Source organism: Variovorax sp. 20P10.2.4 (assembly GCF_058244205.1).
This window is the reverse complement of sequence record NZ_JBZAYE010000006.1, coordinates 1-44,351: the sequence shown is the minus strand read 5'-3', so window position 1 is coordinate 44,351 and position 44,351 is coordinate 1. Positions and strand designations below refer to the sequence as shown.

At 68.9% G+C, this 44,351-nt stretch carries 34 protein-coding genes; 24 read left to right on the top strand and 10 right to left on the bottom strand.

Annotated features, from left to right (window positions below; genetic code table 11):
• Positions 1 to 112: 112 nt before the first annotated feature.
• On the bottom strand, positions 113 to 661 hold the full coding sequence (locus AC27VN_RS01495) for an RNA polymerase sigma factor (protein WP_093352433.1): 549 nt from the start codon (positions 659 to 661) through the stop codon (positions 113 to 115).
• Positions 662 to 669: 8 nt separating this feature from the next.
• The gene (locus AC27VN_RS01490) at positions 670 to 1,419 is read right to left on the bottom strand and encodes an STN domain-containing protein (protein WP_490875356.1); all 750 of its coding nucleotides are present in this window, start codon (positions 1,417 to 1,419) and stop codon (positions 670 to 672) included.
• A gap of 161 nt (positions 1,420 to 1,580) precedes the next feature.
• Here AC27VN_RS01490 and AC27VN_RS01485 point away from each other — a divergent pair, with 161 nt between their 5' ends.
• The 5 genes from AC27VN_RS01485 (at position 1,581) to AC27VN_RS01465 (ending at position 17,723) form a co-directional block, all read left to right on the top strand.
• Entirely contained in the window at positions 1,581 to 2,552 is a 972-nt protein-coding gene (locus AC27VN_RS01485) for a TonB C-terminal domain-containing protein (protein WP_490875355.1), read from the top strand.
• Complete coding sequence (locus tag AC27VN_RS01480; protein WP_296784918.1) at positions 2,549 to 3,055, top strand: RNA polymerase sigma factor; 507 nt, start codon at positions 2,549 to 2,551, stop codon at positions 3,053 to 3,055. The genes AC27VN_RS01485 and AC27VN_RS01480 overlap by 4 nt, the downstream gene beginning before the upstream one ends.
• A 79-nt stretch (positions 3,056 to 3,134) precedes the next feature.
• The gene (locus AC27VN_RS01475; RefSeq protein ID WP_490875354.1) at positions 3,135 to 4,151 is read left to right on the top strand and encodes a FecR family protein; all 1,017 of its coding nucleotides are present in this window, start codon (positions 3,135 to 3,137) and stop codon (positions 4,149 to 4,151) included.
• Between the two features lie 339 nt (positions 4,152 to 4,490).
• Complete coding sequence (locus tag AC27VN_RS01470; RefSeq protein ID WP_490875357.1) at positions 4,491 to 16,937, top strand: filamentous hemagglutinin family protein; 12,447 nt, start codon at positions 4,491 to 4,493, stop codon at positions 16,935 to 16,937.
• Positions 16,938 to 17,027: 90 nt separating this feature from the next.
• Positions 17,028 to 17,723 (top strand): RNA polymerase sigma factor, encoded by a 696-nt coding sequence (locus tag AC27VN_RS01465; protein ID WP_490875353.1) that lies wholly within the window; start codon positions 17,028 to 17,030, stop codon positions 17,721 to 17,723.
• Here AC27VN_RS01465 and AC27VN_RS01460 read toward each other — a convergent pair.
• Complete coding sequence (locus tag AC27VN_RS01460) at positions 17,629 to 18,510, bottom strand: LysR family transcriptional regulator (RefSeq protein WP_490875352.1); 882 nt, start codon at positions 18,508 to 18,510, stop codon at positions 17,629 to 17,631. The genes AC27VN_RS01465 and AC27VN_RS01460 overlap by 95 nt on opposite strands.
• A gap of 152 nt (positions 18,511 to 18,662) precedes the next feature.
• On the opposite strand from AC27VN_RS01460, the gene AC27VN_RS01455 reads away from it, so the two are divergent.
• From AC27VN_RS01455 to AC27VN_RS01435, 5 genes are all read left to right on the top strand, one after another.
• A complete protein-coding gene (locus AC27VN_RS01455) occupies positions 18,663 to 19,316 on the top strand; it encodes a hydrolase (protein WP_208508035.1) in 654 nt (217 codons plus the stop codon).
• 242 nt (positions 19,317 to 19,558) lie between these two features.
• Positions 19,559 to 19,915 (top strand): hypothetical protein, encoded by a 357-nt coding sequence (locus tag AC27VN_RS01450; RefSeq protein ID WP_490875351.1) that lies wholly within the window; start codon positions 19,559 to 19,561, stop codon positions 19,913 to 19,915.
• Positions 19,916 to 19,991: 76 nt separating this feature from the next.
• On the top strand, positions 19,992 to 20,390 hold the full coding sequence (locus AC27VN_RS01445) for a hypothetical protein (RefSeq protein WP_490875350.1): 399 nt from the start codon (positions 19,992 to 19,994) through the stop codon (positions 20,388 to 20,390).
• Positions 20,391 to 20,459: 69 nt separating this feature from the next.
• Entirely contained in the window at positions 20,460 to 20,840 is a 381-nt protein-coding gene (locus AC27VN_RS01440; RefSeq protein ID WP_490875349.1) for a hypothetical protein, read from the top strand.
• An 83-nt stretch (positions 20,841 to 20,923) separates the two neighbouring features.
• On the top strand, positions 20,924 to 21,208 hold the full coding sequence (locus tag AC27VN_RS01435) for a hypothetical protein (protein ID WP_490875348.1): 285 nt from the start codon (positions 20,924 to 20,926) through the stop codon (positions 21,206 to 21,208).
• Positions 21,209 to 21,492: 284 nt separating this feature from the next.
• Here AC27VN_RS01435 and AC27VN_RS01430 read toward each other — a convergent pair whose 3' ends face one another.
• Positions 21,493 to 22,284 (bottom strand): SDR family NAD(P)-dependent oxidoreductase, encoded by a 792-nt coding sequence (locus tag AC27VN_RS01430; RefSeq protein ID WP_093352452.1) that lies wholly within the window; start codon positions 22,282 to 22,284, stop codon positions 21,493 to 21,495.
• A gap of 39 nt (positions 22,285 to 22,323) precedes the next feature.
• Positions 22,324 to 23,271: an alpha/beta fold hydrolase gene (locus AC27VN_RS01425; RefSeq protein WP_490875347.1), complete on the bottom strand. Its 948-nt coding sequence runs from the start codon at positions 23,269 to 23,271 to the stop codon at positions 22,324 to 22,326.
• 119 nt (positions 23,272 to 23,390) lie between these two features.
• Between AC27VN_RS01425 and AC27VN_RS01420 the strand changes: the two genes are divergently transcribed.
• Positions 23,391 to 24,317 carry a LysR family transcriptional regulator gene (locus tag AC27VN_RS01420; protein ID WP_490875346.1) on the top strand — a complete coding sequence of 309 codons (927 nt, stop codon included), beginning with the start codon at positions 23,391 to 23,393 and terminating at the stop codon, positions 24,315 to 24,317.
• 640 nt (positions 24,318 to 24,957) lie between these two features.
• Positions 24,958 to 25,563, top strand: coding sequence for a patatin-like phospholipase domain-containing protein (locus tag AC27VN_RS01415; RefSeq protein ID WP_490875345.1), 606 nt, complete (start codon positions 24,958 to 24,960; stop codon positions 25,561 to 25,563).
• 27 nt (positions 25,564 to 25,590) lie between these two features.
• Here AC27VN_RS01415 and AC27VN_RS01410 read toward each other — a convergent pair whose 3' ends face one another.
• Together AC27VN_RS01410 and AC27VN_RS01405 are read right to left on the bottom strand one after the other, a co-directional pair.
• Positions 25,591 to 26,082 carry a GNAT family N-acetyltransferase gene (locus tag AC27VN_RS01410; RefSeq protein ID WP_490875344.1) on the bottom strand — a complete coding sequence of 164 codons (492 nt, stop codon included), beginning with the start codon at positions 26,080 to 26,082 and terminating at the stop codon, positions 25,591 to 25,593.
• A gap of 31 nt (positions 26,083 to 26,113) precedes the next feature.
• Positions 26,114 to 27,064: an AraC family transcriptional regulator gene (locus tag AC27VN_RS01405; protein WP_490875343.1), complete on the bottom strand. Its 951-nt coding sequence runs from the start codon at positions 27,062 to 27,064 to the stop codon at positions 26,114 to 26,116.
• Positions 27,065 to 27,332: 268 nt separating this feature from the next.
• Here AC27VN_RS01405 and AC27VN_RS01400 point away from each other — a divergent pair, with 268 nt between their 5' ends.
• From AC27VN_RS01400 to AC27VN_RS01390, 3 genes are read left to right on the top strand one after another with little or no spacing between them, the layout of a single operon-like run.
• Entirely contained in the window at positions 27,333 to 28,820 is a 1,488-nt protein-coding gene (locus AC27VN_RS01400) for an aldehyde dehydrogenase family protein (RefSeq protein WP_490875342.1), read from the top strand.
• A gap of 59 nt (positions 28,821 to 28,879) precedes the next feature.
• Entirely contained in the window at positions 28,880 to 29,983 is a 1,104-nt protein-coding gene (locus tag AC27VN_RS01395) for an NAD(P)-dependent alcohol dehydrogenase (protein WP_490875341.1), read from the top strand.
• Positions 29,984 to 30,015: 32 nt separating this feature from the next.
• Positions 30,016 to 31,506, top strand: coding sequence for a DUF1254 domain-containing protein (locus AC27VN_RS01390; protein WP_490875340.1), 1,491 nt, complete (start codon positions 30,016 to 30,018; stop codon positions 31,504 to 31,506).
• Between the two features lie 9 nt (positions 31,507 to 31,515).
• On the opposite strand, the gene AC27VN_RS01385 is transcribed toward AC27VN_RS01390, so the two are convergent.
• The 3 genes from AC27VN_RS01385 to AC27VN_RS01375 form a co-directional block, all read right to left on the bottom strand.
• Entirely contained in the window at positions 31,516 to 31,902 is a 387-nt protein-coding gene (locus AC27VN_RS01385; protein ID WP_093352478.1) for a response regulator, read from the bottom strand.
• Between the two features lie 31 nt (positions 31,903 to 31,933).
• The gene (locus AC27VN_RS01380) at positions 31,934 to 32,956 is read right to left on the bottom strand and encodes an alpha/beta hydrolase (protein WP_490875339.1); all 1,023 of its coding nucleotides are present in this window, start codon (positions 32,954 to 32,956) and stop codon (positions 31,934 to 31,936) included.
• A 144-nt stretch (positions 32,957 to 33,100) separates the two neighbouring features.
• Positions 33,101 to 34,642 (bottom strand): alpha/beta hydrolase fold domain-containing protein, encoded by a 1,542-nt coding sequence (locus AC27VN_RS01375; RefSeq protein ID WP_490875338.1) that lies wholly within the window; start codon positions 34,640 to 34,642, stop codon positions 33,101 to 33,103.
• 179 nt (positions 34,643 to 34,821) lie between these two features.
• On the opposite strand from AC27VN_RS01375, the gene AC27VN_RS01370 reads away from it, so the two are divergent.
• From AC27VN_RS01370 to AC27VN_RS01330, 9 genes are all read left to right on the top strand, one after another.
• The gene (locus AC27VN_RS01370) at positions 34,822 to 35,697 is read left to right on the top strand and encodes a fumarylacetoacetate hydrolase family protein (RefSeq protein WP_490875337.1); all 876 of its coding nucleotides are present in this window, start codon (positions 34,822 to 34,824) and stop codon (positions 35,695 to 35,697) included.
• Complete coding sequence (locus AC27VN_RS01365; protein ID WP_490875336.1) at positions 35,694 to 36,491, top strand: alpha/beta fold hydrolase; 798 nt, start codon at positions 35,694 to 35,696, stop codon at positions 36,489 to 36,491. The genes AC27VN_RS01370 and AC27VN_RS01365 overlap by 4 nt, the downstream gene beginning before the upstream one ends.
• Positions 36,492 to 36,493: 2 nt before the next feature.
• The gene (locus tag AC27VN_RS01360) at positions 36,494 to 37,801 is read left to right on the top strand and encodes a metal-dependent hydrolase family protein (RefSeq protein WP_296785571.1); all 1,308 of its coding nucleotides are present in this window, start codon (positions 36,494 to 36,496) and stop codon (positions 37,799 to 37,801) included.
• A 28-nt stretch (positions 37,802 to 37,829) separates the two neighbouring features.
• A complete protein-coding gene (locus AC27VN_RS01355; protein WP_296785574.1) occupies positions 37,830 to 39,125 on the top strand; it encodes a metal-dependent hydrolase family protein in 1,296 nt (431 codons plus the stop codon).
• Positions 39,122 to 40,072, top strand: a complete 951-nt coding sequence (locus AC27VN_RS01350) for a branched-chain amino acid ABC transporter permease (RefSeq protein WP_490875335.1) — start codon at positions 39,122 to 39,124, stop codon at positions 40,070 to 40,072. The genes AC27VN_RS01355 and AC27VN_RS01350 overlap by 4 nt, the downstream gene beginning before the upstream one ends.
• Before the next feature lie 106 nt (positions 40,073 to 40,178).
• Entirely contained in the window at positions 40,179 to 41,291 is a 1,113-nt protein-coding gene (locus AC27VN_RS01345) for a branched-chain amino acid ABC transporter permease (protein WP_490875334.1), read from the top strand.
• Positions 41,292 to 41,304: 13 nt separating this feature from the next.
• Positions 41,305 to 42,567 carry an ABC transporter substrate-binding protein gene (locus AC27VN_RS01340; protein WP_208512422.1) on the top strand — a complete coding sequence of 421 codons (1,263 nt, stop codon included), beginning with the start codon at positions 41,305 to 41,307 and terminating at the stop codon, positions 42,565 to 42,567.
• Between the two features lie 71 nt (positions 42,568 to 42,638).
• Positions 42,639 to 43,460 (top strand): ABC transporter ATP-binding protein, encoded by an 822-nt coding sequence (locus AC27VN_RS01335; RefSeq protein WP_490875333.1) that lies wholly within the window; start codon positions 42,639 to 42,641, stop codon positions 43,458 to 43,460.
• A partial coding sequence (locus tag AC27VN_RS01330) for an ABC transporter ATP-binding protein (RefSeq protein ID WP_490875332.1) occupies positions 43,460 to 44,351 on the top strand: 892 nt, incomplete at its 3' end. The genes AC27VN_RS01335 and AC27VN_RS01330, both read left to right, overlap by 1 nt.

Here is a 44,351-nt window from a genome sequence, read left to right as displayed (position 1 = left end):
CGCAGCGCTTCGGCATCGGCGCGCGTGGCCCGGCCCGAGCGCAGCCGCGCCCACCAGGCATCGGCCTGTTCGCGGATCGAGGCGTTGGCGTTGCGGTCGGCGCTCATGAACATCAGTATCTCCGACGGCCCGCGACGTTCGAACGCTCGACCGCATCGGACTGCGCCATGCGCTCGCGGCAATGGCGCATGGCGTGGCGCAGCTCCTTTTCCACCGAGCTCTCGGAAATCCCGAAGCGCTCGGCGATCTCCGTGTTGAGCAGCCCGTCCATGCGCGCCGCGATCAGGATCGCGCGGCGCCGCGGCGGCATCTCCGCCAGCACTTCATCGAGCGTGGCGAGCTCGCTGCGCGCCGCGACGGTGCGCAGCGGATCGCCCACCTCGTCGGCGATGTTCATCAGCGCCTCCACGTCGCCATCGGTCAGCAGCACGTTGTTGTGGCGGTGCGTGTCGATCGCGATGTTGGCGGCCATGCGCAGCAGGTAGGCATCGGCATTGCGCACCGAGCCCGCCGTGGCCGTCGCCTCGAGCCGCACCCAGGTTTCCTGCAGCGCATCGGCGGCGTCGTCGCGCGAGCCCACGATGCGCTCCAGGCTGCGGCGCAGCTCCGCATAGCGCGCGGTCAGGCGCAGGCGCAGCGTGGAACGAAGCGAGTCCGGCATGGCGTGCCTCAGGGCCCGACGATCCGGAACGCGTCCGGCGTGCGCGCGGCGGTCAGGGCCGCGCCCTCCCCTTCGCCCTCGATGACGGACGGGCACTGAGGGCGCGCCGAGGGCCCTTCGGGCAGCAACAGGATCGAAACCGGCTGCGCCATCGCGGCGGGCGGCGGCGCACCCACGGCCATGCGCCGCAGCACCCGGGCGATCGCCGCGTCGCGTGTTGCCTGCCCCGTCGTGTCGAGCAGCCGGAAGCGCTCGACCATGCCGCGCGCATCGAGGCGAAGCTGCAACGCGAGCCGGTACGGGCCGGGCCGGGTCTGCGGCGACGCGCACAGCGCATCGCGCAGGCTCTGCTGCACCCGCGCGATGTAAGCCATGAAGTCGGGGTTCTTGCCGGTGACGCCCGGGATGTCGGGGCCTCCCGTCGTCGCAACCGGCGGCACCGCGGTGGCCGGCACCGGATCGTCCGTTGGAGAGATCACGACGGACTGCGCATCGGCATGGCGCGCGCGCAGCCCCGTTCCCGCCAGCAGTTGCCGCAGAGCCTCGTCCGCGCCGAAGATGCCCTGCACAGTGCCGGACTGGCGCTTCGCGTCGGTGCTGTCGATCATCACGGCGAGGCCGGTCAGGCGGCTGTAGGCGTTGAGCGCGCTGCCCAGGTCCTGGGCGGCAATGTCGAAAGGGATGGGATTCACGGCTACGCCATCGGCTGCCGCCGGCACCTGCGCCCGGGCCTCCGAAGCCACCAGCAGCGTGCCCATGAACGCGAGGCAGCCCCACAGCAGGCACCCTGTCAGTGCCAGCACACTGACCGATGCCGGGTTAGCTGTCATCTGCTATCGCACACGTCCGGAAGTTGAAATGAAGTGCCCGAGGCAGACCGCTCAGCAAGTTGTCGAGGAGGCTAGTTCGATTTGTTTACATGTACGTGACAGAACGGCGACAACGACGCCGGCTCTTCCGGTCGTTCGGCCCCTGTCCGTGCAAGCCGATGCAGCACGCGTTGCAACAGCCCTGTCACGCAGTCGTCGCACCATGCCGGGTTCCCCCACGGCGTCTGCATCGTGTCGAATCGGTCTCGAGCCTTCCCATCGCAACTGCGGCGAACACGGTACTGCTGCTGCGGAAAGCCGACGCGCGGCCGATCCAGATTCGCTGGCTGAGCCGCATGTTCCTGCGCGCGGCCGGCTCGACCGGCGTTCGTACGATGCAGGCGGCGCTGCTCGCCCTGGTCATGCAGTCGGCATGGCCGGCCGACATGCGCGCCGTGCAACTCGCCGCGGCCGACCCCGAGCTTGCCGCGGAGCGCTTCGACTTCGATCTTTCCGCCCAGCCGCTCGCCGATGCACTGCGCCTCTATGCGTCGCTGACGCGGCAACCCACGCTCTTTCGCAGCGACCTGGTCGACGGCCGTTCGGCAGCCGCCGTGCAGGGCCGCTACTCGGCGGCGACCGCCCTGTTTCTGCTGCTCGAGGGCACCGGCCTCACGGCCGAGAGGGCGGACGCCGGTCCGCGTGCCGGCTTCGTGCTGATGGCGCTCGATCCGTCGTCCGTCGCCCCGCGCGCCCGCCTGAACGACCTGTCCGGCTATCCGGGCGAGATCCAGGCCCGCGTGCTCGAGGCCCTGTGTGCCGACGCCCGGACCCGGCCAGGCAGCTATCGCTCGCTGATGCGCTTTCGCTTGGATGCCGCCGGGCAGATCCGGCAACCGCGCCTGCTGAGCTCCACCGGCGACGCACCGCGGGACGCCGCGGTGCTGACGGTTCTGCAGGGGGTGCGCGTGGGCGGTCCTCCGCCGTCCGGGCTGCCACAGCCGGTGACCCTGCTGATCGCGCCACCCGACGAGGGCCATGCCGATGAAGCGCCGTGCGCTGCCGGAACGATCCGTCCATGAGCGAAGAAGCCCGCCTGCTCCTGATCGGTTACCTCACCAAGCACTACGGCACGCTCAAGCAGCGCATTGCCCGGCTGGTCGGCAACAACGACCTGGCCAGCGATGCACTGCACGATGCCTGGCTGCGCCTGAAGACCCACGAGGTGGAGGGATCGATCCAGAGTCCGGGCAGCTATCTGGTGCGCATGGCCATCAACCTGGCGGTGAACGTCCAGCGGCGGCAGAGCCGCTCGGTGTCGATCGAGGAGATCGACGCGCTCGCGGACCTGTCCGATCCAGCGCCCGGTCCGGCGCAGACCGCCGAATCCCGCGAAGAGATGGAGATCCTGATCCAGTGGGTGGAGCGCATGCCCGCGCGCCGCCGGGACATCTTCATCCTGGTGCACTGGGAAGGCGTGACCCAGGAGGAGGCGGCCCAGCGCATGGGATGTTCCAAGCGCACGGTCGAATATGAACTGAAGCACGCGCACGACCAATTGACGGCCCGGATGTCACGCCGATGAAAAAAAGTTTGCGGACCGATGCCGCGCCATTTGTCTTGATGAATGCAGCCCCGGGCGTGCGAGCCCCTGAGGTAGCGCCATGAAGATCCGTGCCGACCATCGAGCGAATCCCTCCGACGAGCCCTTCCAGCAGGCTTGGGTGTGGCTGCGCCTGCTCACGTCCGGCGATGCCAAGGCCTGGGATGTCGAAGGCTTCGAACGCTGGTTGCACGCGAGCCCGGCGCACGAGAGCGCCTTTCGGGCCGCCAAGCAGCAGTGGGCGACGCTCAAGCCCGTGGCCGGCGCCGCGCTGCGCCGCATGCCCGATGCCGCTGCCGCGCGTGAGCGAGGCAAGCAAGAACGCGCGCGCAATCTGCGAAACCGCCGCGCCTTCCTGGCCGCGGCGAGCGGCGCGGCAGCGGTGGCGGGCGTTGCCCTGGTGTATCCACCGGCCGGCCTCTGGCCGGCCGCCGGCGAATGGGGGGCGGACTACCGTACCGAGACCGGCGAGCAGCAGGCGCTCGAGTTGGCCCCTCGGGTCAAGGTGACGTTGAACACGCAGACCCGCATCCGCCGTCAGGGCGCGAGCGGCGAGACCACGGGGATCGAGCTGTTGAGCGGAGAGGCCGCCGTCGACGTCGACAGGCCCGCGAGGGCCTCCGGCAGTCGCGCTTTCGCGGTCGTGGCCGGGACCGGCCGCAGCCTCGCCGAGGACGGACGCTTCGAGGTGCGAAACCTGGAAGGGAAGATCTGCGTGACCTGCATCGAGGGCTCGGCCCGCGTGGAGCATCCACTCGGGGAACGCCGCCTGGCCGCCCATCAACAGCTGATCTATGACGGCGGCACGCTGGGCCTCGCGCGCACCGTCGATCCCGCGCAGGCATCGGCTTGGCGAAAAGGGGAACTGGTGTTCAACAACACCCGGCTGGCGGAAGTGATCGCCGAGATCAACCGCTACCGCCCTGGCCGCGTGCTGCTGATGAATGCATCGGTGCGCGACATGCCCGTGAGCGGCAGTTTCTACATTGCCTCCTTGAGCGAGGCCCTGTCGCTGCTGCAGCGCACCTATGACTTGAAGGCCCGCTCCCTGCCGGGTGGCCTGTACATTCTGAGCTGACGCAGGACGTCTCATTGCCGCCGATGGATGACACCTCCTCGCGTCATCCGCGATGGGGATCGCCTGTTCGATGCGCGCTGGAGGCGGCGCATCGCTTCAAAAAGAAAACAAAAAAAAGTTTGCGGACTCGTTGGCTGCCATTTGTCTTAGTCCCACAGAAGATTTGCGCACTGCTCGCGACCCGTCGCAGTACCGCGTGAATGGACATGGACTTGGCTGGCCGGCAGGAGTCGGACGGCCGCTTGATATCGACACAACCTATCAGCGGGCATTTCAATGAGCACACGGCAGCGCGGCGCGAAGGACCACAGGGCGGGCGGGGAGGTTTCGGTATTCAGGATGGCACCGGTGGCGCGGGTCATCACGCTGATGCTGGCTGCGATCGGTGCGGCAGGCGCGGCGCATGCGCAGCAGCGTGCGTTCAGTGCGGCGTGGATGGCGCAGAAGAACATCGCGCAGGGGCAGGCTATTGCGACAGGGCGTCTGCCCAATGGCCTGCCGGTGTCCTCGCTCAACACGCCGAGCGCGCAACAGCAGCAGGCGCGCGAGCAGTTGCAGCGTTCGCTGGGCAATCTGAACCTGGCCGCGCAGAGCATCGCGGCGCAGCAGGCTGCACAGGCTGCCGCACGGCAAGCGGCGCTGGATGATCCTTCTTCCGTGCCTGATGGTCTGGCCGATGGCGGGTTGCGCGTCGACACCAATTCGCTGACCGCTGGTTGGCTCAATGCCCAGGCCCCTGTGCAATCGCAAGGCACCGATGGCCGTACCACGGTCACCATTCAACAGAACGGCGATCGCGCGATCCTCAACTGGGAAACCTTCAACGTCGGCAAGCGCACCACGGTCGATTTCAGGCAGCAGGCCGACTGGGCCGTGCTCAACCGCGTCAACGATCCGCAGGCGCGGCCTTCACAGATCCAGGGCCAGATCAAGGCCGATGGCACGGTGCTGATCGCAAACCGCAACGGCATCGTGTTCAGCGGATCGAGCCAGACCGATACACGCAACCTCGTGGCGGCTGCCGCCAGGATCGGCGATGACCAGTTCAAGGCGCGCGGCATCTACAGCGCGCAGGAAAGCGGGGCCTACACGCCGAGCTTCACCGATGCCAACGGCAAGGTCGAGGTGCAGGCCGGTGCGCGCATCAACACCGCGGTGCCGACGACCGTCACGCAAGGCGGCGGCTATGCGCTGCTGCTCGGCAAGGAGGTCAGCAACGCGGGTGCCATCACCACGCCACGCGGCCAGGTGCAGATGGCAGCCGGCGACTTCTTCATCGTGCGGCCCGGCCAGAGCACCACGGGCAACCAGTACGCGACCACGCGCGGCAACGAGGTCGCGCCGCAGTTCAATGCCGACAGCACGGCGGGCGCGGTCACCAACACCGGCCTGCTGCAGGCGCCCGAAGGCGACATCACGCTCGCGGGGCGCAAGGTGGTGCAGGACGGCGTGGCGATCGCCACGACGACGGTGGACACGCGCGGCACCATCCATCTACTGAACTCGGCCAGCGACAAGCTCGGCAGCGTCACGGTGACCGCGCGTGGCCTCAATGCCATCCTGCTCGACGACCAGAACGGCCGCACCGCACTGGACAGCCAGCGCGATGCATTGATCGCCGATTCGGCCGTGCAGGACCTGGCGCGCCGCACCGCGGCCTCGGGTGGCTTCGACAACCTCGCGCGCCTCGACGACCGCCGCGACCAGTCGCGCATCGAGATCGTCTCGGGCGGCGATGTGGTGTTCGAAGGCGGATCGACCACGCTGGCCACTGGCGGCCAGATCGCGGTGGCCGCGAGCAATGGCCGCAGCACGGTGGCCAATGGCGCGCGCCTCGATGTCTCGGGCGCCGTGGGCGTCCAGGTCGCGATGTCCTCGAACAACGTCGAGATCAACATCCAGGGCAACGAACAGCGCGATGCGCCGCTGAACCGCGACACCACGCTGCTCAACAACAGCAACGTGTGGATCGACCGGCGCAAGCTGTTGCGCGTGGCGGCCGGCGTGGGCGGCTACGACAAGGAGCGCTGGTACACGCCGGGCGGCCTGCTCGAGGTCGGCGGCTACCTGGGCCTGCAGGGCCACACCGTGGGCGAGTGGGGCGCGCAGGGCGGCAGCGTGGTGTTCGCGGGCAACGAGCTGGTCGCGCAGGCGGGCTCGAACATCAACCTCTCGGGCGGCACGCTGGACGTGCAGACCGGGATGATCAAGCAAAGCTGGCTCAAAGGGGCCGACGGCCGGCTCTACGAAGTCTCGAGCGCACCCGCCGATGTGCAGTACACGGGCCTCTACAAGGGCTACGAGGACGCGCACAAGCGCTGGGGCGACAAGACCACGGGCTTCTTCTACAACCCGCTGATCGGACCGCAGCAGCGGCTCGAGAACGGCTATACGGTGGGCCGCGATGCGGGGCAGTTGATCGTCTCGACCGGCGCGGCCGTGCTCGAGGGCGACATCACGTCGAACGTGTACCAGGGCCCGCGGCAAACGATCAAGCGCGATGACGGGATGGATGGGTACGGCCAATCGCACGACGCGGCGGCGCTCGCCGCGCAACTGATCCTCGGCAGCTACACCAGCGCCTTCAACACCGATGCGAAGAACGGTCCGACCGGCGTGTTCCACAACCTCGCACCGACCATGAACGAGATCGTGTTCGGCACGGATGGCAAGCAGGTGACGGACACGCTGCAGGACGGCAACGCGAGCGCGCCGCTGCCGGAGGAACTGCAGGGCAAGGCGCGCGTCGACAGCTCGCTGCTGGATGGTTTCGGGCTGGGCGCCATGCTGGCCGCCGCGAAGCAGAGCCTGACGGTCGATGGTGCATTGACGGTGACGCCGGGCGGCACGATCGCGCTGTACGCACCGCAGGTCCGCGTCAACGCCGACCTGACCGCGCGCAGCGGCCACATCGCCCTGGGCAATGTGCAGACCTCGATCACCGCCTCGGGCAAGACGCTCGACGTGGCGCTGCCCACGCCGTCCGGGCAGGATGCACCGCAAGTCACGGTGGCCCGCGGCGTGACGCTCGATGCGAGCGGCCTCTGGAGCAACCTGCAAGGCGACCCCGACGATGCCACCGGGCTGCCCCATGTGGACGGTGGCAGCGTATCGATCCGCGACACCGGCGCCGTCACGCTGTCGCAAGGCAGCGCGATCGACGTGTCCTCGGGCGCGGCGCTGCTGTCCACCGGCGCGCTGCGCGGCGGAACCGGCGGGGACATCACGCTGGCGGCGGCGTACGTGACCGACCTCGGTGCGACGCCGGGAGCGGCGTTGCTGACGCTGGAGGGAGCGCTGCGAGGCTATGGCGTCGACGGCGGCGGCACGCTCCACGTGCAGTCGGGCGCGGCCGTCGGCATCGGCGGCGCCTTGCTCGACACGCCTGGACTGCTGCAGGCCGGCCAGGCCGCGCCGGCCAACCTGAGACTGCTGCAGGACTACCAGCTTGCCGCTGGCGAGCGCGTGCCGATGGACGTGGTCGTCACCATCTCCAAGCGACCCGCCGGCTACACGGTGACGGACGCTCCCGTGCTGTCGTACCTGCAGAACGGCGCGGCCGTGGTGACGCAGGCCGAATGGGTGGTGCCACCGGGGTCGATCGTTACCGATGCGCGCGCCGCCTATCTGGAAGGCACGCGCATCCCCGCGGGAACCGCGCTGCTGAGCCTGAAGCTGGGCGTTGGCAGCACCATCCCGCCGGACGTGTTTCCGGACGGCGTGCCGATCTATCCGACGCCGCAGTACCTGCAGGCGGGCACGGTACTGGGCGCGGCGCTCACGCTGCCTGCCGGATCGGTGCTGTCGGCCGGCGCCGTGCTGCCGCGGACTGCCGGGGTTGGCGCCACGGCGCAGTTGTCATCGTCGTTGTTCCAGAGCGGCTTTGCCCACTACCTCGTGTCCGCCAACGACGGCATCACGGTGCTGCCGGGCACGCAGGTCGATGTGAAGATGCCCGTGCTGTGGCCCGATCTGGATGCCATGCGCGCACTGCCCACCGGTGCCAGGCTGAGCGACCGCCTTGCGACCTGGACGCCGCCGCTCTATCTCGAGGATGCGGTGCATGCGACGCTGACGCAGCGTGGCGGTGCCGGCATCGCGCTGGACGCCGGGTCCCGGGTGGCGAGCGCCGGCACGAACGCATCGTTGATCGTCGGCACCGGCGCGCGGATCGGCGTCGATCCCGGCCAGGACATCGCGCTGTGGAGCAATGGCGGACAGGTGACGGTCGATGGCCGCCTCGACGCCTGGGGCGGAAGCATCTCGATCGCCTCGCTGCCGGGGCCGCTGGCCTATCAGGCATCGCCGTCGCGTTCGATCTGGATCGGCGAGCACGCCGTGCTGGATGCGGCCGCGCGCCCCCATGTGGCGCACGACATCGAGGGGCGCGCCTACGGTATCGCGCCCGACGGCGGCACGATCGACATCGGGCTGTCGGACGCGTTCGTGGTGATTCGTCCGGGCGCGGTGCTGGACGCATCGGGTGCGTTCGCCGAAGTCGATGGCGCGGCCGGCGGGTCGGCCCGTCAGGCTTCGCAACCGCTGGCCCTGGCCGGCAACGGCGGCAGCATCGGCCTGCATTCCTATATGGGCATGGCGATCGACGGCAGCCTGTCGGCGCGGTCGGGCGGTGTCGGCGCGGCCGGCGGCTCGCTCACGCTGGAGATGGCCAATCGGAACTACTCCGCGAACAGCGAAGCCATCTCGATGGATTTCCAGACGATGCACAACATCACGCTGGTGCAGCAGCGTCCCGGCAGCGATCTGCCGGCCGGGCTGCGCCCCGGCGTGAGCGATCCCACGCTGAAGGTCGGCACGGCGGTGCTCGGCGTGGACCAGGTGCAGGCGGGCGGCTTCGATGCGCTGACGCTGTCGGCCCGCGATCTGTTCGTCTTCGACGGCGACATCGACCTGTCGCTGGGCCGCAGCCTGAATCTGCGCAACGGCTTTCTGACCGTGGCCGCGCAGACTCCGGATGCGCAGGTGCGGCTGGCCGCGCCGACCATCCGGCTCGATGGTGGCAACTGGACCGGGACACCGAACTACTACACCCCGGGCATCGCGACGGCCCGACCCGCGGAAAAGCCCGCTGGCGCCAGCGCGCTGACGCTCACGGCGGACCTGATCGATATCTTCGGCACGGTGCAGAGCGGGGTTTCCGGCACCCATGGCGACGGCACGACGATCGCGGCGCCGCCGAACCCCAACAACCCCAGTTCCACCGTGGCCTTCACGGCGGACGGCTTCGCCAACGTGACGCTGCGAAGCGATGGCGACATCCGCTTCAACAGGGAAGCGGCCTTCGTGGTGCCGCTCGATCTATCGATCGAGGCGGCCCAGCTCTATCCCGTCAGCAACCAGCGCGGCATGCTGCTGGCCGGCTTCTATTCGGACAACACGGGCCGGACCGCATGGAATCCCGACGCCAGCCTGGTGATTCGTTCCAATGGCCACGCCGCGCCCATGCCCGATTCGGTCTTCGGCCGGCTGGTGATGATCGCGCCGACCCTGGACCAGGGCGGCATCGTCCGTGCGCCGCTGGGCTCGATCGCATTGAACGACAGCGGGGGCAGTGGTTTTCTCAACTGGATCACCACGGCCACCTTGCGCACGGACATCACCGCGGACATGCGCCTGATCCTGCGCAACGGCAGCGTGACCTCGGTCAGCGCGGCTGGGCTGAGCATGCCCTATGGCGGGACCTCCGATGGCGTGAGCTACCGCGGCGCCGATGGCACGCTCTACCAGTTGGGGGTGAATGCGGTCGACTATCTCGTCCATGACGGTGGCGCGGTGCGCGGCGAAAGCTTCTCGCTGCCGCAAGGCATCGCACTGGGGGGCGGCTCGGTGCTGGCCGAGGCGGGCGCGGTGCTCGACCTGTCCGGCGGTGGCGAGTTGCGCGGCGCGGGCTTCGTCAGCGGACGCGGCGGTTCGGTGGATGTGCTGACCACGCCGCTGGCCAATGCCAATCCGCGCAGCCATGGGCAGAGCCAGGCGGGCAACGCGGTCTATGCGATCGTTCCAGGCTACGCGTCCAGCTATGCGCCGACGATCGACGACAAGGGTGCCGGCGATCCGGCGCTGGGGCGGCAGATCACGATCGGCGCGGGTGTGCCGGGCCTGCCGGCCGGCACCTACACGCTGCTGCCGGCGAGCTTCGCACTGATGCCGAACGCATGGCGCATCGAAGTCGGACCGCCACTGAGCGCGCGGGCCGGTACCGGGCCGGTCCCCGGCGCGCTGGCGACGGCGGGAACATGGGCCACGTCGGGCACGCTGTCCACGGCCAACACCGGCATCCGCGACAGCCTGCCGAGCCAGGTGCTGCTCACCAGCGCGGACACGGTGCGGCACCTGTCGCAGTACAACGAGACCGGCTACGCGGACTTCGCGGCGGCGCAGGCCGCGCAGTTCGGCAATGTGCGGCCGATGCTGCCGGCCGACGGCAAGATACTGCGCTTCAGGCTCGTGCAGAACGACGAGGTGGTGCCGCTGCAGTTCGACGGCACGGCACGCCTGGAGGCGGCCGCCGGCGGCACGCGCGGCCAGGTCTCGGTGCTGGGCGACAAGCCGATCGAGATCGTCGGCGGTGCCGCGCAGCCGACGGCGGGCGCCATCTCCATTTCTGCCGACACCCTCAGCGCGTTGAATGCCGGCACCTTGTCGATCGGTGGGGTCGTCGTGTTCAACAACGGCGCATCCACCGGCGACGCCGGTGCACGCGTTTCCTTCTCCGCCTACGGAACGGGCGGCGTGGTGCGGGTTCACGACGGCGCCAGCCTGCGCGCCGGCCAGATCTTCCTGCTGGGCCAGCAGGTCGACGTCGATGGTGGCGCGGTCCTGGACACCCGGGGCATGGGGCAGCCGAGCATCGATTCCAGCCTGGGCTTTCTGTATGCCAATGACGGCCCGGCGGTGCTCGCGCTGAGCAATGGCTGGCTGGATTTCCTGCCCGCGACGGGCACCGGCAAGATGGTCGTCAGCGACGGCGCCTCGTTGCTCAGCGAAGGCACGATCGCCTTCGCCGCGCCGGGCGGACTGGCATTGGGCGACGTGAACCTGGGCGCGCGCTATCTCACGGTGGCGCAGGACCAGATCAACATCGGCACGGCCGCCAGCCTGGCCGCGGCGCAGACGGCCGGCAGCCTGCAGCCTGGCTGGCAACTGACGCAGGACACGCTGAATCGCCTGCTGCGCCCGTCGTCGTCCGCCGGGGTGCCGGCACTCGAGCGCCTGAGCCTGACGGCCGGCGGCGCCTTCAACTTCTATGGCTCGCTGACGCTGGACACCGGCGACTCGTCGGCGCAGATGGTCTTCAACACCCCGGCCTTCTATGGCCTGGGCGCGGAGGACGACACGGTGCGCATCGCCACCCGCAATTTCGTCTGGAATGGTCTCGCGACCGGCAATGGACGCACCACCAGCCCGTATGCCAATGTGCCGCCGGTGGCGGTGCAGCCCGGCGGGCCCGGTACCGGACGGGGCTCGCTGGTCATCGATGCGCAGACCGTGCAGTTCGGCTACGACGCGATGAGCCAGCCGCAACGGCAGGTGGAGCTCGACCGGCTGGCGCTGGGCTTCGGCGCGGTGGCGATCCATGCCTCCGGACGCGTGACGGCGAACAACAAGGGCGCGCTGTCGGTGGGGCAGTCGCGGGATGCCGATGGCACGCTGCATGGCGGCGCATTGACGATCGCCACGCCGCTGCTGACCGGTGAGGCCGGCGCGGCGATGCGCTATGTGGCGGGCGGCGCGATCGACGTGTCGACGCTGCCGGGAACCAGCGCGGCCGACACGGCTTCCATTGCCGACCTGGGCGCATCGCTGACGCTGGAGGGCCGCAGCATCACCTTGAACACGGCGGTCGCATTGCCCAGCGGCGTGCTCACGCTGAGGGCCGACGGCGATGTGCGCCTGGGCGACGATGCGCGAATCGATCTGTCGGGCCGTGCCGTCACGTTCTACGACATCACCAAATACAGCTGGGGCGGGGACGTGACGATGACCAGCGCCGGGGGCAGCATCGCGCAGTCGGCCGGCTCGCGCATCGATGTCTCGGCCGCGCACAACGATGCGGGATCGCTCACCGTCGGCGCGGCGGCGGGCAGCGCGACGCTGGCGGGCACGCTCGCGGCCACCGGCGGCGGCGCGGGATTCTCGGACGGGCGCTTCGGTCTGACCGTGCAGCGTCTCGCCGACACGGACTTCGCCGCGCTGAACCGGCAGCTCAACGATGCGGGCTTCTTCGGTGCGCGCCGCTTTGTCGTGAAGCAGGGCGACCTGACGGTGGGCACGGGTGTGCGCGCGCGCCAGGTCAGCATCAGCACCGATGGAGGCAGCCTGACGGTGGACGGGACCATCGACGCTTCGAGCGAAGGGCCCGGGCAGATCGACCTGGCCGCGAGCAACGACCTGAGGCTGACCGGCCGCGCCGTGCTCGACGCGCACGCCAGCAGGCTGGTCACCGACAGCCACGGTGCGCCGATCGATGCCGCCAACCGGGCCAAGGTGTCGCTGCGTGCAGTCAACGGAACGGTGAGCCTCGACACGGGCGCGACGATCGACCTGAGCTCGCCCGACGGTATGGCGCGCGGCCGCCTCGAGATCGATGCGCCGCGCGTGGGCAGCACCGGTCCCAGCGCCACCGGCCCCGACGCGCCCGCCAATGCCACCGGCGGAGACATCGCCATCTCGGCGGCCGGGCCGCTGAACATCCGCGGCGCGCAGAGCATCGCGCTCAACGGCGTGGCGCGCTACACCAATGCACCGGCCGACCCGAACGATGCCGACGGCCAGATCGTCGACCAGGCCTACCTCGACCTCATCGACAGCGACAGCCGGGCCTTCGACAACGCCGCACGCGGCAATGCGGGCCTGCAGGCGCGCATCGCCGGACTCGCGGCTTACGCAGCGGCCTTCCACCTGCGCCCCGGCGTCGAGATCGACAGCCGCACGCCGGACGGCAATCTCACGGTCCAGGGCGACCTCGATCTCTCGGGTTACCGCTACGGCCCCGATGCCGATCGCAACCCCGCGTCGGCCCGCTACGGCGCCGGCGAACCGATGTCGCTGGCATTGCGCGCGGGGGGCGACCTCAACATCCACGGCAGCATCAACGATGGCTTCGCGCCGCCGCCCGCGACGCCCGACGATGGCGGCTGGCAGATCCGGCAGCAGGTGCTGCTGACGGGGCAGGCGACGACGCGGGACGTCACGTTCGACGCGCCCTTCAATCCGGACTGGGGCGATGCCTACTACCTGTTCCCCAGCGTCATGACCGGCATCGGCTATCCCGTCGTCGTCTCGGGCTCCGTCTCGGACGGCACCGGCGCCGTCTACCTGCCGGGCGACAGCATTCCGGGCTTCCTGTACGGCACCATCACGGTCGCCGCGGGCACCGTGCTCGTCTCGGATGTCCCCGGCGGCGCGGATATCGTGCTCTCCGGTTCGCGGCCGGAGCCGGGCCGGATGTGGGCCATTGCGCCGATGCTGGCCGCGGGCAGCATGTCGGCGTCCATCCGCCTCGTGAGCGGCGCGGACCTGGCTGCCGCCGATACGCGCTCGTTGCAGACCGGCACGCAGCTTTCGGGGCGCGGCAACATGGTGCTCGACGATCTCCATCTGGCCGCGACACAGGCCGCGCCCGGCAGCCAGGGTCCTGTGCAGCCGTCGGAAGCGCTCAGCGTGATTCGCACCGGCACCGGCGATCTGGATCTGTACGTCGGCGGCGACTACAAACAGAACTCGCTGTTCGGCGTCTACACCGCCGGGACCTCGGTGGCCGGCACCGGCGCCGAATCCGGCTGGAACGCGGCGCGCGCCACCGTGCCCGACGCGACCGATCCGCGCGGCCGCAGCGTCTTGGGTGCCGGCAATTCGGCTTACGAGAACACGCTCGGTGCGCAACGCCTGTGGTTCACGGAAAACGGCGGCGACTTCACGCTGTCGGCGCAAGGCAACGTCAGCGGTTACCTGACGCCCAACGCCATGTCGGTTGGCGACTGGCTGTGGCGCCAGGGCGGCGCCGAACTGGGCCAACGCACCGCCTGGGGACTGAGTTTCGGCAGCTACGTGCTCGACGGCGGCATCTCGCTCGCGACGCTGGGCCTGGCCGGCTACGCCGGGGTCGGCGCACTGGGCGGCGGCAATGCGGTGATCCGCGTCGGCGGCAACATCGGCGTGGCCGGCGACGAGACCAAGGGCCTGCTGGCGTCGGTCGGCGGCAGCGGCCGGATGACGGACGCGGGAACCCTGTTGCAGACCGGCGGCGGCACGCTGGATGTGAAGGCCGGCGGTCTCATCAGCGGCGGCCTGTACGTCAACCTGCGTGGCGACACCCAATTGGCGGCAAGGGACGTCGGCGGTCTGCTGCTGAGCGGCTTTGCCACGGCGAACAACCAGGACCCGCGCGCAGCCGACCCCTACATCGCCCACAGTTCGGTGCGCAGCAGCGCCGTGAACTTCGCGCCGGGCGACGGCACCTTGCGCGTCGATACGCTGGGCGACCTGGTGCTGGGCTCGGTGATCGATCCGGGACGCGTGGGCGAACGATCCGAGACGATGGCATCCGCCGGCGGTGCGAGCGGCTCCGCTGCCAGCTGGTTCACGCTGTGGACCGACCGCACGGCGCTGGCGCTGTTCTCCGCGGGCGGAAACGCCTCGCCGTTCGGCCCCCATGGCGACACGATCGGACTGATCGCCACGTCGACCTTGCCCGCCAGCCTGAGCATGGTGGCTGCCGGCGGCAGCATCTACTACTCGACGGACAACGCGTTCATGGCGCCCTCCCCCTACGGCCACCTGGATCTGCTGGCCAGGGGCCTGGTCAGCGGCGACGAATCCAACAGCGGCTCGACGTCGGGTTCGTTCATCGGGCCGCTCGGCACCAGCGCGGCGGCGATGAGCACGCCGCAGCACCCTGCCTGGCAGATCGTCGACGACACGCCGCAGCGGAACCTCGTCGGCACCAACCACTGGCGCGGCCTCGATGCGGCATCGGATCGCCTGTCCCTCTACGACTTCAACCTCGTTTCCGGCGGTGCATACCAGGGCGCGGGCGGTACGCTGTTCATGTTCGGGCCGAACACGGTGAGCGACAGCAGCATGGCCGGCAGCGGCGTGATGTCGCATGTCTATGCACTGACCGGCGATGTGATCAAGGTCCAGATCGGCCAGGCGATCAACGTCAACTGGAGCGTGGGGCAGAGTGCCACGCTCTACCAGGCCTCCAAACCGCTGCGGATGCTGGCCGGCGGCGACATCGTCAACAGCAGCGGGTTGATCGTGCAGGACGCCGTCACCGACGTCTCGATGATCGCGGCGCAGGGCGACGTGATCTTCTCCAATTTCTCGATCGCCGGCCCCGGCACGCTCGAAGTGTCCGCGGGCGGTCAGGTCTATCAGGGCAACATCGCCAGCCTGACCAGCATGGGCGCGCTGGTCCCCGGCGATCTGCGGCCGGGTGCCGGCATCGTGGTGCAAAGCGGCCTGGGCAAGGGGCTGCCGGGACAGGGCGCGACCGACGTCGCCGGCTTCGCGCGGCAGTATCTCGATCCGGCCCGCGCGATCGATCCGTCGGCGCCACTGGCCGACCAGCCGGGTCGGGTCGTGAAGACCTACGACGCTGAACTCGCGCAGTGGCTGAAGGATCGCTATGGCTACCTGGCCACTTCGGCCCTCGATGCACTGAGTTATTTCCAGGCCCTGGCGCCGGAGCAGCAACGCATCTTCGTGCGGCAGGTGTTCTACGCCGAACTCACCGCCGGCGGCCGCGAATACAACGCGCCGGACAGCAAGCGTTTCGGCAGCTATCTGCGCGGACGCAATGCGATCGCCGCGCTGTTCCCCGAACAGGATGCGGCGGGCCAGGCCATCGTCCGCCGCGGCGATCTGACGCTGTTCCAGGGGGCGCCGAAGAATGCGGGCATCCGCACCATCGCCGGAGGCGATGTCCAGATACTGACGCCGGGCGGAAAGACGATTCTCGGCGTGGAAGGCGTCGCGCCTTCCACCACGCCCGATGCCGTGCCCGCCGGCCTGCTCACGCAGGGCGAAGGCAGCATCGACATGTACAGCAAGGGCAGCATCCTGCTGGGCCTGTCGCGCATCATGACCACCTTCGGCGGCGACATCCTCGCCTGGTCCGCCGAGGGCGACATCAACGCGGGTCGCGGCTCGAAGACGACGCTGGTGTACACGCCGCCCAAGCGCGAGTACGACACGCTCGGCAACGTGAAGCTCTCGCCCAACGTGCCGAGCACGGGCGCGGGCATCGCCACGCTCGATCCGATTCCCGAAGTGCCGCCGGGCGACGTGGACCTGATCGCGCCCTTGGGCACGATCGACGCGGGCGAAGCAGGCATCCGCGTTTCGGGCAACGTCAATCTCGCGGCGCTGCAGGTGGTGAATGCGGCCAACATCCAGGTCAAGGGTGAGTCGGCCGGGTTGCCGGTGGTCGCGTCGGTGAACGTGAGCGCCTTGACCAATGCGAGTGCCGCGGCATCGCAGGCCGCGATGGCCGCGCAGGACACGGTGCAGCGCGAACGCACGGCCGCGCGGCAGGCCTTGCCCTCGGTATTCACGGTGCGCGTGCTCGGTTTCGGCAACGAGGCGCCCGACGAAAAAGGCACGGATAGCTTGCCCCGTCCAGGCGCGCAGTCCGGCGTTCCGCGCCCCTACAACGCCTCCAGCGTCGCGCAGATCGTGGGGCTGGGAAACAACATCGACCCCAGGCAATGGGCCCGCCTGACCGACGACGAGCGTCGCAGCCTGCAGCGGGATCGATAGCTCCGCTCTCTCCGCGTTTGCGCTTTCGCAGGCCTCGTTTCGCGCGAGGCCTGGGATGGCGCGTCCCCCCAACCCGAGGATCGATCCGTCATGGACCTGAGCGTTGTGCAGTACCTGGAGATGCCCGCGGCCGCCCCTGCTGCGCAGGAGGATCTCGCCGGGATCGACGACAGCCTCGCGCTGCGCGACGTGCTGGTCATGAACTACGACGGCTTGAAACGCCAGCTGGCGCGCAAGTTCGGCTGCGCGGACATGGCCAGCGAATGCCTGCACGACGCATGGTTGCGCCTGGGTGAAAGCAGCCTGGCGGTGCCACTGCCCAACCGGCAGGCCTACGTCTACCGGGTCGCCTGCAACGCGGCGATCGATCGCTTGCGCGGCGCGCGCGCTCGGCGCACGGTGAGCATGGAGGACGTCGACCTGGACGCCTTGGCGGACGCCACGCCCGGCCCCCACGAGATCGCCGAGCAGCGCTCCGAGGTGCTGGCGCTGGACCGTGCCCTGCGAGCTTTGCCTCGTCGGCATCGCGCCGTGCTGGTCGCGCTGCGCATCGAGGAACGAACGCGCGAGGAAGTCGCCGACTGGCTGCGCATCTCGCTGCGTACCGTGGACACCACGCTGCGCCAGGCCCTGGGCCACTGCGCCGAACGGAGGGTTCCCGAAGCGCCCGCCGGCGTGGGTTGTCCCCAGCTCACGCGGGATGCGACAACCGCTCGCAGTGCTCGATCAGCAGTTCGGTCAGCACGCGTATCTTCCTGGCCGGATGCTGGCCGGGCGGCCGGATGACGTAAGCCCCCGCGGGGGGCGGTGGATAGCGCGTCATGACCGGCACCAGCGCACCGGCGGCGATGTATTCGTGCGTGAGCCAGTCCGGCACATAGGCGATCCCGAGGCCCGCCACCGCGGCGGCGACCAGCGCCGTGCCGTTGTCGGCCTTGAATCGCCCCTGCGGTCGGACCGTGATGATCCGGTCGCCATCCATCAGTTGCCAGGCCTCGGTGCCCTGCATCAGCGCTTCATGGGCACCGAGTTCGTCCGGGGTCTCGGGCGACCCGTGCGCGCTGATGTAGCTCGGGCTCGCCACGAGCTTGCCGTAGATCGGGCCGACGCTTCTTGCAATGAGGTTGGAGTCCTCGAGATAGCCGACCCGGATCGCGCAGTCGAAGCCTTCGGCGATCAGATCGACGAATCTGTCGCTGTAGCAGGTCTGGATGTGGAGCTGGGGATGGCGCTTCGCCATCTCGGCGAGCATGGGCGCGAAGTGCGTCGGGCCGAAACTCAATGGCACCGCGATCCTCAGGCGGCCGCGAAGCTCGCCCGCGGGCAGGATCGTCTCCATGGCCGTGTCGATGTCGACGCAGACCTTGGCCGCGTAGTCGCGGAACGTGCTGCCGGCTTCCGTGAGCGCGGCGCCGCGCGTGGATCGCGCGAGCAGTTGAACACCCAGTTCCGCTTCGAGCCGAAGCAGTCGCCGACTCACCATCGACTTGGAGATGCCCAGTCGCACCGCCGCCGGCGACACCCCTCCGGCACTGGCCACTTCGACGAATGTACGCAGGTCCTCGATGTCCAAGCTGGCGTTCCTCCAATCGCGACACAGTTCGCCGAAGAATGGTACTACCGGGCGAAGAGCGGGATCGCAATACTCCCTGCGGACGGCATCGCCACGAGCGGTGCCGTCGTCCAGAACCCCTCCCGCTGACAGCGGCAACACAGGAACCAGCAATGACTTCTCGCAACGGCCTCTCTTCGCTTCTTCGTCCCGAAGACTCGGTCCTCGTCCTGATCGACCACCAGCCCTACCAGCTCGCGAACCTGAACAGTCACGAACCGCAGATGGTCATCAACAACACCGTCGGCCTCGCGAAGGCCGCCAAGGCCTTCGGCGTCCCCACCATCCTGACCAGCGTGATCGCCGAGCGCGGCGGCCTCCTCTTTCCCCAGCTCACCGAGGTCTTCCCCGGGCAGGAGGTCATCGACCGTACGTTCATCAACACCTGGCAGGACAAGGCGGTGGTCGATGTGGTCAAGGCCACGGGCCGCAAGCAACTGATCATCGCGGGCCTGTGGACCGAGGTCTGCGTCGCGATGCCGACGATCCAGGCGCTCGGCGAAGGCTGGGACGTCACCGTGGTCACCGACGCGTCCGGCGGCGTCTCCGTCGAGTCGCACCAGGTCGCGATCCAGCGAATGATCGCGGCCGGCGCGAACATGCTCACCTGGCTCGCCGTCGCCTCGGAATGGCAGCGCGACTGGGCACGCACCGAGAGCGCCGCTGCATTGACCCAGGTGATCACGCAACACGCGGGAGGCAGCGGCATCGCGTACCTTTGGGAGCAGCAGTTGCTCAATACGCCGGTGCCTGCCAAGGCGGCCTGACGGAATCAAGGGGGATGGACGCGCTTCCGTCGAGACGTTGCGAAGGCTGAGCGCCGGCTCGAGCCACTTCATCCCCGAAGGGCCTGGGCGCTCGCGCATGGACCGCGGCCAGGCCGAATGGCGCGGACGGCATCGGGACAACCGAGGAGCCGGCTGTCGGAAAATGCGGCGAAGGCCACGCCGTGGCCGCGACGGCTTCGTGACGAATCCGTGCTTTCGACCGCCCTCGCCCCTTCGATGCCATGCGTGACTTTCTCTATTACTCGCTGATGCTCCTGCTGGGATTCGCCTGGTACTGCTTCGGGCAGAAACTGCTGAAGAAGGGCAACCGCGACGAGAACGACGAACTCACCAAGGGCTTCGTCGGACCGGTCGGCTTCCTCGTGGCGGGCGCCATCGCGTGCTATCTCTTCGTCTCCACCTTGCGCGCGCTGATCCGGGGCGAGGTGCCGTGCCTCGGCAAGGCCTGCTCGGGGCAGGTGTATGCGCTGGCGACGCATGCGGGGGAGTATTGGTCGAACGTCTTCTACATGGTGTGGCTCGTTCTCGCGCTGGGGTATGCGCTGTACGTGACGTTCAAGATCTGGTTCCGGGTCTGATGCCCGGCCTTGGACGAGAATTGCGCACCGGCCGATGCATGAGGCCGGCATGACCCGCCATGCGAGGAATCGACCCATGCGCCTGTGCAGGCTGTTCATCCCGATGATCGTTTCGACCGCCGCCTTGTGCGCAGGGGTCGCGAGCGCGGCCGAACTCTGTTCCCGGGCTTCACCGCGCGCGGGCGCCGAAGTCACCCACACGCACGGCTTCGACTTCATCGTCGATCCCCAGCCGGTTCCGAATGCGTTCACCGGTTGCCAATACGGCTGGATCGGCGATGGCAATGCGCCGTCCACCATGGAGAAGGTCATCACCGCCTACTACGTCGCTGGCCGCGTGCAGTGGTACGAAGCGCGCTGGCCCGATCGCCCGCTGCATCGTTGCATGTACGAAGGCGGTGTCATCGCGCCCGGCAAGTCCGTCAATGCTTCGGCATGCCCGGTCAAGGAAGCCGACGCCCAAGTGCCGCGTTGAAGCTGCAGCGACATCGATGCCATCGACGGCAGATCCACTCGTCGCGCCCCACCTGCACAACTTCGACAGATGCATATGAAGCAAGGTCTATGGTTCTCGCTCGCCGTGCTCGTCTCATCGGCCCACGCCACGGAGAACCGCGGTGCGGAACAGCAACTCGCCTACTGTGTCGCGCTGGCCTCCCGGACCGTGGAAGACATCTCCAAAGACGGAACGCGTGCCGCCGCGATGCGCTGGATGCGCTTGTCGGCGCGCTACATCGACAGGCTCGAGGAACTGGCTCCCACGACCGCCCAGCGCCGCGCCTTGCTGGATCGGGCGCTCGAAGACATCGACGCCGAGAGTGCGCGGCTTCGAGCGTCGGAGCGGCCACTCTTCGAATCCATTCGAAGCACCGATCAGGCGCTCGCCGCCTGCGACGAATTGGCTGCGGCAAGGCCCCGCCGATAGCTCCTCACATGTTGAGAATCCCGGATTCCGTGTACGCACCAGACGAAAAAGCGCGAGCGACACGTCGACGGACATGGATCGGCGTGCAGCTGCTCGTCACACTTCCATTTCTGTTCGCGCTGGGCATAGCCACCGAGATGCTGTTCGCACAACCTGGCAAGGGCTACAGAACATCCTCCGGAATCTACGTTGCCTGCGAAGCCCTGGCACCAAGGGCCAAGAGCTACTCGCCCCCGCGTTGCGCCCGCTTCGGATCGATGGGCACCAACCCCGCCGGCTTCGCGTTGGCCATCGCATCGCTGGGCCTGCTCAGCGCCGTCATCTGGGTGAGCTGCAGACCTGGCCGCGGGTTCCGCTTCTCACGGTAGGCCAACACCGATCGTGCAGCGCCATCCGATCGATGTTCGTTGCTACGATCCCGCACCCATTCACCGCGGCCACCCACGACGCACGCCGAAGGCGCCCGATGCGGATCGGCGGCCGTGCCGCTGCGTGCTCGCTCACCACTGCCGCACCACCATTGCGCGTCTCCTCGCGATCGTTGAACCCGTCGTCGGGTGTCGAGCCCCCATCGCCAAGCGGCGTACACCGCCCTGCGATTCGACCGCACGATACCAAAGACGGCCTCGAGGAGCGCCCCGCGCCAGCAAACTCAGAAGGCGCTCTTGACCACGCCCCCATCCACGCGAAGCGCCGCGCCCGTGGTCGCCGACGCGAGCGGACTCGCCACATAGGCCACGAGCGAAGCCACCTCCTGCGGCGAAGCAAAACGCTTGATCAGCGAGGTCGGGCGAACATGGTCGAAGAACTCCGCCTCGACCTGCTCGAAGCTCTTGCTGCTCGAGCGCGCCATGCCCTCGACGAAGTCGCCGACGCCGCGCGATTTCGTCGGGCCGGGCAGCACGCTGTTAACCGTGATGTTCGTGCCGGCGACCGATTCCGCGAGCCCGCGCGACACCGCGAGCTGCGCGGTCTTCGTCACGCCGTAGTGGATCATCTCGGTCGGTATCTGCACCGCGCTTTCGCTCGAGATGAAGATGATCCTGCCCCAGTTCGCCCGCTTCATCTCCGGCAGCACCAGGCGCGCGAGGCGCACGCCGCTCAGCACGTTGACGTCGAAGAAGCGCAGCCAGTCCTCGTCGGGGATGTCCTCGAAGGCCTTGGCCTCGAAGATGCCGAGGTTGTTGACGAGGATGCCGATGCCGGGATGGCGGCGCACGAGTTCCTCGGCGGCGTCGGCGCGACTGAGATCGCCGGCGTAGCCGACCACCGTGCCTTGCGTCTGCGAGCGGATGCGCTCCACCGCCTCGTCGACCGCGGTCTGCGACCGGCCGTTGACGATGACGCTGGCGCCCTCCTGGGCCAGCGTGTGCGCGATGGCATAGCCGATGCCTGCGGTGCTGCCGCTGACCAGGGCCAGCTTGCCCTTCAGTTGAAGATCCATGTCGATGCTCCTTGTGTCGATGACGAGATGGGTTGCCTGTCAGCCCAGGAAATTGACCAGCGCGGGAATGACCTGGTCGGGCGCCTCTTCCATCAGCCAGTGACCGGACCCCTTGACGATCACGCCCTGCACGTTGGTCGCGACCATCTTGCCCTGTTCGATCAGGAAAGTGCCACCGGCTTTTTCCCCGGAGAGCACCAGCATCGGCATGGGCAGCGGCGTCTTGCCCAGTTCGGCGAACTCGGCCGCGTCCTGCTCGAAGGCCTTGAAGTACTCGAAACCGGCGCGCATGCCGCCGGGCTGCGCGTAGGCCTTGGCATAGAAGCGGCGATCGGCCTCGGGCACCGAGCGCTTGGGGTCGGCCGCGAAGTCGTTCCAGAAATGCTCGAAGTAGATGCGCTCGCGCCCGTGCACCAGCGCCAGCGGCGTCGCGCCGTGGAAATGGAAATGCCAGAGGTCGCGCAGCAGCCAGACGTTCTGCCATTGACCGATACCGGGCAGGAAGGCGTCCATGAGCACCACCTTGTCGGTCTCCGACGGGAACTGCGCGGCATAGGCGTAGGCCACCATCAGGCCGATGTCGTGGCCCACGATGCTCACGTTGCGGATGCCGAGCGACTTGACGAGCTCGTGGATGTCGACGGCCATGTTCTTCTTGCCGTAGCCGCTCTCGGGCTTCGACGAGTTGCCCGCGCCGCGCAGATCGGGCACGACCACGGTGTGCGTCTTGGCCAGCAGCGGCATCAGCGGATTCCACATGTGGCCGGTCTCGGCATAGCCGTGCAGCAGCACGATGGCCGGCCCGGTGCCGCCGATGCGGTAGTTGATGCGGGTGCCGTTCACCTCGGCGCTGCCTGCGCGAAAGCCCGGTACCGCGTCGACTGCGGACGCGGCGTGCGCCACGGGGCCGAAGCTCAGCGCGGCGCCGAATGCGGCGGCACCGGCGATCAGCGCGCGGCGGGTGGGGGCGGGATGGGGGGTGTTCATGTCTGGGCCTTTCGGTCTGTTTTGGGGGTGAAGCGAATTTATGATTCAGCTTCACTTCCAGAAAGGCCCCAAAAGTGGTTTACTCATTCAGCTTTCATGAATGATTGGAGCCTGGGGCCATGGACCGATTGCGTGCGTACGAGGTTTTCGTGACCGTGGTCGCGCGCGGCAGCTTCGTCAAGGCGGCCGACGCGCTCGACACCTCCCCGGCCAACGTGACGCGCTACGTCAACGAGCTCGAAGCCCACCTGCGCACGCGGCTGATCAACCGCACCTCGCGCCGCCTGTCGCTCACCGAAGGCGGCGAAGCCCTGTTCGACCGGGCGAAGTCGATCCTCGAAGAAGTGGCGGAGACCGAGGCGCTCGCGACCACTGCGTCGCTCCAGCCGCGCGGGCGGCTGCGCCTCAATGCGCCGCTGAGTTTCGGCAGCCTCGTGCTGGCACCGCTGTGGCCAAAGTTCATGGCGAAGTACCCCGACGTCGAGCTCGACATCGCGCTCATCGACCGCGTAGTCGACATCGTCGAGGAGGGCTACGACCTGGCGATCCGCATCTCGCGGACCACGTCGGGCAATCACATCGCGCGCAACCTGGGGCGTTCGCAAAACCTCGTGTGCGCCTCGCCCGACTACCTGGCGAGGCATGGCATGCCCGAGGTGCCCGCGGACCTGTCGCGGCACCTGTGCCTGGGCTATACCTACGGCGCGACCTCCGACGAGTGGCAGTTCGCCGGCCCCGGCGGGTCGCTGGAATCCGTTCGCGTGCGCTGGGCCTTGCGGGCCAACAACGGCGAAACCGCTCGCGCGGCGGCGCTTGCCGGCGCCGGCATCATCTGGCAACCGAGTTTCGTGATTGGCGACGACGTGCAGGCCGGGCGACTGGTCGAGGTCATGCCGGGCTATCGCATGCCGCCGATCGACATCCTCGCGATCTACGCCAGCCGTCGCCATCTCAGCGCGAAGGTGCGGGTGATGGTCGACTTTCTGGTCGATGCGCTTCAGAGTTCGCCGCGGGAAAAAGTCGAATCGGCGATGGCGGGCCATTGAGATCCAAACGTCTTGCGAGGCCTCCTGTTCAATTGCCTCGCCGTTGCGTCGCACGGAAAGTCCTCGAACCGTATCTACTGACACCACGCAATACCGACATTCCCGCAGCGAACTAATTTCGGCTTGACGAATGGACAGGCCTCGCGCAATCTCCGTCGAGGGGAGTGGCTGTGGAGAGAGGGGGTCGAGATGACGATTCGCATTCGCGCCCAGCACGCGCGCCTTGCCCTTCAACGCGAAACGCTGGTCATGCTCGTCGCATACAGCTCCGTCGGGCTTTGGGTGATTTTCTGGTTTGGCGATTAGCGGTAATTCGAAAAAATTCATGCCGGCGCGGCGCGCGAGGAAGCGCATTGCGCCTCGCATTCCATCACCATGGGTGGCCGATGGCGTGGAGTTCCGAAAAGCCCGGTCTCACCGATTCCGGTGCCCGAGCCATGGCGAACTTCGCAGGCTCCTGATTGACCTCGCAACCTCCGCCATTCCCCACTGAAATCCGTTGTCAGCCAATAGACCTGATTGGCAATTTCTCCATTGCATCGAGATATCCACTGCAAAAAAAGCAAGGTGCAATTGCAATAGCGGCACTCGACACTGCAACCCCCCGCATGGGATCAACTCACCTGAAGGAGCTTTCGCAATGTCGACGCTTCCCGGTCATTACACAATTCTCTCGTTCGTTGGCGGCGGCATCCGCGGCCTGCTCTCCGCCACCATCCTCCAGCGTCTGTACGACGCCAACAAGGCGCTGCTGGACAAAACGAGAATGTTCGCCGGCGATGAACTGAACTTCTACAACGCCATGAACCCCGACCCGCGGACGCCCGCCTACTCGATCGACAAGGTGCTGGGCAGCCAGAAAGCCATCCACTTCGACACGAAGATCGCCGACGCGCGCAAGGACGTCCTGCTCGTCTCGTTCAACGTCGGCCAGGTCGAGCCCGACCGCGACAACAAGATGATGCCCACGCCGTGGAAGCCGATGATGTTCACGAACATGCTCGGCAGCGACCGGGACCGGCTGGACGGCCTCGACGGCAACGGCGACACCCCCATCGCGGTGGCCGCGACGTCCAGCGGCGCCATGCCGGGACAGCTGGGGTCCATTGACGGGAACGTCGATGGCGCCTTCTTCGACTGGGGCGCCCAGCAGTGGAACACCGAGGACTGCTACGGCGTGGCGCTGGACTACCAGAAGGACACGCCGATGGCCTTCTGCTTCCTGCCTCCGACCAACGAAGGCTGAGAGCCCGCGGCGCGCTGATGGTGCTCGCTAGAGCACCATCAGCATCTCGTGCCAGGACATCCCGCCATGGTCGGACGGCGAAGGCCTCACATAGCCGTACCCCTGCCGTGCATAGAGCGCCACGTGGCGCTCCTTGCACATCAGGTGGATCGTTTGCTTGCCCGCCTGCCGCATCCGGTCGATGAAGATCTTCATCATCACGCTGGCGTACCCGCGCCCCTGGAACAGGGGATCGATGACCACGGACATGATCACGACGTTGGGCGCCGCGGCGTCGTGGCCGACCAGCTCCTTGAACGCCTCGTCCGACATCACGACCTCGTGCGCGCACCCACTGTTGATGAAGCCGATGAGCTGCCCCTCGAGCTCCATGACGAGGAAGCCCTGCGGGTACTGGTCGATGCGCGTGCGGATCCTGGCCAGGGTGGCGGCTTCGTCGCCCTCGTAGGCGCCGATCTCTATCGCGTAGCAGCGTTCGGCATCGGTAGGAAGGGCCTGGCGGAAAACGGGTTCTGGCATGGATGAGGGGTTGGAACGAGGCATGCGCCCATCATGCCGTCCGGCGATGGCGCGCGCGCAGGGTGTCCGATGGCGCCTCGCCGAATTGCGCCTTGTACTGCTGCGCGAGGCGGCTCAGATGAAAGAAGCCGTGGGCGAACGCGATGTCCGTCACCGTGTCGTCGTCCGCGCCGTCCAGCAATCGCTCGCGCACCTGCGCGAGGCGGATCTGCCGCAGGTAGGCGGTCGGCGTCATCCCCCGGTGCGCCTGGAACGCCAGCTGCAAGGCACGCACGCCCACGCCCAGCGACGAGGCGATGTCGGACACCGTCAGCGACAGGTCCGCGATGCGGTCGTGAATGAGCGCCTCGGCCAGGCCCGCGAGGCGCGCGGGCCGCGATGCCGGCCGCTCTCCGCGCATCCAGCCGGTGTAGTTGTGCGGATGCCCGTGCAGCAGGGACATGAGAACGAACTGCTCGAGCGAACGGTACGCCGGGGCCGGCAGCGCCGCGGGCAAGGTGTCGACCAGGTCCCACACGCCGGACCATGAACGCTCGAGCGCCGGCGTGAACGGCACGGGGTCGAACTTCAGCCCGTCGTCGAGCGGACGGCCGACGAGGCTGGCGCAGCACGCCTCCAGCGTCGCCGTGTCGGGCCGGAAGGTGATCTGCTCGAAGCTGGCGCCGAAATCGAAGCGGGTCGGCCGGCCGGCCGATACGGGGATCGTCGTGCCGGCGCGCCAGGTGGCGCTGCGGTTGCCCTGCGACACGGTGCCTTCGCCGGCGGTGCAGCGCATGAACAGGAACAGGCCGGGGAACTCGCCCGCGTCGACCTCCACGCGCGCGCCGTAGGCGAGCTGGACCAGCGCCAGCGGCCTCGCCTCGGTCGCGCTCAGCCGGGTGTCCAGGGCCTTGGCCCGGCGATCCAGGTGGAGCTCGTGCGGGCAGTACACGGCGCCCACGGCGTGGATGGCTTCGTCGAGATCATGGGTCCGATAGTGCATGGTCGCCCCTTCCACAGACGGCGCGACAGCTTCTGCGTGCTGCCGCCGGGCCCGCATTCTAGGGGTGCGTTCCCTCGCGTTCCCTCGCGTTCCCTCGCTGAGCGACGCGATGCGGGAACGCCCGGAGCCCTCGTCCTGCGCATCGCGGATAGCGCTTCGCATTCCGGATCGCGGCGCGGCGCGTCTTCCTGAAGACTGGCGCCAGCCGAGCCGACCGTGCCCCACAGGCCGGTCGCGCCCCCATCCATCCATGCACAGGAGTCCCTTGATGAGCTCGATCCACGACCTCGGTCTTTCCGAAACCTACGGTGCCTTCATCGACAACGCGTTCCAGCCGGTCGACGGTCCGACCTTCGAGGCGCGGCATTCGGGCACCGGCGAGCAGGTCGCGCGCATCGCGCGCTGCGGCGCGGCCGAGGTCGATGCGGCCGTGCGGGCCGCCGCCAGGGCCTTCCCGGCCTGGCGCGCCACCGCGCCCGAGGAGCGCTCGGCCCTGCTGCTGAAGCTGGCGGCGGCCGTGGAAGCCGACCAGCAGCGCCTCGCGCGCATCGATTCGATCGACATCGGCCGGCGCCTGTTCGAGACCGGCCTCGATCACCAGTTCGCGATCTCGCAGTACCGCTACTTCGCGGCCGCGGCCCTCACGCACGAGGGATTCGGCCGCCCGATCCCCGGCGGCTACCTGGTCGCCAGGCGCGAGCCCTATGGCGTGTGCGGCCAGATCATTCCGTGGAACGTGCCCGCGATCATGGCGGCCTTCAAGATCGCGCCCGCGATCGCGGCGGGCAACACGGTGGTGCTGAAGCCCGACGAGAACGCCTCGCTCAGCACGCTGGAGCTGTGCCGGCACATCGCGAAGATCTTTCCACCCGGCGTCATCAACATCGTGCCCGGCTTCGGCGAGGAGGCCGGGGCCGCGCTGACCGCGCACCCCGGCGTGGCGAAGCTGGCCTTCACGGGCAGCAGCGAGGTCGGGCGGATCATCTCGCGCGCCGGCGCCGACCGGCTGGTTCCGGTGTCGCTGGAACTGGGCGGCAAGAGCCCGAACATCATCTTTCCCGACATCGAGGACATCGACGCGGTGGTCGACAACGCGATGTTCGCGACCCTGTACTGCAACGGCCAGTCCTGCCTCGCGGGCACCCGGCTGTTCGTGCACGACGCGGTCTACGACGCCGTGATGGACCGCCTCGTCGCCGGCATGGAGCGCGTGCGGGTCGGCGCGGCGCTCGCGCCCGACACCGTGCTCTCGAACCTCGTGTCGCCCGAGCAGGGCCGGCGCGTGATGAACTACATCGACATCGGCAAGGCCGAGGGCGCGCGGCTGATGACCGGCGGCCAGCGCGTTGCCATCGAGGGGCAAGCCCACGGCCACTTCATCGCGCCGACGGTGTTCGAGGCCGACAACCGCATGCGCATCGCGCAAGAAGAGATCTTCGGCCCGGTGCTCAGCGTGATCCGCTGGAAGGACCAGGACCGGATGATCGAGGAGGCCAACGGCGTGCGCTACGGCCTGGCCGCCGGCCTCTACACCAGCAACCTGCGCAACGCCTGGGACACGGCCGACCGGCTGCAGGCCGGCTCGGTGTGGATCAACCACTACTTCAACCTCGCGAGCGGCTCGCCCTTCGGCGGCTTCAAGGAGAGCGGGATCGGCAGCGAGTACTGCCACGAGACGCTCAACATGTACACGCACCTCAAGGCCGTGACGATCCAGACCCAGGTGGCGGCCCCGTGGTTCGCCCCCAGGGCCTGAGCCCGCGGCACGCAGCGCTTCGCCCTCCCCCCACCCCCTACATCCAAAGAGGTCATCCCATGCAGATCACAGCCGCCGTCATGCGCGAGAAGGGTGGCAAGTTCACCCTCGAAGACATCGAACTGGAGGCGCCGCGCGACGACGAGGTGCTCATCCGCATGAAGAGCTGCGGCGTCTGCCACACCGACACCCTGCCGCGGGACCAGGTGGTGCCGGCGCCCTTCCCCGCGGTGTACGGCCACGAGGGCGCGGGCATCGTCGAGCAGGTCGGCAGCCGCGTGAGCAAGCTGAAACCCGGCGACCACGTCGTGATGAGCTGCAACTTCTGCGGCCACTGCGACACCTGCCAGACCGGCAAGCCCATGTACTGCCGGCACTTCTTCAAGGCCAATTTCGGCTTCGCGCGCATGGACGGAACGCCCACCATGCGCCAGGGCGGCGACGTCGTGCACGGGGCCTTCTTCAACCAGTCCTCGTTCGCGACCTATGCGCTGGGCACCGAACGCAGCGTGGTGAAGATCCCGTCCGACGTGCCGCTCGAGATCATGGGGCCGCTGGGCTGCGGCGTGCAGACCGGCGCGGGCGCGGTCATCAACTCGCTGCGCCCGCAGGCCGGCGATTCGATCGCCATCTACGGCGCGGGATCGGTCGGCCTCTCGGCGCTGCTCGCGGCCAACGTGACCGGCTGCGCGATCCGCATCTGCGTCGACCCGAACGAGGCGCGCCTGCAGTTCGCGCTCGAGCTCGGTGCCACCCATGTGGTCAACCCGCGAACCACCGATCCGGTGCGGCGCATCCAGGAGATCACCGGCGGCGGCGGCACGCAGTTCTCGCTCGAGACCTCGGGCAACCTCACGGCCCTGCGCCAGGCCGTCGACTCGATCCAGATCATGGGCGAGTGCGGCATGATCGGCGCACCCGCCTTCGGCAGCGAGATCGGCCTCGACACCTGGGGCCTGCTGCTGGGCCGCAAGATCCGCGGCATCTGCGAAGGCGACTCGGTGCCGGACCTGTTCATCCCGAAGCTGGTCGAGCTGTATCGGCAGGGGCGCTTCCCCTTCGACAAGCTGATCCGGTTCTATGCCTTCGACCAGATCAACCAGGCCGTGGAAGACGGCGAGCAGGGCCGGACCATCAAGGCCGTGCTGCGTTTCCCCGACTGACGCAGGCTGCAAGCTTTCGAGGACCGATGTTCATGGCATTGAATCGACGAGGCGCCTTCAAGCTGGCCACGACCCTGGCGCTGCTGAGTTCGAAACCCACGGCCGCGGGCACCGGCCAGGGCGCGGGCACGCGCCCCGCGATCGACACGCAGGCCGGCGCGCTCGAGTTCGAGCTCGGCATGCCCACGGCGCGCACCGTGGACAGCCTCTACCAGGCGCTCGACCACCAGAGCGCCGTGATGAGCTATCTCTGGGCCATCCCGATCGTCGGCATGGAAAGCGCGCGGCAGATGCTGGTCGACAACGCGGGCGCCCGCAGCGGCGACTTCGTGCGGGTGTCGGGCTACCGCGACGTCAGCGCGATGCTCGGCTCGAACGTCACCACGCCCTATGTCTTCGCCTTCTTCGATCTTTCGCGGCAACCGCTGGTGCTGCACTATCCGCCGGGTGCGACCGCGGGCTCGCTGATCGACTGGTGGGACCGTCCCCTGTGCGATGTCGGCATGACCGGGCCCGATGCGGGCCAAGGCGCCGTGTTCGTGCTGCTCGGTCCGGGGCAGCAGGCGCCGGGCGAGCTGCCGGCCGGCGCGCAGCTGCTGCGATCGCGCACCTTCAAGGTCCTGCTGTTCTGCCGCGGACTCGATGCCGACCTGGCGCAGGTGGAAACGGTCTTCTCGGCCCTGCGCGTCCATCCGCCCGGCCAGCAGCCTGCTACGGCAAAGACTCGCCTGCTGCGCTTCAAGCCCGAGGGCGAACTCACGAGCATGGCGCATCCACGGGGCCTCGCCTACTGGCAACGGCTGGCGAATGCGCTGCGGGGAGAGCCCGTGGAGGATCGCGACCGCTTCTTCGCCGCCCTGCTCGCGCCGCTCGGCATCGGCGCCGATCGCCCCTTCGCGCCCGATGCCCGGCAACAGGCCGTCTTGGAGAAGGCCGCGATCGTGGGCGAGGCCACGGCCAAGGCCATCGCCTTCCGCAAGCGCATCCCCGGCATGCGCTATCGGCCCGACACCCACTGGGAATACTTGATCGCGCCCGGCTTCGACAACGCGCAGGACGTGCCCGGCGGCACGCTGTTCGAGGAGCGCACGGCCTTCTTCTACGAAGTCACCGGCACCTCGGCGGCCGTGCTGACGCGGACGCCCGGCGTCGGCGCGGCCTATCTCGCCGCCTACTTCGACGCGAAGGCGGCCCCGTTCGACGGCGCGCGCAGCTACCGCCTGCGCGTGCCGGCGGACGTGCCCGCAAGGTTGTTCTGGTCGGTCACGCTGTACGACACGCAGACCCGCGGCCTGATCCAGAACGCGCAGCAGATCGTCGACCGCTCCTCGCGCCAGGACCTGGCGAAGAACGCCGACGGATCTGTCGACATCGTGCTGGGTCCGACGCCTGCGCCGGGCCTCGAGAAGAACTGGATCCCCACCACGCCCGGACATTCCTGGTACGTCTATTTCCGTCTCTTCGGCCCACTCTCGGCCTACTTCGACCGCACCTGGGTGCTGCCCGACATCGAGGCGCTGTAGCGCATCGCTTCAGGACCGATCGACCGCGCGCTCGGTCTCCTCGAGAAAACGCAGCAGGCCCTCGATCTCCGTCGACTTGTCGAACACCGCATCGGCGCCCAGCAGCAGCGCGCGCTCGCGCATGTCTTTGGTCGCGAAGTTCGAGAAGATCACCATGCGCTGGCGCGGCAGGCGATCCCTGCAGCCCATGAGCACGCCGAAGCCGGTGCCGTGGCGCAGGAAGAGATCGACCACGGCCACGTCCCATTGGCCATCGGCATCGTGCAGCCAGGCCACGGCCTCGGCCTGGGTCTCCGCGCTGCCGACCATGTGCACGGGCGCGAGCTCCTCCAGCGTCGCGATCAGGCTGTCGCGAATCAGGGGGTTGTCCTCGACGAGGTAACCGGTCAGGCTCATGGTGTTTTCGCCATCGTGTGGACCTGGGCCCTCAGGGCGCGAACGACCGCCGCAGCCGCTCGCCCGCGAAGGCCTGCGCGTCCCTGGCCTTCTCGAGCACCGCCGCGGCGCCGAAGAACTCGTGCGCCACGCCCTCGAATTCCTTGCGCGCGACCTCCACGCCCGCGTCGATCAGCGCACTCTCGAGCCGCGTGCCATCGCTGCGCAGCGGATCGAGCCGCGCATTGACGATGGTGACCGGCGCCAAACCGGCGAGCTGCGCGTCGACCAGCGACAGCCGCGGGTCGTCGAGGTCCTGCTCGCTGCGCGTCACGTGGGTGAAGAACCAGTCCATCATCGCGCGGTTGAGCGGCTTGGCGATCGCGTTCTCGAGGTAGGACTCGGTGTTGCGGCTGGTCTGCGTGACGGGGTAGACCGACAGCACGTGGCGCGGCGCGCGCAAGCCGGCGTCGCGCGCGGCGATCGCCGTGGCCACCGCGAGATTGCCGCCGGCCGATTCGCCCGCGAGCGCGAGGCGGGTGGCATCGCCGCCGAACGAGGCCGCGTGCTCGATCAGCCAGCGGTAGGCCGCGAGCGCGTCGTCCCATGCGGCCGGAAACTTGTGCTCGGGCGCGAGCCGGTAGTCGATCGACAGCACCATGGCCTGCGCGGCCGCGGCCAGGCCGCGCGCGCCGCCGTCGTACACCTGCCGGTTCGCGATCACCCAGCCGCCGCCATGGAAGTACAGGACGACGGGAAAGGGCCCCTGCCCCGCGGGCGTGTAAAGCGTGGCGTCCAGCGAGCCGGTGGCGCCATCGACCGACAGCTCGCGCGTGGTGACGCCGGGCACCAGGGTCTCGGGCACGGCCGAGCGGTTCTGCTGCTCGAGCACCTTCTTCACGGCATCGGCCACGGTCGGCTGCCGGCGTGCCTCCTCGGGCGTGAGTTTCTCGATCGCCTCGGGCTCGAGGGATTCGTGTGCCTTGGCCACCGCGATCTGGTCGTCATCGGCGCGCAGGGCCGCCACGACGTTGGACACCGCATTGATCACGGGATTCGGCTTCTTGTCGCTCATCGATTGCTCTCCTGGGAATGAAGTTGAAGCAGGTTGAGCAACTTGTACGACGCGAGGCCCCCCGGTGGTTTGTCGGACGTGGGCGCGCCACGTCGTGGGGCTTCCAGACCCCCGCCGTGGCGCGGCCCGCGCGAGGACCGGGGCTCAGCGCGCCGGATCGGCGAGCCCGAGCAGGCCCAGCGCCTGCCGGTGCGTGCCCGATGCCGGGTCCGCGAGATCGGCCAGCACGCTCATGTGGTTGCGGTTCGCGGGCCGCTCGGCGCCCACCACCACGCGGCGTCCCCAGGCGCTGGCGATCAGTTCGGCCTGGCGGTGGAACTCCTCGCTCTCGTCGCCACCAACCACGGTCACCAAGGTGCCCTGCTTCGGCGCGGGCATCGCGGCCGGACTCAGCCGCAACGCCGAGGCCTCGGTCAGCCCGATGTCGGCCGCGAGGAAAGGCGCGTGCCGCAAGGGCTCGAGCTCGTAGACGCCCGAGATCGGCAGCGCCGCCTTGACGAGATCGCGCGGCAGGTCGGGCGCAACGCGCTGCCAGTCGCAGGCCAGCAGCATGGTGGCGAGGTGGCCGCCGGCCGAATGGCCCGCGACGACGATGCGCGCGGGATCGCCGCCATGCGCCGCGATGTTGCGATGCACCCAGGCCAGCGCCTGTGTCATCTGCCGCGCGATGTGCTCGATGTCGACCGCCGGGCACAACGCGTAGTTGAGCTGCACGAAGGTGGCGCCGGCATCGGCCAGCGGCGGCGCGAGGAAGGCGTGGTCGCGCTTGTCGAGCGCGCGCCAGTAGCCGCCGTGGATGTAGACGAAGACGGGCGCCTTCCCCGCACCCGATGCGGCCGGCAGGATGTCCAGCCGCTCACTCTCGTCGTCGCCGTAGGCCAGGTCGCGAATCCATTCGGGCCGCTGCAGCGCCTGCGCCGATGCATCGGCCCAGAACTTCAGGATCGACGGGTGTTCGGGAATGCGCGCGCGGTTGTTGTATTGCGCATCGAACCATTCGGGCGCCGGCGGCGGTGTCGACGCCGCCGCGGCTTCGGCCGCCGCGCGCTTCGCCGCCGAATCGCGCAGCGCCGCATCGACCAGTGCATCGGCCATCCACAGCGCGGTGCGTTCGACCTCGCGGTCCTCGAGGCCCCAGATGTCCTTGAGCACCACGTAGGGTTCGATGCCGTAGACGATCGAGAGGGCATGGTGCAGCCGGTCGCGCATGCGCGGGCTCAAGAGCGGCGACATCGGCTCGAGCGCGTGCTCGAGGATGCGCACGCGATGACCGCGCCGGTACGGTTCCTCGGCCAGCAGGCCCGCGCGCTCGAGGCCCCACTGCTCGAGCGAGAGCTGCGCCGCGGCGCGCATCGGTGCCTCGAATTCCTTGAAGCGCGGAAAGGTCTGGCAGAACAGCTCGTGCAGCCGCTCGCGGCCGTTCGGGTTGTCCGAGGCCATCTGGCGCACCGGGCCCAGCGAGCTGTCGACCACCGCGGTGACCAGCGCGCTGCGGCTCGGAAAGTAGCGGTAGGCGGTGGCGCGCGACACGTTCGATCGCGCCGCCGCTTCGGCCACCGAGGGGATGTGGCCCTTCAATCGAATGATGTCCATCGCGGCCTGCAGCAGCTCGCGGAAGGTGGCGGCGCGAACGCCGCGTTCCGGCGCGCGCGGCGCCTCGCTCGGTGTGTGCTTGAGTCTTGCCATCGGGTTTGTACGGGGTTCGGAAATGCGGAAGTCGTCTTGTGGAGATGGTGACACGGCTCGTATGATCCGCGCACCCAGATTTGAGACGCAAGTCTCAAAAATCCCTAGATGACTTCCGGAGCCACCGAGGCGATCGGCGCACAGCGCGACGACCTCGGGGCCATATGGAGACAAAGTCGATGCGCTTCGCAAGCTGGAGTTGGGGTGGCCGCAACCATGCGGGCACGATCTCGGCCGACGGCCGGGAAGCCACGCCATTGGCGGTGGGCGACGCCTCGCGCGGCGTGCTGCCGCTGATCGAGGCGCTGGCACGCAACGAGCCGCTGCCGCAGCCCTCGGGCACGCGGCTGCCGGTCGAGGTGATCACCCTGCGCGCACCGCTGCCGCGCCCGCTGCGCGGCCTGTTCTGCGTCGGGCGCAACTACCGCGCGCATGCGGCCGAACTCGCGGGCTCGGTGTTCAGCAGCAGCATGCCCGAGAGCGATCCGTGGCCGATCGTGTTCGGCAAGCTCGGCGAATGCGTGATCGGTCCGCACGATCCGGTGCGGCTGCCGCGCTCCTCGGTGTCGGTGCAGATCGACTACGAATCCGAACTCGCGGTGATCATCGGCCGCGGCGGGCGCGACATCCCGCGCTCGCAGGCGATGGAGCACGTGTTCGGCTACACCATCGTCAACGACGTGACGGCGCGCGACGTGCAGATGCGCCACCAGCAGTGGGACCTCGGCAAGAGCTTCGACACCTTCTGCCCGATGGGCCCGTGGATCGTGACGGCCGACGAGATGGACGGCCGCGCCACGCGCGTGCGCGGCTGGGTCAACGGCGCACTGCGCCAGGACGGCCTGACGCGCGACATGATCTTCGACATCCCGACGCTGATCGAGACCTGCTCGCGCGGCATCACGCTGCATCCGGGCGACGTGATCGCCACCGGCACGCCCTCGGGCGTGGGCATGGGCCTGAACCCGCCGCAATGGCTGGGCCGGGGCGACACGGTGCGCATCGAGATCGACGGCATCGGCGTCATCGAGAACCGCTTCGAGGCGCTGGCATGAGCTTCCAGCTCATCGACCGCATCGCGGTGGAGGACGAGGGCGAAGGCCCGGTGGTCGTCTGCGTGCACGGCCTGGGCGGCAGCTCGAACACCTACACGCCGCTGATGCCCGCGCTGGCGCGCCATCGCGTGGTGCGCATCGACCTGCCCGGCAGCGGCCGCTCGCAGCGCGCCGAAGGACCGCTCACGATCGAGCGCTACGTCGAGACCGTGCTGTCGGTCTGCGAACGCCTGGGCATCCAGCGCGCGCACTGGGTCGGCCATTCGATGGGCACCATCGTCTGCCAGCACATCGCCGCGGCGCATCCCAGGTGCGTGGCGAGCCTCGCGCTGTTCGGCCCGCTGATCGCGCCGCCCGACGCGGCGCGCACCGCGATGAAGGCCCGCGCCGACAAGGCGCGCGGCGGCGCGGCGGGCATGCACGAGATCACGCAGGCGCTGCTGCAGGGCGCGATCTCGGCCGACACGCGCCAGCGCTTGCCGGTGGCGGTGGCCTTCGTGCGCGAGAGCCTGATGCGCCAAGAAGGCGAAGCCTATGCGCGCAGCTGCGAGGCCCTGGCGGGCGCGCAGCCCGCGGCGGTGGAGAACATCGAGGCCGCGGTGCTGCTGGTGACCGGCGACGAGGACGGCGTGGCGCCGCCGCAGGCCGTGCGCGCCATGGCCGACCGGCTGCACCGCGCCGCCAGCAAGCGCGTGGTGGTGCTGCCGAAGTGCGGCCATTGGACACCCGTCGAGCGCCCCGACGAGTGCCAGCGCGAGTTGCGCGAATTCCTGGCGGCGCAGGCGAGGAGCTGACCGTGGCCGACGTGCTGTTCACCAACGTCCGCATCTTCGACGGCGGCGGCGAGGCCCCCTTCACTGGCGACGTGCTGGTGCAGGGCAACCGCATCGCGCGCGTCGTCAAGACCTCGCACGGTGCGCGCTCCGCGCCCGTGCATGGCGCCCAGGTCATCGACGGCGCGGGCGCCTTCCTGATGCCCGGCATGGTCGAGGCCCACACGCATTTCTCGTGGAACGACCAGCCCAGCCTCGACGCGATCCAGCGCATGCCGCCCGAGGAGCACATCCTGTGGTGCGCCGAGGTCGCGAAGCGCTACCTCGACATGGGCTGGACCAGTTGCGTGGGCGCTGCCACCGCCAAGCCGCGGCTCGACGTGGTGATCCGCAACGCCATCAACGACGGCACCATCGTCGGCCCGCGCTACCTGGCCGCGAGCCAGGAGATCACCGTGCCCGGCGGGCTCGGCGACACCACGCAGCCGCACCTGCCGCAGCCCGAGTTCGCCTTCGGCGCGGTGGTCAGCGGCGCCGAGGAGATGCGCCGCTGCGTGCGCATGTTCGCCAAGTACGGCGTCGATTCGCTCAAGATCAATCTCTCGGGCGAGTCGATCACCGGTATGCCCAGCGAGATGAGCCAGTTCACCGAGGAGGAGATCCGCGTCTGCGTGGAGGAGGCCAAGGCCTGGGGCAAGCGCGTGGCCGCGCATGCGCGCTCGACCTGGTCGATCAAGCAGTGCGTGAAGCACGGCATCGAGGTGATCTACCACGCGAGCTTCACCGACAGCGAGGCGCTCGACCTGCTCGAGGCGCACAAGATGGAGCACTTCATCGCGCCCGGCCTCGCGTGGCTGATCAACACCTGCCACCACGCGAGCCAGTGGGGCCTGACGAAGGAAGTCACCACGAAGATGGGCTACCACCGCGAGCTCGACGCCGCGGTGGAGAGCATGCGCGCGATGCGCAAGCGCGGCATCCGCATCCTGCCCGGCGGCGACTACGGCTTCGCCTGGACGCCGCACGGCACCAATGCCAAGGACCTCGAGTACTTCGTGAAGTACGTGGGCATGAGCCCCATGGAGGCGCTGCTGTCGGCCACTGCCTGGGGCGGTCCGATGATGCGCATGGGCAAGGTGCTGGGCTACATCCGCGAGGGCTACCTGGCCGACATCCTGCTCGTCGACGGCGATCCGCTGGCCGACATCACGGTGCTGCAGGACAAGTCGCGCATCCTGGCCGTCATGAAGGACGGCGAGTTCCATCGCGCCCCGCCGCTGCGCCAGGCGCAGGGCCTGCGCGTCGCCCCTCCCACCCGCTGGGCCGCCTAGGCCTTCCGCATCCCGACCGGAGCACCGCATGGCCGACGTCGTCTTCACCAACGTGCGCATCCTCGACGGCACGGGGCAGAACCCCTACAGCGGCAGCGTGCTGGTGCGCGGCAACCGCATCCGGCAGGTAGGCCGCAGCACCGCGCCGATCGCGCCCGGCGGCGCCACCGTGATCGACGGCGCGGGCGCCACCCTGATGCCCGGCATGTGCGAGGCCCACACGCACTTCTCGTGGAACGACGCCGCCACGCTCGCGGCGATCCAGACCATGCCGCTCGAGGAACACGTGCTGTGGTGCGCCAAGGTCGCGAAGCGCTACCTCGAGGCCGGCTTCACCTCCTGCGTGGGCGCGGCCTGCGCCAAGCCGCGGCTCGACGTGGTGATCCGCAACGCGATCAATTCGGGCCAGATACCGGGCCCGCGCTACCTCGCGGCGAGCCAGGAGATCACGGTGCTCGGCGGCCTGGGCGACGAGACACTGCCGCACCTGCCCTTTCCCGAGTTCAGCTTCGGCGTGAACATCTCGGGCGCCGACGAGATGCGCAAGGCGGTGCGCCTGTTCCTCAAGTACGGCGTCGACTCGATCAAACTCAACCTCTCGGGCGACAACTTCACGCCGCAGTCGCCCTCGGAAACCACCTGGATGCTCGACGAGGAAGTGGCCGCGGCGATGCGCGAGGTCAAGATCCGCGGCAAGCGCGGCGTGGCGCATGCGCGCTCGTCGGAGAGCGTGAAGCAGGCGCTGCGCCACGGCATCGACCTGATCTACCACGCGAGCTTCGTCGACGAGGAGGCGCTCGACATGCTCGAGGCCGCGAAGGACCGCGTCTTCGTCGCGCCCGGCATCGCCATCCTCTACGCCATGCTGCACGAGGCCGAGCCCTACGGCGTCACCTACCAGATGGCGGCCGACATGGGCTACCAGATCGAATGGGACGCGGCCTGCGTCTCGCTCGCCAAGATGCACAAGCGCGGCATCCGCGTGCTGCCCGGCGGCGACTACGGCTTCGCCTTCACGCCGCACACGCAGAACGCGCGCGACCTCGAGTTCTTCGTCAAGTACCTGGGCTTCACGCCGATGGAGGCGATCCGCTCGACCACGCTCTACGGCGGCCAGATCATGATGCGGCCCGACGATCTCGGCCTCGTCAAGGAGGGCTACCTCGCCGACCTGATGCTGGTCGACGGCGACCCGCTGGCCAACCTCTCGATCCTGCGCGATGCGAAGCGCATCCTGGCCGTGATGAAGGACGGCGAGTTCGCCAAGGCACCGGCCATCGCGTCCGAGCGCGGCTGGGACCGGGGCTGGGAGCGCGCCGCATGACGCGCGCCGCCCTCACGCGCTGGACCCTGTGGCTGGTGCTCGGCGTGCCGATCGCGGTGTTCGCGGTCTGGGCCGTGGCCGACAACGCCTCGCTGTTCTTCAAGACCCTGCTCAACGGCCTCACGCTGGCCTCGCTCTACTTCCTCGTGGCCAGCGGCTTCACGCTGGTGTTCGGGCTGATGCGCAACGTGAACCTCGCGCACGGCTCGCTCTACCTGTTCGGCGCCTACGTGGGCTGGTTCGTCGGCGAGCACACCGGCTCCTGGGTGCTCGCGGTGATGGCGGGCTTCCTCGCGGCCGCGGTGCTGGGCCTGCTGATGCAGCTGCTGGTGTTCCGCCACATGCAGGGCCAGGACCTGCGCCAGACGCTGGTGACCATCGGCCTGTCGATCGTGTTCGCCGACCTGATGCTGTGGATCTGGGGCGCCGAGATCTACACCTTCGATCCGCCCTCGTGGATCTACGGCTCGACCACGCTGCCGCTGGTCGAGAAGTTCCCGACCTACCGGCTGGTGGTGCTGCTGGCCTCGGTGCTGATCGGCGTGGGCCTGTGGCTGCTGCTGGCGCGCACGCGCATCGGCATGATGATCCGCGCCGGCGTCGACGACCGCGGCATGCTGGCCGCCTCGGGCGTCAACGTGCAGCTGGTGTTCGCGCTGACCTTCGCCATCGGCGCCGGCCTCGCGGGCCTGGCCGGCGTGGTCGGCGGCACTGCCCTGTCGATCTCGCCGGGCGAGGACACGCGCTACCTGCTGGCCTCGCTGGTGGTGGTGATCGTCGGCGGCATGGGCAGCGTGGTCGGTGCCGCCATCGGCGCGCTGCTGATCGGGCTGGCCGAGCAGTTCGGGCTCGCCTATGCGCCGACCTACAGCGTGGTCTTCACCTTCGTGATCATGGTGGTCGCGCTGGCATTCAAGCCGCGCGGGCTGATGGGGAAGGCGGCATGAGCGCCGCGCCGGGCCGCCCCAAGCAAGCTCGCACCGCAGTGCGAAGCACGGAGGTGCTCCTGTGAGCGCGGCGCAGTGGCGACGCGCCATGAAGTCGGGAGGGTCGATGCCCGCGCAGGAGGCGCGCGTCACCGCGTTGCCGCGCGCGGTCGCATCGCCATCGCAACCCGCCGAACCGCCGCCGGCCCACGGCGAGCTGCCGCGCTGGCTCGGCAGGCTGCTGCGCCCGGTGCGCTGGCGCCATGTGCTGGTCGCGCTGCTGGTGCTGGTGTATCCCTTCGTCGCCTCGCCCTTCTTCACCTTCCAGATCGGCGCCCAGTCGCTCGCGCTCGGCCTGATCGCGCTGTCGCTGACCTTCCTCGGCGGCTATGGCGGCATGGTCTCGCTCGCGCAGATGACGGTGGCGGGCTTCGCGGCCTACGTGGTCGCGATCGTCGGCAGCAGCAGCAACACCGCGATCAGCCTGAGCTGGCCCTGGTGGCTCGCAGTGCTGGCGGCGCTGGCGCTGGCCACGCTGTTCTCGGCCGCGGTGGGCTGGCTCTCGGTGCGCACCGAGGGCATCTACACCATCATGATCACGCTGGCCGTGGGCGTGGCCTTCTTCTACCTCGCGCAGCAGAACTACACGCTGTTCAACGGCTTCCAGGGCTTCAGCAAGCTGGCCGCGCCCACCGTGTTCGGGCTCGACCTGCGCGAGCCCGTGCCCTTCTACCTGCTCACGCTGGGCTGTTCGGTGGCGGGCTACTTCTTCATCAAGCACCTGATCCGCGCGCCCTTCGGCGTGGCGCTGCAGGGCATCCGCGACAACCCGCGCCGCATGCAGGCGCTGGGCTTCGACGTCACGGCGCACCGGGTCGCGGCCTATGCGGTCTCGGGCTTCCTGGCCGCGGTCGGGGGCGTGCTGCTGGTCTGGTACAACGGCCGCATCTCGCCCGGCACGCTCGGCATCGGCGCGATGATCAACATCCTCATCATCGCCGTGCTCGGCGGCATGAAGCACCCCATCGGTGCCTTCATCGGCGCGATCGTCTTCGTGCTGCTGCAGAACTTCGCCATCGACCTGGTCGACCGCGAACGCTTCAATCTCGTGATCGGCGGGGTCTTCCTCGCGATCGTCCTCTTTTCCCCCGACGGACTGCTGGGCCTGTGGCATCGCTTGCGCACGCGCCTGGGCGCACCTTTCCCCACCCGTGGCTCAGGCCGCATTCACCAGCGATAAGAAGGAGCGAGACATGAAGAGAGTCGAGAACGTGTTCGGACGCAGCATCGTCGCCGCCGCGGCATTGTTTGCGATGGCCGGGGCCGCCGGCCTCGCGCAGGCGCAGGAAACCCTCAAGATCGGCCTGCTGGCCTCGCTCGAGGGACCGTTCGCGGCGCCGGGCCAGGACGGCATGCGCGGCGCCGACCTCGCGCTGAAGGAGAAGAAGGGCATGGCCGGCGGCAAGAAGATCGAGTTCGTGAAGGTCTCGTCGGACGCCACGCCCGACAAGGCCGTGAACTCGACGCGCAAGGCGGTCGAGCAGGACAAGGTGCAGATCATGATCGGCCCGCTGTCGGGCGACGAGGGCATCGCGGTCAAGAACTACGCGAAGACGCAGCCCAACGTCACCTTCATCAACGGCTCGGCCGGCGCGCAGGCCGCGACGCTGCAGGACCCGGCGCCCAACTTCTACCGTTTCAACACCGAGGGCGCGCAGTGGATGGTGGGCCTGGGCGAGCATGCGCTGTCCAAGGGCTACAAGCGCACCTTCCTGATCGCCGAGGACTACGGCTTTCCCTACTCGCAGGTGCAGGGCTTCATGGCCAGCTACTGCGCCAAGGGCGGCAAGGTGGTCGACAAGGCCTGGGTGCCGCTGGGCACCAAGGACTACGCCTCGGTGATCGCCAAGATCCCGAAGAACGTCGATGCGCTGGTGGTGGTGCTCGGCGGCTCCGACGCGGTGAACTTCCTGACCCAGTACGAGCAGGCCGGCGGCGACAAGCCGATGATCGGCGGCTCGATCACGGTCGACCAGACGGTGCTGAACTTCAAGGGCAAGCGCCGCGAATCGCTGCTGGGCACGGCCTCGGCCGGCCCGATGGCCGACTCGATCGACACGCCCGAGTGGAAGAAGTTCGTGGCCGACTACAAGGCCAGCTTCAAGGACGGCTTCCCGAGCCCGTCGCTGTTCGCCTACCTCTATTACATCAACACCAAGGCCACGCTCGATGCGCTCGACGCGGTCAAGGGCGACCTGTCGAACAACCAGAAGGCCTACCGCGAAGCGCTGCAGAAGACCAACTTCAAGGGCCCGGCCGGCGACGTGAAGATCGATGCCAACCGCAACGGCGTGGGCACGACCTACATCACCGAGGTGAGCAAGGCGCCCGACGGCTCGTTCTACAACAAGGTCGTGAAGTCGGTGCCGAACATCTCGCAGACGCTGGGGCTGTCGGAGGCCGAGTTCAAGAAGATGGGGATGGGCACGCGCGACGTGCCGGACTGCCGGACCTGAGGCCGGCGACCACCGTCGAACGAACGCGCGGGGTCCGCCCCGCGCGCCCACCCCACTTCGAGACATCCAGGATGGCCACGATCACCACGCTGCGACCGCCCGCTTCGCGCGCGCCCCAACCCGCCCGCGGCGGGAGCACGCAGCTCCTGTCGGGCGACGCATTGCGCCTGGACGGCGTGACGCGCGCCTTCGGTGCGCTGCGCGCGGTCGACGGCGTCTCGCTCGCGGTCACGGCGGGCCAGAAGTACGCCATCCTCGGATCGAACGGCGCCGGCAAGACCACGCTGTTCAACGCCATCACGGGCGACTTCCCGCCGACCGCGGGACGCATCCATTTCTTCGGCGAGGACATCACCGACCTGCCGCCGCAGGACCGCATCCGCAAGGGCCTGCGGCGCACCTACCAGTCCTCGCTGCTGTTTCGCGACCTCTCGGTGCGCGACAACCTGTTCCTCGCGGTGCGCGGCGTGGCCAGCGGCCGCTTCAGTTTCCGCCGGGCCGGCGCCGGCCATGCCAGCACGCGCGCGACCGAGGACCTGCTCGAGCGCGCGCGCCTCGCGCATATCGCCGACGAGAAGGTCGCCAACCTCGCGCACGGCCAGCAGCGCCAGCTCGAGATCGGCATGGCGCTGGCCGGCGCGCCGCGGCTGATCCTGTTCGACGAGCCCGCGGCCGGCCTCTCGCCGGCCGAGCGGCGCGAGCTGGTGGCGCTGTTGACCTCGCTGCCCGCGCACATGAGCTTTGTGCTGATCGAGCACGACCTGGACATCGCGCTGCGCGTGGTCGACCGCGTGACGGTGATGCACAACGGCCGCGTGCTGCGCACCGGCAGCCCGGCCGAGATCGAGGGCGATGCGCAGGTGCAGGCGATCTACATGGGGAGCAAGCACTGATGGCCTGGTTCGGCGGCGGCGATCGCGACACGGCGGCCGGCCGGTCCACCGCGCTGGTGGTCGAGGGCCTCGACGTCTACTACGGCCGCGCCCATGCGCTGCAGGGCGTGAGCCTGTCGCTGGAGCGAGGCGTGCTCGGCATCGTCGGGCGCAACGGCATGGGCAAGACCACGCTGTGCAACGCGCTCACCGGCCTGGTGCCGGCGCGCGGCAGCGTGCGCTTCGGCGGCGAGGAGATCCTGGGCCTGGCGCCCAACGAGATCACGCGCCGCGGCATCGCCTACGTGCCGCAGGGCCGGCGCGTGTGGCCCTCGCTCTCGGTCGACGAGACGCTGCGCCTGGTGGCGAGCCGCCGGCGCGAGGTCGACCGCGTCTATGCGATGTTCCCGCGGCTGGCCGAGCGGCGCGGCAATGGCGGCGCCCAGCTCTCGGGCGGCGAGCAGCAGATGCTCGCGATCGGCCGCGCGCTGCTGCTGAACCCGAAGCTGCTGGTGATGGACGAGCCGACCGAGGGCCTGGCGCCGGTCATCGTCGACCAGGTGGCGCAGGCGCTGCGCGACCTCGCGGCCGAGGGCAGCATCGCGGTGCTGCTGATCGAGCAGAACCTCGGCGTGGCGATCTCGGTGGCCGACCGCATCGGCCTGATGGTCAACGGCCGCATCGCGCGCGAGATGCCGGCGGCCGAACTCGCGGCCGACCGCGAGCTGCAGGAGAAGCTGCTGGGCGTGCGTTCGGGCGGCCATGGCGACGAGGCCGAGGCGGAGCAGCCGGCGCCTCGCCTGGGCGAGGACGACGGCCGCGACAACGCGCCGCGCGTCTACACCGTGCGCCGCGCCCATGGCGACGGAGCGCCCTCGCTCGACGACCTCGCGCCGGCCAGCGTGCGCGGCT

Bases quoted from the DNA above. Each gene is read 5' to 3' on its own strand.
- AC27VN_RS01385 (WP_093352478.1), bottom strand. From the start codon at position 31,902: ATGAGCCTGACCGGTTACCTCGTCGAGGACAACCCCCTGATTCGCGAC.
- AC27VN_RS01420 (WP_490875346.1), top strand. From the start codon at position 23,391: ATGGACCGATTGCGTGCGTACGAGGTTTTCGTGACCGTGGTCGCGCGC.
- AC27VN_RS01410 (WP_490875344.1), bottom strand. From the start codon at position 26,082: ATGCCAGAACCCGTTTTCCGCCAGGCCCTTCCTACCGATGCCGAACGC.
- AC27VN_RS01450 (WP_490875351.1), top strand. From the start codon at position 19,559: ATGCGTGACTTTCTCTATTACTCGCTGATGCTCCTGCTGGGATTCGCC.
- AC27VN_RS01465 (WP_490875353.1), top strand. From the start codon at position 17,028: ATGGACCTGAGCGTTGTGCAGTACCTGGAGATGCCCGCGGCCGCCCCT.
- AC27VN_RS01440 (WP_490875349.1), top strand. From the start codon at position 20,460: ATGCATATGAAGCAAGGTCTATGGTTCTCGCTCGCCGTGCTCGTCTCA.
- AC27VN_RS01375 (WP_490875338.1), bottom strand. From the start codon at position 34,642: ATGGCAAGACTCAAGCACACACCGAGCGAGGCGCCGCGCGCGCCGGAA.
- AC27VN_RS01365 (WP_490875336.1), top strand. From the start codon at position 35,694: ATGAGCTTCCAGCTCATCGACCGCATCGCGGTGGAGGACGAGGGCGAA.
- AC27VN_RS01350 (WP_490875335.1), top strand. From the start codon at position 39,122: ATGACGCGCGCCGCCCTCACGCGCTGGACCCTGTGGCTGGTGCTCGGC.
- AC27VN_RS01470 (WP_490875357.1), top strand. From the start codon at position 4,491: ATGGCACCGGTGGCGCGGGTCATCACGCTGATGCTGGCTGCGATCGGT.
- AC27VN_RS01485 (WP_490875355.1), top strand. From the start codon at position 1,581: ATGTACGTGACAGAACGGCGACAACGACGCCGGCTCTTCCGGTCGTTC.
- AC27VN_RS01390 (WP_490875340.1), top strand. From the start codon at position 30,016: ATGGCATTGAATCGACGAGGCGCCTTCAAGCTGGCCACGACCCTGGCG.
- AC27VN_RS01340 (WP_208512422.1), top strand. From the start codon at position 41,305: ATGAAGAGAGTCGAGAACGTGTTCGGACGCAGCATCGTCGCCGCCGCG.
- AC27VN_RS01335 (WP_490875333.1), top strand. From the start codon at position 42,639: ATGGCCACGATCACCACGCTGCGACCGCCCGCTTCGCGCGCGCCCCAA.
- AC27VN_RS01405 (WP_490875343.1), bottom strand. From the start codon at position 27,064: ATGCACTATCGGACCCATGATCTCGACGAAGCCATCCACGCCGTGGGC.
- AC27VN_RS01425 (WP_490875347.1), bottom strand. From the start codon at position 23,271: ATGAACACCCCCCATCCCGCCCCCACCCGCCGCGCGCTGATCGCCGGT.
- AC27VN_RS01480 (WP_296784918.1), top strand. From the start codon at position 2,549: ATGAGCGAAGAAGCCCGCCTGCTCCTGATCGGTTACCTCACCAAGCAC.
- AC27VN_RS01345 (WP_490875334.1), top strand. From the start codon at position 40,179: ATGCCCGCGCAGGAGGCGCGCGTCACCGCGTTGCCGCGCGCGGTCGCA.
- AC27VN_RS01370 (WP_490875337.1), top strand. From the start codon at position 34,822: ATGCGCTTCGCAAGCTGGAGTTGGGGTGGCCGCAACCATGCGGGCACG.
- AC27VN_RS01415 (WP_490875345.1), top strand. From the start codon at position 24,958: ATGTCGACGCTTCCCGGTCATTACACAATTCTCTCGTTCGTTGGCGGC.
- AC27VN_RS01490 (WP_490875356.1), bottom strand. From the start codon at position 1,419: ATGGGCACGCTGCTGGTGGCTTCGGAGGCCCGGGCGCAGGTGCCGGCG.
- AC27VN_RS01495 (WP_093352433.1), bottom strand. From the start codon at position 661: ATGCCGGACTCGCTTCGTTCCACGCTGCGCCTGCGCCTGACCGCGCGC.
- AC27VN_RS01445 (WP_490875350.1), top strand. From the start codon at position 19,992: ATGCGCCTGTGCAGGCTGTTCATCCCGATGATCGTTTCGACCGCCGCC.
- AC27VN_RS01430 (WP_093352452.1), bottom strand. From the start codon at position 22,284: ATGGATCTTCAACTGAAGGGCAAGCTGGCCCTGGTCAGCGGCAGCACC.
- AC27VN_RS01395 (WP_490875341.1), top strand. From the start codon at position 28,880: ATGCAGATCACAGCCGCCGTCATGCGCGAGAAGGGTGGCAAGTTCACC.
- AC27VN_RS01380 (WP_490875339.1), bottom strand. From the start codon at position 32,956: ATGAGCGACAAGAAGCCGAATCCCGTGATCAATGCGGTGTCCAACGTC.
- AC27VN_RS01455 (WP_208508035.1), top strand. From the start codon at position 18,663: ATGACTTCTCGCAACGGCCTCTCTTCGCTTCTTCGTCCCGAAGACTCG.
- AC27VN_RS01475 (WP_490875354.1), top strand. From the start codon at position 3,135: ATGAAGATCCGTGCCGACCATCGAGCGAATCCCTCCGACGAGCCCTTC.
- AC27VN_RS01355 (WP_296785574.1), top strand. From the start codon at position 37,830: ATGGCCGACGTCGTCTTCACCAACGTGCGCATCCTCGACGGCACGGGG.
- AC27VN_RS01400 (WP_490875342.1), top strand. From the start codon at position 27,333: ATGAGCTCGATCCACGACCTCGGTCTTTCCGAAACCTACGGTGCCTTC.